This is a genomic window from Olivibacter sp. XZL3, from assembly GCF_004368405.1.
GTDB lineage: Bacteria > Bacteroidota > Bacteroidia > Sphingobacteriales > Sphingobacteriaceae > Olivibacter.
Genome location: NZ_SBJH01000055.1, coordinates 1 through 57,671, shown reverse-complemented (window position 1 = coordinate 57,671; position 57,671 = coordinate 1). Strand labels below are relative to the sequence as shown.

Below are 57,671 nucleotides of genomic sequence, written 5' to 3'. Positions count from 1 at the left end.
AAAAACACCCGGACAGAGCGTCTATCTTGATTATCAGCCTTTCTGTAAATCAATCCTTGCTGCTCCATCCCTTGCAACATACGCGATAAACTGGTCGATTTCACCCCTAATAATCCGGCTATCCGGCTTACCGGTATCCCTTCCTTCCTAATATTGATTAAAAGATATCCCGTAGCCTGTGTGATGCCGTGTTTAACAGCCAGCTGATTGTATTTACTAGCAATGGATTGCCACGTGATCTTTAAGTAATAGTCGACGGTGCTGTCTTGGTTCATATTTTGTTATACTCGCATATCGAATTTAACGTATAATTCCATACGAAACAAGCACTTTTTAACTTTTCCGTTGCTTGCTCCATGAAGAACCTCGATAACGAAGAGCCGTTTTACAAGGTAAGACTTTGGCATCAGCCTTGCATAGATTATCTACATAAAAACCATACTACATTTGCAAAAGAATTTATAAGTTTGCAGTTATACGTGTCATAACCTATATAGAAGTGCAACTAAAGAAGACAGATAGGCGTTCAGGGTTGAGCTCAAAGGAGTTCCTCGATCAGTATTTCAACAAAGGTATGCCGGTTATCTTAGAAGATTTCGTCAGCAAGGAAAGCCCGGCATTCAGTAAATGGAGTTACGACTACTTTAAACAAATTGCAGGCGATCATATCATCGAGCTATATGGCAAAGAGGATACTTCAAATGACAGGGCGAAAAGCGCTCCTGTAGCAAAGATGAAGTTTTCCGAATACCTAGATCTGATTGAACGGGAACCTACAGACCTTCGTATATTTCTTTTTAACCTTATCAAGCTGAAACCGGAATTAAATAATGACATCATCTACAATGATTTAACGAGAGGAAAAGTTCTCAAGTGGCTTCCTTTTTTATTTTTTGGAGGCGAGGGATCGAGTACCCGGAACCATTTCGATATAGATATGTCTCATGTATTTATTACGCAGTATAAAGGCATAAAAAAGATTTGGCTGTTTCCTTTGGATCAGTCGGATCTTATGTATAAGCTACCTTACAACTTTCACAGTATTGCGAACTTAAAAAATCCGGATTACACCAAATATCCCGCGCTTAAGTACCTAAGCGGATACGAGGCCGAAATCCATCCTGGAGAGACCTTATTGATGCCTTCCGGCTATTGGCACTATATACAATATGTGACGGAGGGTTATTCAATCAGTGTACGGGCCTTGCCGTCTAAAAGAATCGACAAATGGCGCGGCTTTAGAAACCTCGTGATCACGCGTCATTTTGACAATACGATGCGAAAGATTTTTAAAGACCAGTGGTATCAATATAAAATTGACATTGCGACGGCTCGCGCGAATAAAGCGATTAGAAAGATTAAATAGTCGCGCTCGTTCCGGGCACGCGTGATGGGTTACATGTTTGGCACCTGGTATTCCTTTCCGTTCTGGCCCCCACATTGGCGCGAGCGCACACGGCCCATTGCCCCATGAGGCAGTTAGCAAACAAGCTATCGAGACTCACTTACAGCGAACAATAATATGGGTCAAAAATTGTTTTTGTAACAAGTTAGCGTAACTTTGGCGCTTATAACATAATCAATACATTACATTTATTTAAGATTATTTCTATGAAAAGATTGCTTTTTATTGTATTAGGCGTTGTCTCACTTTCGATGGTATCCCTTAATACGCAAGCTCAAGCTACCGATGGTTACGAATATAAAAGTGCAATTGGGGGGCGCTTTGGTGTTGCTAACGGAGTAACCTTTAAAACCTTTTTGCAGGGTCAGAATGCTTTAGACGTCATATTAAACTTCCGTTCTAACAGTAAATCGTCGACTTTTAAACTTGTTGGTTTATATGAAATTCATAATGATTTTGATGGCGCGCCAGGCTTGAGGTGGTATTATGGTGCAGGTGCGGGTCTTGGAACTTACAAAAATAAGGAAACCGATAACAGTGGAGCTGCTTTTAGCATCGACGGCGTGCTAGGATTGGACTATAAAATTGATGGAGCCCCCATCAACCTATCCTTGGATTGGAAACCGGAAATGCGCTTTGCTCCCGATAACACGGGCTTAGACTTTGCCGGCTTTGGCTTTTCTATCCGCTTCGCTTTCTAGCAAAAAAGAAATGTCTCCTATGTTTGTCTTCAACAAACATAGGAGACACCTCTCAATAAATCTACCTCTTTATTGCTCAGCTAACCATTTTTCTCTTAATTGCTGTTGTTCCGCGGTAGCATTTTCAATCGGCATAAAAGCATACTTTCCAGTTTTACTTGCCCGTACTTGCACTGACAATTCCTTTAGCATACCATCGCGTGAAATAAGTATATTTACTGAATCGCCTATTTTGCTTGCCTGAATTACCCGATCTAGTTCCTTAGCGGCAGCATCTATCCGATAACCATTAATGGCAATCAATTCATCTTTAACGTTGATGCCTCCGTCCCATGCACCGCCTCCGCGCACCACGCTTTGCACAATTAATTTGCCTTCGGAAGCAGCTGTTTTCACTCCCAGATCAGGCGTCTCATAACCGGCATTTAAATTGACCAATTCCATACCGACAAATTGTAAATACTTGTTGTAGTCGGGCGAGCCTGCATGATTCACCAAATCATAAATATCGTCTAAAGAGGTTCCGGCGACTTTCTCTGCCAACGCTTTAAAAGCAGCGTCAGAATATCCCAAGCCTTTCTCTTTATAAAACGTATTGTAGGCTTCGCGCATCACATCATCCAAACGCTTAGCCCCCTTTGTGGCATGTAATATTTTGATATCGGTCATCATTGCTATTAAGGCGCCCTTATTATAATAAGACACCACGCTATTCAAAGAGTTCTCATCCGGACGATAGTATTTTATCCAGGCGTCAAAACTTGATTCGCTGAGCGATTGAATTTGATTTCCGGGACGATTCTCTACAGCAGCCACGTCGGCGGCCAAGCTCTGCAGATAAAGGTCTTCCGTATAAAAACCCGTGCGCCGAACCAATAGATTATCATAATATGCCGTAAAACCTTCCCCTATCCAAAGATTGGTCGTATAATTCTCTTCATCGTAATTGAAAGGTCCTAATGCTTCTGGACGCAATCTTTTAATATTCCATAAGTGAAAATACTCATGAGCAACTAAACCCAGAAACGACTTATATCCATTCTCTGTTCCATAGGAAAAGCGACTCGCACCCAATACGGTCGAGTTTAGGTGTTCAAGGCCGCCACCCCCTGCATGGTAGTTATGAACAATGAAAACATACTTGTCATTAGGACTTTCGCCGAAGATCTTCGTAGCAGACTCTACGATCTTCGCCATATCTTTACTTAACCTTTCTTTGTTGTAATTGCCTCCGCCCACCATGGCCACCTCATGAGGCACGCCTGCGGCGGTAAAGTGAAAGACGTCCTGATTTCCCACCTCAATCGGCGCATCAAACAATATGTCGAAGTTAGCCGCCAAATAGGTGTTGGCGTGCCCCTCTTTCTCCTTTAAACCGGTCGAAATCTTGTTCCAAGACGGATGCGGATTTACCAGTACTTCAGCAGAGCGATTGATTTGATTGTCAACATACATAAAAATCCCTGTAGGAGATAAAAACGCATGCGATGCATCAACGAAACTGGTTCGTACAGACACTTCGAACGCATAAACCCGATAATTTACGATCAAGTCCCGAACGCCTTTAGTCGAAATCCTCCACGTATTCTTAGTTACTTTTTTACTAACTAAGGCCTTTCCATTAGCGTCCTTCGCTTCAAATCCCTCTACATTTTTCGGAAACTCCCTCACGAGGTATGAACCTGGCGCCCAAACGGGCATTTTGACGTCGAGGTAATCCCCGTTCACATCGTCAATTTCCATCTTGATATCCGCATAATGTGCCTGCGGTTCTCTAAAAGAAACTTCGAAACGAATCGGGCTAGGCGCAAATGCTTCTGCGGACGAGGTTGTAACCATAATGAGTAAAAAGCTTAAAAGTTTGATAAATATTTTGTTCATCGGTGAAAGAATTAAGCTGCAAAGGTAGTAATTTACAATAGCATCGCTACACCTATTCGCTTTCGAATCGATTACAGCCGCTTTTAACATCAATAATGTTGCAAAACTATACGGCAAATAGTCTTAACTTTATACCTTGTAACACTTAGTTAAATCCGTCAGATCAACTTTTGTGAGCAATATCTTGTGTACAATAAAAACTAAAACGCAGTCAATTTTTTTCTGAATGAAGAGAAAGTACATTTACTTAATTATTATTGTAGGCCTTATTGCATTTGTAGCCTATAAATTTTCCAGTGAAAAAGGCGGTAAGATCGCGCCGCCCGATGAAAGTCCCAAAGGGGCTCCCATAACCGTAAGCGGAATAGTCGTTTCGCCTAAGGATTTCGAGAATGTATTAACGGTATCGGGCAGTATAGAACCGAACGAACAAGTTCAAATACGGAGCGAGGTTTCCGGTATTATACGTAATCTCTATTTTCAAGAAGGTTCGTATGTGACAAAAGGGCAAATTTTGTTCAACATTGATGACACCGAATTACAGGCTCAGTTATTACAACGGCAAACCGAAGAAAAACTTGCTGAGGAAAATGCACGGAGAGCCACCCTTTTGCTGGACAAAGAGGCTATCAGTACGCAGGAAAAAGACGTAGCACACGCCGATTTGCAATCGGCTAGAGCGCAAACACAACTAGTAAAGGCTCAAATTGCCAAAACCAAGGTAAGGGCACCGTTTAGCGGGAAAATCGGCCTTCGTTCGGTATCGGCCGGCGAATATCTTACGCCAACAACGGTTGTTGCCAGTTTGATGAGCGTTAATCCGGTAAAAGTTTTATTTTCCGTTCCAGAAAAATACAGCGCTCAAATAAAGGAAGGGCTACCCTTGAATTTTGCTATCAGTGGCTCTTCAAAGCAATTTAATGCGAAGATATATGCCATCGAGCCTGGAATCGACGCACAGACCAGGACCATACAGATCAGGGCGCTCGCTTCTAACGAATCGGGCGAATTGTTTCCCGGATCTTTCGCCCGCGTGCAGCTACCTATCAATATGGTAAAAGAGGCCGTCTTAGTTCCAACAGAAGCTGTAATCCCTGTGCAAGGCGGCAAACAAGTTTTTCTATATAAAGGCGGAAAGGCCACCGCAGTCGATATAGAAAGTGATAGTAGAACAAGCACCGACATACTGGTTAGCAAGGGCGTTTCTATCGGTGATACGGTACTCACCTCCGGTGTTATGGCCCTTAAAAATGGGATGGACGTCGATGTAAATTTAACAAGTAAGCCATGAGTCTTTCAACTACCAGCATAAAACGTCCGGTTCTGACGATCGTCCTGAACTTGATATTGATTCTGTTTGGAATCATTGGCTATACATTTCTGGGCATTCGCGAATTCCCTTCTATAGACCCTCCCGTTGTTTCGGTCCGCACGAACTATGCCGGGGCAAATCCGGACATCATTGAATCGCAAATTACCGAACCCCTTGAAAAGTCCATTAATCAAATTGACGGTATTCGCAATATTTCGTCTTCCAGTAACCAAGGATCCAGCAATATTAACGTGGAGTTTGTGCTTGGTAAAAACCTGGAAGAAGCAGCAAACGATGTTCGGGATAAGGTGTCTCAAGCACTCAGAAGCTTACCTCAGGACATTGATGCACCGCCAGTTGTTTCTAAAGCGGATGCCGATTCGGAGCCTATCCTAACCTTAACGGTACGAAGTGACACCAGAGACCCTTTAGACTTAAATGATATTGCAGAAAACGTCATCGCGCAACGTCTGCAAACCCTCCCCGGAGTAAGTACTGTACAAATTTGGGGACAACAACGCTATGCCATGCGCCTATGGATCGAGCCCATGCGCCTAGCTGCCTATGGCTTAACGCCCTTGGATGTACGCAATGCACTTACTTTGCAAAATGTGGAATTGCCTTCCGGAAAAATTACCGGAGCGAATACGGAGCTTACCGTCAAAACGCTTGGGAACTTGGCAACGGAAGAGGATTTCAATAAGTTGATAATTAAAACGGATGGCAATCGGATCATTCGGTTCAGCGATATTGGCCGGGCAGTCTTAGGTCCTGAAAACATCGAAACCAAGATGACCGAATCGGGCGTTCCTATGGTGGGCTTAGCGGTTATCCCGCAACCGGGAACAAACTACATAGAAATTGCCGATGCCTTCTATAGTAGAATAGAACAAATAAAAAACGAAATCCCAACAGATATTCTACTTGACGTTGCTTTAGATAACACCTTGTTCATTAAGAAATCAGTCACGGAGGTAGCCGAAACTATTGCCATTGCCTTGGTACTGGTTATTTTGATCATATTTTTATTTTTCAGAAACTGGGGTATCGCCTTTCGGCCTTTGATTGATATTCCAGTTTCGCTGATCGCTACCTTCTTTATTATGTACCTTTTTGGTTTTTCCATTAACGTACTGACCTTACTTGCCATTGTACTAGCAACCGGACTTGTTGTAGACGACGGGATCGTTGTGACGGAAAACATTTACAAAAAGGTGGAAGAAGGGATGTCCCCGATGCAGGCAGCGATCAAGGGATCGAATGAGATTTTTTTCGCCGTTATTTCCATCTCGATCACCTTAGCGGCAGTTTTTCTTCCAGTAATGTTCTTGGAAGGATTTGTGGGTAGGCTTTTCAGGGAATTTGGTGTCGTTATCGCATCGGCGGTACTGATCTCGGCATTTGTGTCGCTAACCCTGACGCCGATGTTAAACGCCTACCTCATGAGAAAGGGAGGCACGAAACACTCCCGATTTTACACCCTCACCGAACCGTACTTCGTTAAGATGACATCCGGATATGGCAGAATACTGTCCGTTTTCTTACAGCGCAAATGGCTTAGCTTTCCCATTCTTCTTAGCTGCTTCGGGCTGATCGCGTTTTTTTGGACACATATAAAAAAAGAAACAGCTCCATACGAAGACCGAAGTCTAATTCGGGTAAACGTAACGGCTCCTGAAGGAAGCTCTTACGACTATATGGATCGTTTCATGACCGAACTTACCCAGCTCGTAAACGACTCCATTCCGGAGAAATCGGTGAATTTAGTAATGACCTCACCCGGGTTCGGCTCCTCTTCCATCAATAGTGGACGAATGCGAATGAGTTTAGTGGCTCCGGAGGACAGGGTACGTTCACAAGCTGAGATTGCAGAGGCGTTGACCAAGCAGACCAGAAAATACACGGAAGCACGCACATTCGTTACGCAAACCCCTACCATTTCCGTAAACAGAAGAGGTGGATTACCGATACAATATATAATCCAGGCGCCCACATTTGAAAAATTGCAGGAAAAAATACCGGCGTTTATGGATGAAGCGAATAACGACCCCACATTTTCGATGGTGGACGTCGACTTGAAATTCAACAAGCCGGAGCTCAACATAAGTATTGATCGCGACAAAGCACAAAGCCTTGGGGTATCGGTTCTGGATGTAGCCCAGACCTTGCAGCTCTCATTGAGCGGACAGCGTTTTGCATACTTCATCATGAACGGCAAACAATATCAGGTAATCGGTCAATTCGACGATGCAGATCGCAGCTCGCCTGTGGATCTAGCATCTATATTTGTACGTAGCAACACAGGCCAATTAATTCAGCTCGACAATGTGGTAACGCTAGAAGAACGTTCCAGTCCCCCACAGTTATACCACAACAACCGCTTCATGTCTGCCACCGTTTCGGCCGGCTTAGCGCCAGGTGTAAGTCTTGGAGAAGGAATCGACGCCATGGATAGAATCGCCGCCAAAGTGCTCGACGAGAGCTTCTCTACCGATTTGGGAGGCGAATCGCGCGATTTCAAAGAAAGCGGATCCAACACCTTATTTGCTTTCGGACTAGCCTTATTACTAGTTTACCTCATCTTAGCAGCCCAATTTGAGAGCTTTTTAGATCCCTTTATCATCATCCTTACTGTTCCGATGGCCGTTGCCGGGGCGCTTTTATCCCTGTGGGTCGTCGGCGAAAGTTGGAATGTATTCAGCCAAATTGGCACCATCATGCTGATTGGGTTAGTAACGAAAAACGGGATTCTGATCGTGGAATTCGCCAATCAACTTAAAGAAGAGGGCAAAACGGTAAAAGAGGCTATTCTAGAGGCATCGGAGGCACGTCTACGCCCCATATTAATGACCAGCTTAGCCATTGCGCTAGGCGCTCTTCCTATCGCCATGGCTTTGGGAGCTGCAGCTACCAGTAGAATAGGAATGGGCGTGGTAATTGTAGGAGGAACGATCTTTTCTCTGATTCTTACCTTATTTGTAATTCCCGCCATTTACTTGTCGTGGTCTAGGCAGTACAAGCCCAATTTAGACCTAAAAGAAGCAGAAGAAATCGAAAGACAGGAACTAAAGGCCGCACAAGCTACGCTATAACAGCTGATTGTTTATGAAAAAATTATTATATATTTTTTTTCCATTATATCTCATACCCTTTATTCTCTCCGCGCAGGAGACGCTCAATCTGGAAGAAGCGATAGCTATCGCGCTTAAGCAAAATTACGACATAAGGCTTGTCAGTAATGATGTAGCGGTAGCCAAAAACAACGCGAACGTCGCTAACGCAGGCATGTTACCAACCATCACGGGCGATGCCTCGGCCTCCGCCGCGGTGCAAAATACCACGCAAACGCTGTTAAGCGGCGAGACGCGGTCGCTACAGGGCGCCAGAAGCACCTCTATGGCCTACGGAGCAAGTTTAGACTGGACTATCTTTGATGGTTTTCAAATGTTTGCCCGTTACGATCAATTGAAAGAATTACAAAAGCTGGGCGATGCCAATTTGAAGCAAGCCATCCTATCCACCGTATTCAATGTAGTTAGCGAGTACTTTAATCTGGTTCAACAGAAGCAACAGTTGACAGCCTTACGAACAGCTCTCGATTTATCGAAGTACCGCTTGGAGATGGCAGAGAATCGTTATCAAATAGGAAGAGCGTCCAAGTTGGAAGTGTTAGCATCAAAAGTTGATTTAAACACGGATACGACGAACTTGATGCGTCAGAACGTACTTTTTAGCAACACCAAAATTCGACTAAACGAGATTCTTGCCCGCGATGTGAACACACTTTTTGATGTTACGGACAGCATAAGTATTGAAGACAATCTCAAATATGACAACTTATTAAACCTCGCGCTGCAACATAACCCAGATCTGCAGGCCGCGCTGATTAATCGGCGAATTGCTCAATTGGAATTAAAGGAAATAAAAGGACAGCGCTATCCCACAATAGGCGTAAGTTCCGCCTACACACGGACCCGTTCGACAGCCGAGCTGGGTTTCTCTACCAAGAGCCAAGGCAACGGTTTCAGTTATGGCATCGCAACATCTATAAACATATTCAATGGCTTCCTACAAAAACGGAACGAAAAAAATGCAGCCCTCGCCATTGAAAATGCAAGTATTAACCTCGAAAAAACCAATCAAGCCCTTTTGTCGCAGCTTTCCTCAGCTTATCAGACCTATCTCGTCAATCTTGAGCTCGTAGACAGAGAAAAAGGGAATCAAATGGTGGCTAAACAAAACATGGACATAACGCTTGAAAAATACCGTCTGGGAAGCATTACACCGTTGGAATTCCGGGAGGCCCAGAGAAACTATGTCGATGCCAGCGTTCGTTTTAGCAACGCCCAATACGATGCTAAAATGGCGGAGATCGGCTTAAAGCAGATTGCCGGATCGCTCACCCTTAATTAATTGCTGTGGACAGTTATAGCGGATAATCCAGTATTTTAGTATATTTGTAGTTAAAACGTTAACACATAGAACCTACCGAATTTTAATATGATATTGGTTGTAGATAGCGGATCGTATAAATCTGACTGGATGCTCGCACTCCCTAACAGCGAACCTTTAACTTTTAGAACGAGGGGATTAAACCCTTTTTTTACGACCGAGAAGGACATCGTTAAGATTGTGCAAAACATAGCGGACATCACTCCTTATGCAGATCTCATTACAGAAGTGTACTTTTTTGGATCAGGATGTACCAATCCTGACAGAAGGGAAATGGTTTCCAACGCACTTTCCCAGATTTTCAAGAAAGCCTTTATATCCGTAGAAACAGATCTTATCGGCTCGGCTTATGCAACCTGCGGTAATGACAGTGGTTATACAGCAGTGCTCGGAACCGGCTCGAATGTTACTTTTTTCGACGGAGAACAAGTACAGCCAACCAAACAAGGACTGGGTTTTATTCTGGGTGACGAAGGTTCAGGGGCCTGGTTCGGAAAAACCTTGGTGACAGCGTTTCTTTATGGCGCGCTACCGGAAGAGCTCTCCAGAAAATTTGAAAACACGTATAGAATTAACAAAGAAATTGTTATAAAAAACGTTTATCAAAGAAATTCGCCCAACACTTATCTGGCCTCTTTCGCCCCTTTTATGGAGAGCAACCAAACGCATCCTTATATAATGGGTTTATTGCATCGGGGATTTGAAGAGTTCGTCAAAACGAATATCCTACTGTTTCCCGACTATCAAAGCCATCTATTTCACTTCGTAGGATCTATTGCCTATTATTTCAGTGATCAATTGCGCATTGTATGCGAACAGTACGCCGTACAAATCGGCAAAATAATTAAGCAGCCTATTGAAGAATTGTTTAACTTCGTTATCGAAAGAGAAACAGTTTAAAACCGTTGAACCATGAAAACGCTGCTTTTGATCATGAGCCTGTTGATCACGCTCCCATCCGAAAACATTTATCAATTTTCATTTACATCAATTGATGGAAAAACAATTAACCTGAAAGATTTCAGGGGAAAAAAGCTCCTATTAGTAAATACCGCTTCCAAGTGCGGCTTCACCCCACAGTATAAGGAGCTTGAAGAACTCTCAAAAAGGTTTGCCGGTAAATTAGTGGTCATCGGGTTTCCTGCAAATAACTTTGGGTCACAAGAACCGGGTTCAAATGAAGATATAAAATCCTTTTGTGAGCAAAATTATGGCGTTACCTTTTTGCTTGCAGAAAAAACCAGCGTAAAGGGTGATGACATTAACCCCATTTTTGCCTATTTGACCTCAACAGCCAATCCAAATTTAGCAGGCGAGATTAAATGGAATTTCGAAAAATTCCTTATTGATGAAAATGGACAATTAGTGCATCGATACCGCTCGGCGGTAAAACCTTTGTCGCCCGAAATCACTTCTCAACTATAAAGAGACCTGATTTAAGGATCGCGGTTCCGATCCGAACGAACCGTCCGGAGCTTCTTTCATATAAATGAGCGATCCAGTATGGGATCGCCCATTTAACACTTTAGGTTTGTAATCGGTACTTATAAAAGTATGACAAACAAATGATAAATCAAAATCAAACTCTAATCTTTTTTTAATTCTCGCGCATGCAAGCTGGGAAAATCTCCGCTAAAACAATAAGGGATAGCGCATGTAGTATCTGACGGGTTCCACATCAGCTCATAACTGCAGAGAAATGCGCTTTCATTGGCGATCGAGGTATTTCATGGATGTTTTGGAACATTCCATTTCTTTAAGTCCCAAACGTGAAATCTGACTTAAAAAAAATAAAACATTCACAATTAATATTTTACCTTTTAAACGGCGAAATAGTTAAAAAATATTTTGCATTGTTGCTGAACAACTCTATATTTGCAGTCCCAAACGGGAACAACGCGCCAAAAGGCGCTAAAAGGAGGCTTAGCTCAGCTGGTTCAGAGCATCTGCCTTACAAGCAGAGGGTCACTGGTTCGAATCCAGTAGCCTCCACAGAAAGTTCTTTATAATCTAAAAATTTTATTTGTCTTCTTCGGAGATAATCATTTTGGAGGCTTAGCTCAGCTGGTTCAGAGCATCTGCCTTACAAGCAGAGGGTCACTGGTTCGAATCCAGTAGCCTCCACAAAACCATTAAAACCCCGGCAATAGCTGGGGTTTGTTGTTTCTCCTCCACCCAGGAATGGCGCAATCGATTTACCGAAGCATCTAGGAAAAGCTCGACTGATCCCGGAAAAGCCATGGCATTCTATAAGGTTTATCTTATATTTGCCGGAGTTAATACGTCAAACACAATTATATTACTCATGCAAAGACTAAAATTTTCACTAATCATTTTCGCCCTTTCCCTTTGTTTAGCTAATGCGCAAGCGCAAAATACTACAGGCACTCCTGCTAAGACGGCTAAAGCATCACAGGGGAAACCACCACAAGGGCTAAACGGAGGGTCAATTGCAAGTCAGTTTGATTATATTAACAGCTCTTCCAATAATTTTCAGGAATATAAAGTCGTACGAAAAACTTCTTTGGAAAAGCTGGAAGCCAACATCACCGACTCGATCAAGGCAATGCAAGTCCAACTAGCGAATATCCATGGAACGCTTAGCAATCACGATAATGAAGTTGCTTCTCTAAAAGACAGCTTGCAGCACGTCGGTCAAGAACTTAAAGCGGCCAAAGAACAAAAAGAAAGCTTTAGTTTTTTAGGTATTCTTTTACCGAAAAGCACGTATAATTTATTGGTTTGGTGTATTATCGGAATTTTAGCACTGGCACTTATATTCTATATATATCGTTACAGCCAAAGCCATTTAGTCACAGCTGACGCCAAGAAAACACTGGAAGAGTTGCGTGCCGAATTCGACCAGCACCGCAAGAAAGCCATGGAAAGAGAGCAAAAGCTAAATCGCCAATTGCAGGATGAATTGAACAAAAGGCTTTAAATTTAAACGAAGGAAGGGGCAGCAAAAATCGTCCCTTCCTTCGTTAGAGCAATTTTCCCTGTCCGCCATCAGCCAAGCCCTTCGGAATGTTCAGATTAAGCCCCAAAACTTTATTCAATTTCTCAATAAAATAAGCAGAAAGAAGGGGTGATTCTTTCTCGATATTTTGATGTACAAAAAAGTACAAGGATTGCAGTCCTTCATCCCTCCATTGCTTTATTCTATTGACCCAGTCGTCTAAACGCTGGTAATCGCTTGTATGATTTGCCCCCACATAGCGTACAAAGGCTTCGGGAGAAGTTAGTCGCATATGCAGCATATCTCTACGTCCGGCTGTATCCACGATAACGTTGGCGACGCCATGTTCTTCCAATAAGGCTGTATACTGGTCAAAAATCGCTTTCTCTTCAAACCATACTTCATTTCTAACTTCTACTGCCAAGGGTATTCCTTTCGGAAAAGAAGCTAAATAAGCCGATAAACGATCGAAATTTGTCGGTTTAAAATTATCATGGAGCTGCAAAAAGACCATCCCCAACTTTTCCTCAAAAAAACTAACTGCGTCGCAAAAGGCCAAGGTAGCTTCATCGACGTTCAGCAAACGCCTATAATGGCTTATTTGAGCGGGAAGTTTCGGGAAAAACTTAAAATCGGCAGGCACCTTATTTTTCCATGTCAACACCTGCTGTTGATCCGGCGCATTATAAAAGGTCGCATTCAACTCAATCGCATTAAACTGCGTTGCATAATACGATAATTCATCTTTTGTTCCACGTGGATAAAAGCCTTTCAAGTCTTGTTTGTTCCACTTAGCACATCCAACACTCACGTCAAAAGTCTCTTTAGGCGCAGAAGTGTTAAGCATCCGGAGCGTTTCCGAATGGGTTTCTGGCAGTTTAAAATTTATTTTACCGGGGTCTTCAACCTGTCCAAATTTCATTGTTAATCGCTTTTCTTGTTATATTCTGCATTCGGCAATAGCCCTATATCGATTTGCAAATACTTGGTTTGTTACTTGACTTCCGTAAAGTTAAGCTTATTTTCTTTCATTGCTTTTAAAATAATTCGCATTTCCAAATCAACGATTGCCGCCTCTGCCTTCACATCCACCTTTTCGGCAGTGTCTGTGGGCATATGATAATCTGCATGTCCACCTGTGTGAAAGAAAAGAACCGGTATTCCCTTGGCGTAAAAGGATCCATGATCGGAGCCCCCGCTCCCACTTCTATCAGTAAAATATTGGATATCGCTGGTGATCCCTTCAAAAATTGTCGGCCAATTATCACTCGTACCGAAGCCGCCTATCCCCACGCCGCGAGAGGGGTCGTACCGACCGATCATATCCATATTCACCATAAAGCTCAGCTCGTTCAGCGGGATAACAGGGTGTTCCACGTAATGCTTAGAACCTAAAAGTCCCAGTTCCTCGCCAGAAAAAGCGATAAAAAGAATGTTATAGTTCTCTTGCAGGTCGTTCTGTGAAAAACATCTCGCCAACTCCAATAGTCCGGCCACGCCAGAGGCATTGTCGTCAGCGCCATGATGAATCTTGCCTTCCGGTGAAGGATCTTTAGAACCGCCTTGCCGCCCTAAACCTAAGTGATCATAATGGGCACCGACTACAACCGTGTGGGCCGCCTTGTTGTCCAGATAGGCGATCAAATTATAGGCTTTCCGCAAGCTATCCGGAACAGGCACCCTCACTACCTTCGCAATGAAAGGCTGTTTATAGCCCTTGCCTCCCATGGGAGTTAATCCATACGCTTTAAAATGACGTTCAATGTACTTGGCGGCCTTTTTCAGGCCCTTACTTCCCGTTCCTCTACCTGCTAAATTGGTAGCTGCGAGAAAATCGACATGCCTTCTGATGATGAGCGAATCCGGCTTGACATCACTGTCCTGTGCATGGCAGTAGCCAGCGACAAAAAGCAATACACCTGTTAAAAGACTTTTAAAGAAAGTTGGAATTGTAAACATGTTATTAGTTGATGATAGTATAAGCTCACGCTAAAACTTCTTCCAGTATCTCGAGCGATTTAATTTCGCCTAAACCGTCAATATGGAGTTGATAGAAGTCTATTAATTTTTGCAACAGTACTTTTCTGTCCTGATTCCCGATACGAGTTGCGCCGAGTGTCGTTAACCTGCTATTTAGCAAGGCATTCCATTGACTGGTATGCGGCTCGTGCAAAGCGAAGATATGACCCGGTGTAAAGGGAGTAAAAACGCCCTCTTTTAGATCAAAATAGGCTTGGCCGGCCAAACGCGAGGCCGGGTAGAAACCAAGGTACTTCGTAAGTTTCAATAGAAAAAATAAATGAAAATTCACAGGCGTCTCCTCCGAAGAGTCCAACCAACAAGTCGCGTTAAACAGATAGTCGAAAAGTTGCCCATCCGGCCCTTGCTGCCTCACACTCTTATATACCATTTCCGTTATGAACAAAGCCATCGAGCTTTTTATAATATCATACGGAATCCGCTGAAAAATTGGCAGCTGCCTAGCTTCTGCTATCCGATTTAGTCCAGCTGCGTTTTTTTGATAGACAATGAGATCCAACAAATGCAGCGGTTGCAGTATATTCTGATGAATTTTGGCTTTCGCTTTTTTCACGCCATTGATCAAGTAAGCCTGCATGCCAAACTTCTCTGTGAATACTTGCACTACTACACTCGTTTCTGCATAAGGAGTAGTTTTAAGGACGATTCCCCTGGTTTTATGTAACACGAGTCAAATGCTTTATTACTTGCGCAAGTTTAGGCAAAAAAATAATGAATCCGCAAATAATGGAAAATATAGCAAGCATTAAAACCCCTGCTGCTGCGGCGTCCTTCGCCTTTTTGGCCAAGTTATGCTTAGCGGGTGACGCCAGATCGGTTACCGCTTCGAGGGCCGTATTAAAAAGCTCTGCCGCCAGCACTAAAAAAATAGACAGCCCGATCCAAAGCCACTCAGCCGGATTGATACCCAATAGACCGCCTAAAATAGCCGCGCCTACCGCAAATGCCACTTGAATTCTAAAATTCCTTTCGGTTTTGAAAGAATCGCGAATGCCGTGGAAAGCAAATTTAAGCGCGCGTAAAAACATCATAATCAGTTTTCTTCTTTTTCAGATCGTTGCTGATCCCGGGATTCAAGGATACTTTGCCGTTCAATTTTCCTCATTAGGCTATACACAATGGTAACGAATCCGATTCCGAACACAATGACGCCTAGGGTTAACGTAAGCCCATAGAGACTACTGTCTATCCCCTTCAAATACATACCGAACATACACACCAAGACACCTATAACGGTAATGGCGATACCGCGTTTTAAATATTTATTCATAATATGATAACAGCAAAACTGTCAGCTAAAGATAATAAATTTTAGCTTTGTAGCCATCCGTCGGCATAAATTGAACTAAAATAAGGGAATAAGTACCGAAGGCGGAACACCGCTTTCACTTTTCGCCTTAATATCTTAACTTTGCAACCTTAATTTCTGGAATAATACACTGATGTACAAGGAATATAAACAGCTCGATTTACCCAATATAGGCAATAATATCCTGGCTAATTGGCAGGCAAAGAACGTGTTTGAGAAAAGCATTACCAGCAGGCCTTCTACGAAACCCTATACTTTTTATGAAGGGCCACCGTCAGCTAACGGAATGCCGGGCATACATCACGTCATGGCACGTACCATTAAAGACATCTTTTGCCGGTATAAAACCTTAAAAGGTTTTCAGGTGAAGCGGAAAGGTGGATGGGATACGCACGGACTTCCTATCGAGCTCGCTGTTGAAAAAACCTTGGGTATTACAAAGGAAGATATCGGAAAGAAAATATCTGTCGAAGAATATAATGATGCCTGCAAACGGGAAGTGATGCGTTACACCGATGTATGGAACGATCTTACCGAAAAAATGGGATATTGGGTTGACCTAAAGGCTCCCTACATCACCTATCAAAATGATTATATAGAAACCATTTGGTGGATACTTAAAGAGTTATATAAGAAGGATCTATTGTATAAGGGATATACCATCCAACCTTATTCGCCAGCAGCAGGAACAGGCCTAAGCTCCCACGAGCTAAACCAGCCCGGGACTTATAAGCCGGTTAAGGACACCACGATCGTCGCCGAATTCCGGATCGTTAAAGATCAGCTTCATCCCTTGATGCCTCAACTATTTGAAGAGGAAGGGGAAGATACGGCTATCATCGCCTGGACAACTACCCCGTGGACATTACCTGCTAACTGTGCACTTGTTGTGGGTAAGAACATTACTTATGTAAAGATAAGAACCTTTAATCCCTATACCTTCGAACCCATAAGTATTATATTGGCGAAAGATTTAGTCGGTAAATATTTTAAGCCGGACACTAAAGACCTTTCTTTCCAAGATTATAAGGAAGGCGATAAGTTAATCCCTTGGGAGCTTAAAGCTGAATTCAAAGGGGAAGATTTGCTTAATTTACGCTATGAGCAATTGTTGCCTTATGTTAGCAGCGAAGAATTGCAAAAGAATGCCTTCCGGGTAATACCCGGTGATTTTGTGACAACCGAAGACGGTACGGGTATTGTACACGCTGCGGCAACATTTGGTGCGGACGACTTCCGGGCTTGTCGCGAAAATGGCGTTCCCGGGGTTTTGGTGAAAGATGAGCATGGCAAAGACGTTCCTATTGTTGACAAACAAGGACGATTTGTAAAAGAAATTACCGACTTTGCCGGACGCTTTGTAAAAGAAGAATACTATAGCGATGAAGAGCGACAAGAACCGGGTTTCAAGGCAACCGATGTATTAATCGCTATTAAATTAAAAGAAGAAAACAAGGCTTTCGACGTTAAACGCTACGAACACAGCTACCCTCACTGTTGGCGCACGGATAAGCCGATTCTGTATTATCCTCTAGACAGTTGGTTTATTAAAACGACAGCAGTTAAAGAACGGCTGGTTGCACTTAATAAAACCATTAACTGGAAACCGGAAGCTACCGGTACCGGACGTTTCGGAAACTGGCTGGAAAACTTGGTTGATTGGAATCTCTCACGCTCGAGGTATTGGGGCACGCCCCTGCCTATCTGGCGTTCAGAAGACGAAAACGAAGAGCTTTGTATTGGCTCTGTTCCAGAACTGCGCGAACATATTACCTTTAGCTTAAGTACCGAGGTGTTAAGCGAAGAGGAAAATGCCAAGCTTCGTGATTATCTGGTGAAGCTCGACACCCAAAAGTTTGACCTTCACCGCCCCTATGTAGACGACATAGTTCTCGTTTCTCCAAATAACCAGAAATTGTTTAGAGAGCCCGACCTTATCGATGTGTGGTTCGACTCGGGGTCTATGCCCTATGCACAATGGGGACTGGATCATGAGAAGTTGGCCAAAGGAGAAAAGCTACCGTTTAAAGAAGGTTTCGATGGTGCTTTCCCAGCCGATTTTATTGCCGAAGGCGTGGATCAAACCCGCGGCTGGTTTTTTACCTTACACGCCATTGCCACCATGCTGTGCGATTCAGTAGCATTCAAAAACGTCGTTTCGAACGGCTTGGTGCTGGATAAAAATGGGAATAAGATGTCGAAGCGGCTTGGCAACGCCGTAGATCCTTTCGCCACCATTTCAAAATATAGTGCAGATGCCACCCGTTGGTATATGATCAGCAATGCCGCTCCTTGGGATAACCTCAAGTTCAATGAAGAAGGGCTGGATGAAGTACGACGCAAATTCTTCGGTACGCTATACAATACTTACGCTTTCTTCGCGCTCTACGCCAATATTGACGGCTTCGCCTATCAAGAAGCGGAAATCGCTTACCAAGATCGCCCGGAGATCGATCGGTGGATTATCTCGCTCCTCAATAGTTTAACGAAAGAGGTGGATGCCTTTTACCACGATTTCGAACCCACAAAGGCGGCGCGGGCGATTCAGAACTTCGTAGATGAACATCTCAGTAACTGGTATGTACGGCTATGTCGCCGCCGCTTCTGGAAAGGTGAGTATAGCCACGACAAGATCTCCGCATATCAAACGCTTTATACCTGTTTGGATACAATCGCTAAATTGATGTCTCCTATCGCTCCTTTTTTCAGCGATCAGTTGTTTTTAGACCTCAATCAGGCTACAAAAAAAGATCCGGCCGACTCTGTCCACCTTTCTTTCTATCCGGCCTATAACGAGTCGCTCGTGGATAAAGACCTGGAACAGCGGATGACATTAGCACAGGATATATCGTCGCTGACCCTATCCTTACGAAAAAAAGTCGGAATAAATGTTCGCCAGCCGCTAAACAAAATCTTACTTCCGGTGTTAGATGATACATTCAAGGAGAACGTGGAAAAAGTGAAGGATTTGATCTTGTCGGAGACGAATATTAAGGAAATAGAGTTTATCAAGGATACCTCCGGAATCATACGCAAAAAAATCAGGCCCAACTTTAAGGCATTAGGCCCAAAAGTTGGAAAAGATATGAAATTGGTGGCAGGAGCCATCCAAGCATTTGGAGAAACGGAAATCAACCAATTGGAAACATCGGGTTCTTATACCTTAACAGAGGCCCCCTATACCATTAGCTTAGAAGACGTAGAAATCATTGCTGAAGATGTGGCCGGATGGCAAGTAGCCAACTTAGACAAACTTACGGTGGCCTTAGATGTTCATATCACGCCGCAGCTCAAAAACGAAGGCCTGGCCCGCGAACTTGTAAACCGGATTCAGACACTCCGTAAGGAGCTTAAGTTTGAGGTGACCGACAAGATCGACGTTACCGTAAGCAACAGTTCCTTTATTGCTGATGCTATTAAAGATAATTTATCCTATATTAGCACAGAGATCCTAGCCAACTCGTTTAAAGTTGAAAACAACTTAACCAGTGGAGAACGTGTTGAAATAGAAGAAACTGAGCTAAATGTATTAATCGAAAAAGTGTAGTTTTAGAATCTATCACCAGTAGGAAATAAGGTCTTTTAAAACCTTTTCAGACTGAGATTCTTGTTAAAAAAATTAAAAAATGGAAAACACAGAAAAGACACGTTACAGCGATGCCGAACTACTTGAGTTTAAAGAAATTATCTTAGAAAAACTTCGTGTAGCAAAAGAAGAATTAGCTTCTTTAACTAAATCTTTAAGCAATCCGAACAGCAATGGTACAGACGATACCGCCGGTACCTTCAAGACCTTAGAAGATGGATCGGCAACGCTTGAGAAAGAGCAGATCAATCAGCTCGCTGCTCGCCAAAAGAAGTTTATAGACAATTTAGAGGCGGCGTTGGTTAGAATAGAAAACAAAACTTACGGCGTATGCAGGGAAACCGGCAAATTGATCCAAAAGGAACGTTTGCGTGCCGTTCCTCATACCACGTTAAGTATGGAAGCTAAATTGAAACAATATTAATAACAACTTTAGCCATTTCCCGCGGTAAAACCGCCTATTGTTGCCAATGGGAAATGGCTAATTGATTCTGTGCGAACGAAGTAATGAAAGGATATACGAGACCGCTTTCCCTCATATTAATTGTTTTATTTTTAGATCAAGTCATCAAATTCTGGGTCAAACTCCATATGACCTTAGGACAAGAATTTAAAATCATCGGCAATCGGGTACTGATTCACTTTACCGAAAACAACGGTATGGCCTTCGGTATGGAATTCGGAGGAGAAAGTGGCAAATTAGCGCTATCGATATTCCGCATTCTGGCAGTGATAGGTATCGGCTATGGTTTGATCTATATGATCAAACGTAAATACCACCGAGGACTCATCCTGTGCATCGCCCTAATATTTGCCGGAGCCGTAGGCAATATCATCGATTCTACCTTTTATGGAATGATATTCAGTGAAAGCACTTGGTACGAAAAAGCCATCTTATTTCCCCCTGGTGGCGGTTATAGCAGTGTATTTCATGGAAAAGTGGTCGATATGTTCTACTTTCCCCTATTGCAAGGCACCTTTCCTTCCTGGTTTCCGCTTTGGCCAAATGAAGAGTTTGTTTTTTTCAGACCGGTATTCAATCTGGCAGACTCAGCCATTTCCGTAGGCGTCGTCATTATACTCATCTTTCAAAAGCGCTACTTTAAAGAAGAAATTCAAGAACCGGCCAGCTACCATAGCGAGGTAATTGAAGAATAAAATTTCAAATTAACACCCCGATGTAGCATTTTCTTTCTTCTACTCGTTTTTATAGGAAACTTATGGTACAGGGATTGCATACACGATGTGACGCAAACGTGTAACAAGTATGCAAAACTCCGTCACCGAAAAAGAATAAATTGAATCAGATGAAAAAGATATTAACCGCCGTACTATTAGGAGTCATCGCGCTATCGGCTTCCGCACAAAATATAGACACCAGAAGAAAGATAGAAGTATACGGATCTGCCGAGCAAGAGATTACACCCGATATTATTTATGTTTCCATTTCTTTAAAAGAGTATATTAAGGACAACAAAAATAAAGTCACTATAGATGAGCTTGAAAAACAATTGGCTTCTGCCGTAAAGAACGCGGGAATTAAAGAAGAGGACTTTACCATAGAAAATATCGCTAGCTATAATTACATAGATCCGAAAAAGAAAAAAGATCCCGGCTTTTTGGCAAGCAAGCAATATAAAATAAAGGTAGCCGATTTGCAAGCCATCAACGGCATTCTGTCCAATGTAGACGAAAAGGGCATTCAGTCTACCAGAATTGCAAGTTACGATCACAGCCGGATGGCTGAAATAAGAAACGAACTCCGTATAAGAGCAGTTAAAAACGCACAGGAGAAGGCGATGGTACTTGTTGAGGCCTTAGGCGACACCTTAGGCAAGGCCTTGGAAATAAACGACAATAACACCGACGCTTCCAGTCCGCAGGCCATGTATTCGACGGTGGCGACCTTACGGGGAAAAAGCGCCGACTTTGCCACAGAGGAATCATTGGATATAGATTTTAAGAAAATAAAAGTCAACTATCAGTTTAGGGTAGTTTTTGAGATAAAATAACAAACACAGAACAACACCCCTTACAGCCAAGGTGCTTTTTATGCCAGCACCTTGGCTTTTTTTTGGGGTATCTGTTTATTTATTCAGCTTTTTATTCTCAGTAAATGAATGAGCTCCTTGCAATCGGCTCAAAAGGCTATCGAGAACCGTTCATGACGTTTTTATCTCTGTTGCTGACCTGCGGCCAGGTAGGAACGCTTTTATAAGTCATTTAAAATTCACGAATGCGATAAATAAAAACTTTTTTGACTAAATGAAGTATTATAAGAATACTAAACTAAACTAAAATGGACAAAAAAAGAGCTTCACTTAGTCAGTTACAAAAAGAAGGACATCCCATAGAGAAACTTCCTTTTTCCATCCGCATCTTATTAGAAAATGTTGTACGCAATCACGACGGATTCTCCGTTACAGATGAGCACTTAGATACACTTATTCATTGGGATCCGGCAGGCACCGACAAAGAGATTCCTTTTAAACCAGCAAGGGTGTTAATGCAAGATTTTACCGGCGTACCGGCTGTGGTTGACATTGCCTCTATCCGCGCGGAAGTCATCAGAAAGGGGAAAGATGGACAAAAAATCAATCCAGCGATCCCGGTTGATCTCGTAATCGATCACTCTGTGCAAGTAGACTATTTCGGCACTGATTATGCTTACGAAAAAAATGTCGATCTGGAGTACGAGCGAAACGCCGAGCGTTATCAATTGCTAAAATGGGCCCAAAAAGGCTTAAATAATTTTACCGTGGTTCCGCCCGGCATGGGCATCTGTCACCAGGTAAATCTGGAGTATCTGGCAAAAGGTGTTATTGACAGAGAGGGCTGGCATTTTCCCGACACATTAGTAGGCACCGACTCCCATACACCCATGGTCAATGGAATCGGTGTTTTGGGATGGGGTGTCGGAGGCATCGAGGCAGAGGCTGCTATGTTAGGACAACCGATATATTTCACCTGCCCCCAAGTTATTGGCCTGAAACTCACTGGAAAAATACCCGAAGGATGTACGGCAACCGACATGGTTCTTGCCATCACCAAATTACTCAGGGATTACGGTGTCGTCGGAAAATTCGTAGAGGTCTTTGGTGATGGACTGGACAATTTAACGGTAACTGATCGGGCTACCATCTCTAATATGTCGCCCGAGTTTGGCTGTACAGTAACCTATTTTCCAATTGACGACCAGACGCTGGATTATATGCGCCGTACCAGTCGATCGGAAGAACATATTCACCTCGTAGAAACGTATTGTAAAGAGAATCTGTTATGGCGCACCGGTGATGAGTCTATTAATTACACAGAAATACTTCATCTCGACCTCGGGTCGCTGGAGCCTACGGTTGCGGGTCCGAAACGGCCACAAGACAAGATTCTGATCAAAGATCTCTACCATAAGTTCGGCGAGCTCTTGGAACAGGAATACAGTCGTACCTACGTACCTTATAACAATAGAGCGGTCAATACCTGGTTATCAGAGGGCGGTTCGAGAACGCAGTTCACTACCAAAACTCCACAACAAGCCTCTTCAGAAGCCGCGGTGGAAAGTAACGAGCTGAAAACGGTCCGTATTGTCAAAAATAACGAAGAATATGAACTGAGCGACGGCTCCATTGTAATTGCGGCTATAACAAGCTGTACGAACACTTCTAACCCCGCGGTGATGCTCGGCGCCGGTTTAGTTGCGAAAAAGGCGGTATCCCGTGGATTACGCACCAAGCCCTGGGTCAAAACAAGCTTAGCCCCTGGGTCTAAAGTCGTCACGGCATATTTAGAACGTGCGGGTTTACTGGCCGACTTAGAAGCGCTACGGTTCCATCACGTGGGCTATGGATGTACCTCATGCATTGGTAATAGTGGCCCTTTACCGCCACACATAGCCGAAGCAGTAGACGACGCCGAACTGGTGGTTGCTTCCATTTTAAGCGGTAATAGAAACTTCGAAGCGCGTGTACATCCGCAGGTAAAAATGAACTTCCTCGCCTCCCCTATGCTTGTCGTCGTATATGCGCTCATCGGAAGAATCGACGTCGATATTTTCAATGATCCGATCGACACCGATCCGAATGGAGAGCCCGTATATTTAAAAGATATATGGCCCACCCAGGACGAAATTAACGAGGCTATTCAATCCGCCCTCAAACAAGAAGATTTCAAGAAAGTATATGACGTTATCTTTGATGGCAACGAGCAATGGCAAAATCTAACGGCACCTACCGGTAGCGACTATCAATGGGATGAAAACTCGACCTACATTCAGGAAGCGCCATTCTTTAAAGACATCAGCAGCGAGCCTATGCCGCTTGAAGATATCAATGACGCGCGTGTACTATTGTACTTGGGCGACTCGATCACCACCGACCATATCTCTCCCGCAGGCTCCTTTAAGTCGGATACCGCGGCTGGACAATACTTAAAAAGTAAAGGTGTGGAAGTTAAAGACTTCAATTCTTATGGTTCCAGGCGTGGTAATCATGAGGTGATGATGAGAGGAACCTTTGCTAACGTTCGTATCAGGAACAAAATCGCTGATAAAGAAGGCGGTTATACTACCTATTTTCCAACTGGGGAAACGCTTAATATCTACGACGCTGCTGCGGGCTATCGCAACGACCATACGCCACTCATTATCCTCGCGGGTAAGGAGTATGGAAGCGGATCATCGAGAGATTGGGCTGCAAAAGGCACCAACTTACTAGGTGTGAAAGCGGTAATCGCCGAAAGTTTCGAGCGCATACACAGGAGTAATTTAGTAGGCATGGGCATAGCTCCCTTGGAATTCCTCGAAGGTGAAAACGCTGAAACGCTCGGGCTGACCGGCAAAGAGACATTCAGCATCACGGGTTTAGCGAACGACTTGAGCCCCCATAAAACTTTGGAGGTAAAAGCAACAGGCGAGCAGGGAAATACCACCACCTTTAAAGTGAAAGCTAGATTCGACTCCGCAATAGAAATTGCCTATTACAAAAACGGCGGGATACTCCACTACGTATTGCGCGAGTTCCTTAAAAAGTAGCAAGGCCAAAAAACATTTCGGAGGGAATCAACCGACAACACGTATGATTTATCGAGAAAAAATGTATAAAAGCTAGATGAACTTCACATTATATAAACAAATTGGGTTTAAATTTCGGTTTTTATATATTTTTTCTTATATTTATTTTTTAACGATCAATGAACACCTAAAAATCACGCAACGTGTTTTTGTTTTATTTTGAATTAAGGAGGGATCAGGAAATGAAGAAGTTATTTTTTATATTAATAGCAGCGATTTATTCAAACTTAGCCATAGCTAATCAAGTTGGACACGGTGAAGAGTACAGTGCACCTAAAGCTGTGGCATATCTAATTTTAGGCGTAGCTTTGGTCACGATTATTGCGGCAGTGCTATACAAGCGCCCAAAACGCAAGTTTAACGAATAGGCAGAGGCCGTCTCCTATCTTTGTCGAAGATAATAGGCGACGGCCCTTTTTATATGAGAGGCGTGCATTTATATATAGAAGCCCGTCTTAATCTGGCAACACGCTGACTCCTCCATTACCTACTCTCTATTCACTATTGCCTACTGACCTCCGGCCTACCAACTACTCCCTAAAATTTATTACCTTCGCATATGGAAAAAGGTGACGTCGCAAGCCGTATAGCAGCGCTAACAAAAGAACTGAACGACCATAACTACAAGTATTACGTGCTGGCACAGCCCAGTATATCCGATTTTGATTTTGATCAGAAGCTGGCAGAGCTGGCTGCTTTAGAAAAAGCACACCCCGAATTACTCGACCCCGACTCGCCGACACAGAAAGTAGGTGGAGACATTACGAAGCAATTCAAAACTGTCCGTCACAAATGGCCCATGCTGTCGCTGAGTAATACCTACAACGAAAAGGAGTTAAAAGATTTCGACGAGCGGATCCGCAAAGTACTGGGCGACGACTTCGAATATGTATGCGAACTTAAGTTCGACGGTTTATCAATTAGTTTGACTTACGAACAGGGAGCACTTACAAAAGGCGTCACCAGAGGCGATGGCACACAAGGCGATGAAGTAACTACCAATATAAAAACGATAAAAAGTGTTCCGAACAGACTTAAGTCGGGCACATATCCCGACCTATTTGAAATCCGCGGAGAGGTTTTTATGCATCGCGCAGCCTTTGAGCGCCTTAATAAAGAACGCGTAGAAAACGGCGACATTCCTTACGCGAACCCTCGAAATTTTGCAGCGGGGACAATCAAATTGCAAGACTCGTCAGAAGTGGCTAAACGGCCACTAGATTGCTTTCTTTACTTTCTGTATATGGACGACCGCGATCGCCTGTTCAAAACGCATTGGGACAGCTTACAGGCGGTTAAATCCTGGGGCTTTCATGTCTGTGAACATACCACGTTGTGCAGTACCCTCCCGGAGGTGTTAGCCTTTATTTCATATTGGGAGAACGCTCGCCATAAGCTTTCCTACGACATTGACGGCATTGTTATCAAAGTAAACAACTATGCGCAGCAGCATGAACTCGGTTTCACCGCGAAGTCGCCGCGTTGGGCAATTTCTTATAAATACAAGGCGGAAGAGGCAGAAACCATCCTGCAATCGGTGAGCTATCAGGTAGGACGCACGGGGGCCGTTACGCCCGTTGCCAATCTGCAACCTGTACAGCTGTCGGGAACCACCGTGAAACGGGCCACCCTGCACAACGCCAATGAAATCGCGCGTCTGGACCTTCACGAGCTGGATACGGTGCTGGTAGAGAAAGGCGGAGAGATTATTCCGAAGATCGTCGGCGTGAACAAAGACAAACGTGTACCGGAACCAGTACAGATAGCCTATCCAACCGAGTGCCCTGTGTGCAATACGCCTTTGATCCGTAAAGAAGGGGAGGCTGTACATTATTGTCCCAATGAATTGGGATGCCCGCCGCAGATCGTCGGAAAAATCCAACACTTTATTAGCAGAAAAGCGATGGATATTGCCGGTATGGGAAATGAAACGGTAGAAGTTCTTTACAAAAAAGGACTTCTAACACAAGTCGGTGACTTATACCATTTACATCGCCATCAAAGCGAGTTAGAGCAAATCGAGCGTTTTGGTGAGCGTTCTATTCAGAATATGCTCCAGGGCATCGAAAAATCGAAAGAGCAACCCTTTCAAAAGGTTTTATTTGGCCTCGGTATCCGGTATGTCGGTGAAACTATCGCCAAAAAACTAGCAAACAGCTTTAAGAACATTGACAATTTAATTCAGGCATCTACCGAAGATATAGCCGCCGTAGAAGAAATCGGCGAAAGGATTGCCCAAAGCGTTAAAGAATATCTTTCCAACCCGCTTCACCTGCAGCAGATTTCCGTCTTAAAGAATGAACAATTGCAGTTTGCGATCGTAGAAGAAGAGTTGCAATTGACCAGCAGCAAACTAGCGGATAAATCTTTCGTTATATCAGGCGTTTTCGAGCATTATAGCCGAGAAGAATTGAGTAAACTCATCGTTGAAAATGGAGGCAAGCTGTTGAGTGGCATCAGTGCCAAACTGAATTATTTGGTAGCCGGCGACAAAATGGGACCTTCAAAACTAGCGAAAGCGCAAAAACTTAATATCGCTATCATATCAGAGGACGAGTTAATAAAAATGATTCAGTAGCTTTGCAAGATCTATTTCATGCGAATTTAAATAAAGAGATTAATAAACAAAACGTAAAAAAGGAAAATGAATAGCCTATATGGTGCCGGCGTGGCATTAGTGACCCCATTCAACAGCGATGGGAGTATCGACTTTGACGGATTAGCCAATTTGATTGAGTATCAAATAGACGGCGGTATGGATTACCTGGTCAGTATGGGTACCACCGGAGAAGTAGCTACTTTAACAAAGGAAGAAAAGAAACGCATTTTAGATTTCACGGCAGAGCGAGTCGCAGGTCGTGTACCCTTGATTGCCGGCTTTGGCGGCAACAATACAGCCGAATTGGTACTGCAAATAAAGGAATTTAAAAACCCTGCATACCAAGCAATTTTATCGGTAAGCCCCTACTATAATAAACCCACTCAAGAAGGAATCTATCAGCACTATAAAGCGATAGCCGAAGCAACCGAGCTTCCTATTATCCTGTATAACGTACCAGGCCGTACGGGAAGCATGATATCCGTTGATACCATCATCCGTTTAGCCAACGATTTCAAGCATATTATCGGCGTCAAAGAGGCCTCGGCCAATTTTGAACACTTTACCCGAATCATGGCAAACAAACCGGAGGGCTTCCTATTGATCTCGGGAGACGATGCGCTCACCTTGCCCATGATGTCTTTGGGAGCCGTAGGTGTTATTACCGTAGTTGGGAACGCATTTCCGAAACAAACGCAACAGCTCGTGAACTATTGCAACAAGTGGCACTACGAAGAAGCGCGCAAACTACATTACGAGCTGTTAAATATCGACGATCTCTGCTTCATTGAAGGAAATCCCGCAGGCGTAAAGCAAATGCTTCAGGAACTCGGTGTTTGCAAAAATTATGTGCGGCTTCCGTTGGTAAATGTTAGCGATGAAACGAAAGTCAAAATAGCCCGCGCCGTTAACGATCTCCAAGCGAAAACCAAAGCTACTGAGTCCGATTAACGCCTTCTTATTTATCAGAAGAACAAAACATCAACAAAAAAGCCCCCAAGTTGGAGGCTTTTTTGTTGTATATGGCTGCTGGTTTCAGCTAGGCGGGTACTACCTGCTGTTCTTTATAATAGCCGTTATTTAGTTTTTCCGAAATTTCAGAAAACGCAAAAATTGTCCGTTTCACATCTTCCGAGGTGTGCTTTGCGGTTGGGATCAATCTCAACTCAATCTGCCCTTTTGGAATTACCGGATAAACAACAATCGAACAAAAGATGCCATAATTCTCCCTTAAGTCCATCGTTAAGGCCGTCGCCTCTGATAAGTCTCCCTTCAAAAAGACAGGAGTAACCATCGTATTCGTATGGCCGATATCAAAGCCATTATCCCTTAATCCGTTCTGTAAAGACAGCGCCACTTCCCATAGTTTCTCGCGCAGACCTGGCTCGTTTTTCAATAACTCCAACCGCTTTTGAAGCCCTACGACCATTGGCATAGGCAAGGATTTCGCAAAGGTTTGAGATCGCATGTTATAGCGTAGGAACGTAACGATCTCCTCTTTTGCCGCAACAAAAGCACCAATACCAGCCATTGACTTAGCGAAAGTACCAAAATAGATATCCACACCATCGATACAGTTTTGTGCTTCGTGTGTACCGGCTCCAGTTGGCCCCATTGTTCCAAAACCATGGGCATCATCTACCAACAATCTGAAATCAAACTGCTCTTTTAGTACGTTGATCTCCTTTAACTTGCCTTGGGCACCCGACATACCGAAAACGCCTTCTGTAATAACTAATATCGCGCCTCCCGTCTGTTCGACGATCTTCGTTGCCCGTTCCAACTGTTTCTTACAACTTCCTACGTCGTTATGCTGATAAACATAGCGCTTACCCATGTGCAACCTGACTCCGTCGATGATGCATGCATGAGACTCCGCGTCGTACACGATGACGTCGTTGCGATCTACCAAGGCATCTATAATGGAAACCATCCCTTGGTAGCCATAATTCAAAAGAAAAGCATCTTCCTTTCCTACAAATGCTGCAAGGTCCTGTTCTAACCGCTCGTGTTGATTAGAGTTCCCAGACATCATCCTTGCGCCCATAGGATACGCCATACCGTAAAGCTTCGCCGCCTCTGCATCTGTGGCACGAACTTCGGGATGATTTGCCAACCCTAGGTAATTGTTTAGACTCCAAACCAAGTGGTCTTTTCCTCTAAACTTCATGTGCGGGCCAATTTCACCTTCCAATTTCGGAAAGGAAAAGTAACCATGCGACCACTTGTGATGTTGTCCAATTGGACCTAAATTTTTTGATATTTTATCGAATAAATCCAAAGTAAATACGTTTAATTTAATTAATACCTCTCAAAACCACAAATCCAACTTAGGTCTTTTGTAGAAAACAAATTGAAATATGCCCGTTCAAATTTACGCTACACGGGTGTATCACTGCTGTTCTGATTTCCTAAAAGCCACAATACGTGGTTATTAAATTCGTCTACAAAGATAAAATTTCACGCCAGAATTATCAACTTTCTAATGAACCATCTTCAAAATGGGTATAAAAACTTCTCTTTTATGCATTTTTTAAACAAAAAGGCCAGAAGGAGCGCGCACCCCTTCCGGCCTTTCTAATGTGGTTTATCGTATCTTAGTCAACATTATCGTGAAGAAAAGAGTTATTAGGTCTTATTTCCGTCACCCCGTCTTCAGAAGATAGTGTAAATCTTGACACCTGCGATTCAGAGGAGTGTGGCACCTGATCTAATGAACGTTGCTTCCTTCTGTATGCCGGCTCATTTTCTATTTCCTGCAAACCATTGGTGGAACGTAACTTCATGCTCAGATCTTTTAAACGAAGGATTCGTTCTTTAGTCTTTCTTAGCTGTTCTTCAATACTTTCATCCGTTTTATATTCGTCTGCCTGTTGCTTTGCTACAGGTGTACTTTCGGCATTCGGTGCTTCGTTTAAATTAAGCGTCTCTGGAGCGCTGTATTCTTTGGGTTCCGGTTCCGATGGCAATTGTTGGCTATCGTTTGCTTCGCTGGTAAAAAAGAACTCACTTTCTGCCACTTTAAGCTGATATTCATCCGACGGTTTTGCCTTCTCAACCTCCGGCTCCTCTTCCATTAAGGTATGCCGAATAATCTCTTCCTTTTTTGGAGCAACCGCTTTATTCTCTACCTGATTTTGATTTGAAGGCCTGCTGAACCCGCTGAACAAATCAACCTGCGGCATAGCCGTTGGTTGCACCTTTACCTGCACAGGTTCCGCCGGAGCTTTTTCCGGCTCCTCCTCTTTCTGTTTATTAATAATCTGGTTAACGGGCCTTACCAAGGGGATTTTCTCCTCTTCGAGCGGAATAGCAATACGCTTATTGTTTTCCTCCTGCTTCCGCTCCTCGGTGGTTTGGAAACCGGTTGCAATGATCGTTACAGACAGGTCGTTATCTAAAGACTCATCCAAACAATTGCCCCAGATAATCTCTGCTGTAAAGCCAGCTCTTTCCTGAATATAGTCGGTAATCACTGAAATCTCGTCCATGGTAACCTCTTGTGTTCCTGAAGAGATGTTCAACAAAATATAACGAGCGCCTTCAATTTCGCTATCTTTTAACAAGGGAGACGCCAAGGCACCTTCAACAGCCTTTTGTGCACGATCTTCACCGTTCGCTTTCGCGTTACCCATAATCGCCACGCCGCTATCATTCATTACCGTACGAACGTCTTTAAAGTCCACGTTAATGTAACCCGGAATGGTAATAATTTCGGCGATACCTTTGGCTGCCGTTGTCAAAATATCGTCCGCTTTAGCAAAGGCCGAACTCATGGTCAAGTTACCGAATATTTCTCTTAAGCGATCGTTGGATATTACGAGGTAAGAATCTACATATTTTCTCAATTCTCCCAATCCCTCTTCCGCTTGGCTTCTGCGTCTTTTTCCTTCAAAAGCGAAAGGAGTCGTAACAATGGCAACGGTTAAGATGCCAATCTCCCGTGCAGCCTTTGCAATAACAGGACTCGCCCCGGTACCGGTTCCTCCACCCATCCCGGCCGTGATAAACAGCATCTTCGTGTTGGCACCCAGCATGCGCTTGATGTCCTCGATACTCTCTATCGCCGAATTCTCCCCTACGTCCGGATCCGAACCTGCACCCATTCCTTCCGTTAAACTAGCCCCTAACTGCACCTTGTTCGGGATAGGACTTAACTCTAATGCTTGTGCATCGGTATTGCAAATGATAAAGTCCACACCGCTAATACCCTGTCTGTACATGTGGTTAACCGCATTGCCACCACCTCCGCCAACACCTATTACCTTTATAATAGATGATTGTTCTTTAAGCATTTCAAATTTCATACGTGTATAATTTGTTCCTTAAAGGCTCTATGAAATATTTTATTCCCTGCTCCTTTTCAACTTTGTAAAAGTATGCGGCCCCGTGCTATCTTAATCTGCTCTTTATGAGCGCTATCCCAACCGAGCCTGCACACAACTTTCGCATTGTAATATTAATACTTTTTCCACAATTGTTTTCCACATTTGTTTATAATGTGGAAAAAAAACAAAGTGTTGAAAACTATTTAATATAGTCAGTATCCTCTATTTTGCTGTCGTCACTGATGTAACGTATTATCTTATCCAGGAAGCCGAAAGTCTTTTTTCCCTCCTCGGCAATACCCTTCACTGCCTGACTTTTTATTGGATGATCCACCTCATTGTATTCGGCCGATTCGATTCCTTTAATAAGCAATCCAATACCGGTCGCGTAAAGCGGGCTCTTCAATTCGTCATACGTATTCTTCGGAAGCACCTCGTTTTTGGACAGGTGCTCGTTAGGCATACCAATGCGACACTCTAAACCGGTTACGTACTCGACCAACTGAACCAAATGCTTTAGTTGAGCACCACCGCCTGTAATGACGATTCCGCCGATAAGCTTACGTTCATAGCCCGATGACTTAATCTCATAATAAACATGTTCGATAATCTCTTCCATTCGTGCCTGAATAATATAAGCCAGGTTTTTCACAGAAATCTCTTTATGCTCCCTGCCACGCAAACCGGGTACACAGATAATTTCGTTTTCGCGGTTCTCCTCTGCCAGAGCCGATCCAAACCTCACTTTTAATAATTCAGCCTGATTTCGAAGCACCGAACAGCCTTGTTTGATGTCTTCCGTCACTATGTTGCCTCCCAACGGAATGACCGCAGTATGCCGAATAATACCTTCATGGAAGATAGCCACATCCGTGGTTCCACCACCGATATCCACTAAAACGACGCCGGCGTCCTTTTCTTCCGGACTAAGCACCGCTTCTGAGGAAGCGAGAGGTTCCAGTATCAGCTCCTGCGCTTCCAAGCTTGCATATTCAACACAACGTTTTATGTTTCGCACCGCACTGACATGTCCGGAAATAATGTGAAAATTAGCCTCCATCCGACGCCCAGCCATCCCTATTGGGTCTTTTATACCAGGCTCATTATCGATGGTAAACTCTTGAGGCAGCACATGGATAATCTCCTCGCCCGGAGGCAGTACCAACTTATACATATCCTCCACCAACTTTTCGATATCTTTTCTACCGATTTCATTGTCGTCTTTGCGTGTTAAAATACCGCGATGTTGTAAGCTTTTAATATGTTGGCCAGCAATACCGACATTTACAACTTTAATATCAACGTTAGATTGCGCACTCGCCTCCTCCACTGCTTTCACGATACTGGTTACCGTTTTTTGGATATTAGCGACTACTCCACGGCTCACCCCCAGCGATTCGGCTTTTCCAATGCCTAATACCTCTATTTTATTATGTTCGCTCCTTCGACCTACCGTTACGCAGATCTTTGTGGTACCAATATCTAGACCAACAACTATAGGAGCGTCCTTCGGATTAGTAGTTCGTTTTTCCATGTCTAATGCGTGTTAAATATGCTGTTTATTACTTTTTTCTTTTTGTATGATACTGTCTGCCTTTTCGCAAACGATTTGATTCACAAACTTTAAATTGACGGCCTTATAGGTTCCCCATCCTGCCTTTGGAACAATTTGCTTATAAAAGACCATCAGTCTGTTAAATTTATCTGCCAATGAATCTGCATTCCCTAAAATAATCCGCTGGTTTCCTACCCGAGGTACAATTTCAATGTCCTGCTCCTCGTTTACGTATAGCTGTTCTACTTGGCTGTTCCATAAAGAATCTGTACCTAAAAATACCGCCACCTTGTACAGATCTTTCACCAAGGTATTGTGTACCGTATCCCGTGAACCTTCAAAACGTTCTAAAATGTTTCCGTTGGCCACAATGATATGTGGCGCGTACAACCTTGACGTGGGAAACTTTATCCGCTCTTTATCTATATAAAAGTCGTTCCCGACATTATTTATAACGCGCATAACGGCTTCTCGTTGTTCAATCTTAACGTGCACCGTCCCATCCATTTCCGTAAAAACCCGCACATCTCTTATAAAAGGGTTCTCTTTCAGCTTATTTTCCAGGTCGTGTATCGGCACCTGCTTAACAAGGTGACCAACAAGCGGCCCGTCTTGCTGCTCAATGATACCGTACACCTCTTCTTGAGAAACGAAAGCTTGTGAACCGGGCACGATGATCTTAACGCCTTTGCAGGCCATTCCTGTCTTCTTCGTATTAATAAAGCCCATTAACACGAAAAAGCCGGCTAAGCTCAGCGCCCAGGTCAATAAATAGGCGACACGGCGCCAATTAATTGTTTTAACGCGATCCAACATTCGTCAACCTTTCTTTTATGGGGTTCACCAATAAATCTATATTACCCGCGCCCACCGTAAGCAGCACTTCCGGACGCTCCTTCTTCACATAAGCCAAGATCTCTTCTGCCGACAATTTATATTTCTTTTTCAAAGCCACCTTGCTCAGGAGCCAGTCGGAGGTCACCCCGGTTATCGGTTGCTCCCGCGCAGGATATATGTCCATCAAAATCAACACATCGGCCATGCCCAGCACCTCCGCAAAGTCGTTGATAAAATCTCTTGTTCGCGTAAACAGGTGAGGCTGAAATATGCAGGTAATTTCTTTCTCACCATAAAGTTCCTTCATGGCCGATAAACAAGCCTTTAGCTCCTCGGGATGATGCGCGTAGTCATCGACATAAACAACGTCATTGCTATTCACAATGTATTCAAAGCGTCTTTTAACCCCTTTAAAGGAAGCCAATGCCGTTTTTATCAGCAAATCGTCAATACCTAATAATTTCGCAGCCGTGATCGCTGCAACCGCATTTTCAATGTTGTGCTTCCCCGCGATTCCCATTTTGATATCCGAAATGGTACTGTGGCGACCTACATAATCAAAATAAAAGGATCGATCTCTTATTTGAACATCCGTTGCGTAAGCGTCGACCGGCACTTCAACGGCATAGCGTATATCGGCCAGCAATTTCAAGCCCGCTTTTACGATACGTTTGCCATTAGGCGACACCTGACCGATAAAGAGCTGAAACGATTCCAGCACCTGTTCTGCATTGCCATATATGTCCAAATGATCCGCATCGGTAGCCGTTACGATAGCAATATCCGGATGCAAGGTTAGAAACGACCGATCAAACTCATCCGCTTCTACAACCAGCAAGTCGGTATCCGCAAGCAGCAGGTTCGTATCATAATTGGCAGCGATCCCTCCGAGGAAAGCCGAACAAGGACGGCTGCAACTCGTTAAAATATGCGCAATCATACTACTTGTAGTCGTTTTCCCGTGCGTACCGGCCACCGCAATGGTAAAATGAGCCTCACTTATTTTCCCGAGAACTTCTGACCGTTTAAACAAGCGATAGCCTAAGGCCTTGAAAAACGTTAAAATATTCAAATCTGCCGGAACCGCTGGCGTATAAATGACTAAACTACTGGATGGGTCTTCAGCAAAACCGGCAGGAATCAACTCCGTTTTATCCGTGTAAAACACTGCCATCCCTTCACTACACAGCTGCCTTGTTAGTGAAGTTTCGGTTTTATCGTAGCCAGACACGCGCATTCCCTTATGATGAAAATAACGGGCAAGGGCACTCATACCAATACCACCTATACCGATTAAGAATACCTGCTTAACGTTTGTCAATACCATAAATCCAAAGATCAATCTTTATATAGCAGCACCTCGCTTAGGGAATAAGCTTTAACACTTCCCGAGCGATTACTTCATCTGCATCCATTTTTGCTAATTGTTTAATGTGCGCAGCGAGCACTTTACATTGCTCTCTGTCTTTTATCAGCGCAATCAATTCGTCCATTAATGTTTCCCGGGCTTGGTGGTCTTCCACCATAAGCGCCGCATGTTTCTTAATCAGGGCCAAAGCATTTTTTGTCTGATGATCTTCCGCCACATTTGGCGATGGAACCAAAATCACGGGTTTCCCCACAGCACATAATTCGGCGATGGTTCCTGCCCCGGCACGGGCAACAATCACATCCGCCGCCGCATAGGCCAGATCCATACGATGCAAAAATGGCTTTAAACACACATCCTCCATTCCCACTTCTTGCAATAAAACCTGAAGCTGTTCATAATAATAGCTTCCACACTGCCAAATAACCTGCAGATTCGCCGCGCGCATTTTTTGCAGCCCAGCCAGTATGCTATCATTTAAGGTTTTAGCCCCTAAGCTTCCGCCCGTCACTAAAATCGTCTTCTTATCATGATCCAGGCCCAGCAATGCTTTCGCCTCGAACTCTTTACCTTGTATATCTACCGCATCGCGCCGAATAGGATTTCCGGTAACCAGCAATTTCTCCTTAGGAAAAAAGCGATCCATCCCTTCAAAGGCAACACTGATTTTCGCCGCCTTTCCCCCAAGCTTTTTATTCGTTATCCCCGCATAGGAATTCTGCTCTTGTATTAGGTATGGAATACCCAACCTTCCAGCAGCATGCAATAATGGCCCTGAAGCATAACCGCCGACTCCAACTACCGCATCTGGACGAAAATTTTTGATAATCGTGCGGGCCCGCTGTACACTTTTCCACAACTTAAAGGGTAGCAATATATTCTTAAGTAACGACTTTCTATTGATACCCTGAATATCCAGACCGATAATCTTATAGCCAGCCGCAGGAACCTTATCCATCTCCATTCTACCATTGGCACCAACGAACAAAATCTCAATCTTGGGTTCCAGACGTTTCAACGCATTAGCGATTGCGATCGCAGGGAAGATATGTCCGCCTGTGCCGCCGCCACTAATGATTACACGTTTTGTCTTATTTTCCATACCCTTGAATTTAAACCATTGCAGGAATCTCTCCAACAATTACCTTATCATTTACTTTTTTCGTGCCAACTTCCCTTTCCTTGTCTTTCGATTTGAGCTCGTCGATATTCCGACTGACGCTCAAGATGATGCCAAAGGCAACACTAGTGAATAAGATAGAGGTTCCGCCCATACTCACTAAAGGCAGCGGAACGCCCGTTACCGGCCCCAGGCCGACCGCAACCGCCATGTTTCCAAACGCCTGTATCGTTAAACTGAAGCCGAGTCCGGCTGCCAGCAAAGCGCCGAAAGCTTTCGGACTTTGTGTCACAATACGAATACATCGGTACATAAAAACAAGGTACAAAATGGCTAGCACCACTCCTCCCACGGCGCCATATTCTTCAATAATAATTGCGAAAATGAAATCCGAATAAGGGTGCGGCAGCACATTACGTTGTGTGCTATTCCCCGGGCCTTTTCCAAAAAGGCCGCCGGTAGCAATAGCTATCTTAGCTTGATTAGCCTGAAACTCCTTGTCGGGATCCGGCTGCCCTTCGCCTAAAAAGGTGCTGATACGCGACACATAAGTTTGCCGCCGGGGTCCTAAAAGCACTACCAAAGTCAGCAAAAACACACCGGCAACACTCACATAAGCAATCTGCTTAATACTGATCCGCCCGATAATAAGTAGCAAAATACTCACGGCAAAAAGCATGATAGCGGTCGACATGTTTGCGATAGCAATCAAAATGATTACCACACATACGGAACCCATTATCGGCACAAAAGCGCGCTTTACATCCTTTATGTTCTCCTGTTTTCTCGTTAACATCCTAGCCAAAAAGGTAATCAGCGCCAATTTAGCCATATCAGAAGTTTGAAATGTCTGATTAATAACCGGTATGGTAACCCACCTATTTGCGTCGTTCACCGATTCAGTAAACAAAAGCGTATACAGCAAGAGTGGAATGGTAATAATCATCAGGATTTTCGAAATCCCTGCATAATATCGATAGTCCAGCAGATGTGAAAAGTACATCAAGATAAGCCCCGCGAAAATGAGCGTAAAGTGCTTTATCAGGTAGGTTTCGGTTCCTCGGCCTTCCTTATAAGCCAAGGTACCCGTAGAGCTATAAACAGCCAATAAAGACCAAACAGATAACAGTATAACAATTATCCAAATCCATTTATCTCCTTTGAGTTTGTTGAATATACGCTCCATAGTTCCGCTATTAATGAAGAAGTCGGGTTTAATTAAAGCTCCCTTACTGCCGCTTTAAACTGATCGCCTCTATCTTCGTAATTTTTAAAAAGGTCAAAGCTTGCACACGCAGGCGATAATAACACGGTATCTCCTTTCTGCGCAATATGATAAGCAATCTGCACGGCCTCGCTCATGGTCTGGGTGTTTACAATTACCTCGGTATCCTCTTCGAACGCATTATGAATATTACGGTTATCTTTACCCAAGCAAACGATTCCCCGCACTTTACTCTGTACCAGCTCCCGAAGCATACTATAATCATTACCCTTATCTACTCCGCCCATGATAAGCACAATCTTTCCGGGCAAACTTTCCAATGCATACCATACGGAGTTCACATTAGTTGCTTTCGAATCGTTTATAAATTCGATCCCCGAAATCTTGGTTACATGTTCTAAACGATGCGGAATATTCACAAAGTCGCCCATGCTCTCCCGAATAGATTCATTCCGCAACTCCCATACTTTGGCAACAATCCCGGAAGCCATATTATTGTACACGTTGTGTTTTCCCTGTAATGCTAAATCGTTGATAGACATGATAAATTTTTCCTGATTAGGTAATGTTATAATTATTTCTTTCTGTTCATTCACATAGGCGCCATACTGCACCTCCTCGGTTAAGCTAAAGGGGTACTTGGTTGCCGTAATTTCTTTGCCTGCCAGCGCCTTGACCGTCTCCGGATCATCCTTACAATAAATAAAAACGTCATCGACATGTTGATTTCTCGTTATTCTAAACTTGGAATTGACATAATTTTCCATGTTATAGTCATAGCGATCCAAGTGGTCGGGCGTTATATTAAGCAACACCGCTATATCCGCCCGAAAGTTATACATGTCATCCAACATAAAGCTGCTGACTTCAAGCACATATACGTCATATTCTTCAGTAGCCACCTGCAGGGCAAAACTTTTTCCAATATTTCCGGCCAGTCCAACATTTAAGCCCGCCTTTTTCATAATATGATAGGTAAGCATTGTGGTGGTCGACTTACCGTTTGACCCCGTTATGCAGACGGTTTTCGCATTTGTATAGCGTCCGGCAAATTCGATCTCCCCGATAACCGGAACACCCTGTTCCTTAAGTGCCTTCACCGCCGGTGCCTTTTCCGGTATACCCGGACTTTTGATAACCAAATCGGCCGCTAAAATCTTTTCAATTGAATGCTCGCTTTCTTCGTAGGGTATGCCCCAATCCTGTAATCCTTTTTTATATATGTCTCTGATAGCAGATCCATCAGACACAAACACATCAAAGCCCTGTTTTACGCCTAAAACAGCCGCTCCCACACCGCTTTCACCTGCCCCTAAGACAACAAGTCGCGGCTTTTTATGAAGTGTATTCGTATCTGTGTTCTTCATTTATTATCTCACCTTTAATGTGACGATGGTAATAACCGCCAAAATAATCCCCACAATCCAAAAACGCGTCACAATTTTGGACTCATGGTAACCCTTTTTTTGATAGTGATGATGCAAAGGCGACATCAAAAAGATACGTCGTCCTTCCCCAAATTTTTTCTTGGTATATTTAAAATAAGACACCTGCATGATTACCGAAACAAGCTCAATCAAGAAAATGCCGCAAAGCACCGGAATAAGTAGTTCCTTGCGGATCATGATGGCAAAAGCCGCGATGATTCCGCCAATGGCTAAGCTGCCCGTGTCGCCCATAAAAACCTGCGCGGGATACGAGTTATACCATAAAAAGCCGACGCAGGCCCCCACAAAAGCTCCGGCAAACACTACCAATTCGCCCGAGTTAGGGATATACATGATGTTTAAGTAATCGGCAAAAATACTGTTACCGGACACATAGGCTAAAATGGCGAGTGTGACTCCAATAATAGCTGAAGTCCCCGTAGCGAGGCCATCTATGCCATCGGTAATATTCGCACCGTTTGACACCGCGGTAATAATAAACACTACGAAAGCCAGAAAAACAAAAAACACATATTTCCCATCCGGCACACCGAAAACACTCAATACCTTTCCATAATCGAACTCATTATTCTTATAAAAAGGGATATTGGTTTTGGAAGACTTCACTTCTACGTTGTAGTAACTTTTCGTACCGTCAAAATTTTGCTGGATTTCTATATTTTCTCCTTTAACAGGCCCATTCACCTTTTGTCTGCTTACAATAGATGGATGATAATACATCGTCCAGGCAATAATAATTCCTAAACCGACCTGACCTACGACTTTGAATTTACCCGCCAATCCTTCTTTATTTTTACGGAAAACCTTTATATAGTCGTCAATAAAACCAACCGCTCCCATCCAAACGGTAGCAATAATCATGAGCACTACGTAAATATTCTCGAGCTTAGCAAACAGCAAAGTAGGCAATAAAATTCCTGCTATAATAATCAGCCCGCCCATTGTAGGCGTGCCCTGCTTTTGCGTCTCTCCTTCTAAGCCCAAACTGCGCACGGTTTCACCGACCTGCTTTTTACGCAACAGCCCAATTAAGCGTCCGCCATAGACGGTAGTAATAACAAGCGACAATATAACCGTCATACCAAAACGAAAGGAGATGTACTGAAACACTCCAGCGCCAGGCAGGTTAAAATGATTATGTAAGTATGTAAATAAATAATACAGCATTCCTTTGGTTATCTTGTCTTTGTTACTTAGCTTCCTAACTCTTTAAAAAGTTCACTTAATATGGCTTTATCATCGAAAGGCTTTTTTTCGCCCATGATCTCCTGATACTTCTCGTGCCCTTTCCCGGCTACCAAAATGATGTCGGTTGCTTGCGCGAGATGAACCGCCGCTTTTATCGCCTCATGCCTATCTGTAATCGAAAAAACATTTCTTCTTTTATCGGCAGGAACCCCCACCTCCATCTCCCGAATGATCTGCTGAGGATCTTCACTCCTTGGATTATCGGAAGTCAAAATCACTTTATCACTCAACTTCGCTGCAACCGCTGCCATCTCCGGCCTTTTGGTCTTATCCCTATCGCCTCCACAGCCCAATACGGTGATAATCTGTTCCTTATTTTTTCGCAACTCCACGATCGTCCTCAACACGTTTTCCACCGCATCCGGCGTATGTGCATAATCCACAATCCCCACGATACCCGTGCCCGACAATAGCGTATCAAACCTCCCCTCCGCCCCCGTTAATCGACTTAAAACCGTCAACACCTTCGTTGTATCCTGTTCCAAAAGAACCGCTACACTGTATACCGCCAATAGGTTGTACGCATTAAAGGCCCCGACCAAGCGCGTCCACACTTCCCTACCGTCAATATGCATCAACATCCCGTTGAAATGACTTTCTACAATCCTTCCTTTATAATCGGCGATATTTTTGAGACCGTAAGTCTTTTTATAAGCGCCCGTATTTTGCACCATCACCCTTCCGTGTTTATCATCGACATTGACTAAGGCAAAAGCAGATTTGGGCAAGGCATCAAAAAAAGCCTTTTTTGCTTTCAAATACGCATCGAATGTTTTGTGAAAATCAAGATGATCATGCGTCAAATTGGTAAAAACGCCTCCTACAAAAGAAAGACCCGCAATGCGATGCTGCGCAACGGCATGAGAACTTACTTCCATAAAACAATAATCGCAGCCGGCGGTCACCATCTCACTCAGCAGCGCATTCAGGCTCACGGGATCCGGTGTGGTATGCGTAGAAGCTATAACACGCCCATCAATTTTATTTTGTACCGTTGAAAGCAAACCGACACGAAAGCCCATCTCTATAAAGAGCTTGTAGAGGAGGGTCGCTACGGTCGTTTTTCCATTGGTGCCCGTCACTCCAACCAGTTTCAATTTAGTGGAGGGATTATCATAAAAATTAGCCACTATCAAACCTAGGGAAAAACTGGCGTCGTTCACTTCGATATAGGTAATATGTCCGCTGGTATCTTGTGGTAGCTGTTCGCATATTACCGCTTTTGCCCCTAAAGCAACCGCTTTGTCAATAAAAGCGTGGCCATCGGTAAGCGTACCTTTTATCGCTACAAACAAATCACCTTCTTTTACCTTACGAGAATCAAAACAAATTGCATGCACATCTACTTCCATGCTGCCCACAGCACGTTTTATAGAGACATCCCTTAATATTTTTGATAGTGCACTCATTCCAATTCAATCGTAATAGTTCCACCCTTATTAATCAGCTCGCCTGGATTAACTGATTGCCTTACCACACGGCCTTTTCCCTTCACAAAGGTCCTCATGCCAATATTCCCTAGCAGGTACATCGCGTCTTTAAGTCCCATCCCTTTTAAATCGGGCACTTTCCCTTCGGGAAGATGATCATCTGACAACAATACTTCCGCGGTGTCTTGCTTAAGGGACTGTGTTGATTTCAGCCCTAAAGCTCCGAACACGTATTGACTATCCTTTTGAAACCCGTATTTAATCGGCGGCGCCGCATCAACAGACGCCATCTGTAACTGCTTAAAATCACGATACATTCCACTGTCTCCGGCGTACACCTGCTCCGCGATTTCCTTAAAAACGGGTGCCGCCACCGTAGTGGCATAGTATCCGCCTTTCCGCGGGTTTTGTACCACAACAATCATTGAGTATTTCGGATTGTCGGCCGGAAAATAGCCGGCGAAAGACCCTTGGTACCTTCGTTTCGTTTTATACCCGGCCGCTCCGTCTGCCATTTGGGCAGTACCTGTTTTACCGGCCATCTTGAAGAGCGAATTTTTCAGTTGCTTTGCGGTCCCTTCTTCTACTACCCCTTCCAACATGCCCTTCATTTTAGCAATTGTTTGATCAGACGCAATCTTTTCATTAATTACCCTTGCCTCAAACTTTTCTATCGTATTTCCGAGACGCCGAATCTCTTTTACAAAGAGCGGCGCAATCATTTTGCCATCATTTGCTACCGCGTTGTACAAGGTAAGCATCTGTAAAGGCGTCATCTTCAGCTCATAACCGTAAGCCATTTGAGGCAGTGTCAATCCGCTCCACGACCTGCTTTTAGGCGTTTTGATCAAAGGCTGTCCTTCCCCGGGTATTTGCAGACCGAGCGGCTCATTCAAATGCATGGCGTATAAGCGGTCTGTAAAAGCGGAAGGATTCTCCTTGTAGTGCTGGTAAATCAACTTGGTTACCGCTGTATTGGACGACACCTCAAAAGCGCGTTTAACCGAAATTTTACCATCCCCTTTATGAGAATCACGAATGGTATGCCGGTACACCCTAAAGGTTCCATCTTCCGTATCCACCACATCGCTGGTATCGATTTTGCCATCCTCAATCGCAGCCATGTAAGAAGCGAGTTTAAATGTAGATCCCGGCTCGGAACTCTGCGCGATGGCATAATTGAACTTTTCTCTATAAACGCCCTCTTCCACCCTAGTGAAATTGGCTACCGCCCGTACTTCTCCCGTTGACACCTCCATCAAAATCACACAGCCATTATCTGCATCGCTGGCAATCAACTGCTTTTCAAGGGCTTTCTGTGCAATATCCTGCATATTGATGTCGATGGTCGAAATGATATCCGCCCCATCCGTTGGGGCTACTTCCGTATCCTCATTAATCGGCATCCAGCTTCCGCCGGCTATCCTTTGTACCAACCGGCTACCACTCAGTCCGTCCATGTATTCAGCATAAGCCCCCTCTAAACCAACCGGTTGCACATTGTCATTTTTATACCCGATAGTGCGCGCAGCAAGCGTTTTGAAAGGCAAAATCCGCTTATTCTTTTGCTCTGCAATAAGACCACCTTTATACTTTCCTAACTTAAATATCGGAAACGAGCGAACCGCCTTCATATCCTGAAAACTTACATTCCGCTTCACCAGAAAATAACGATTCTTGTCCTTTCTCGCCTTGCGCAACAGCCTACGGTATTGTTCAACAGACTTATCTTGAAAAAAAGAAGCCAAACTTGCAGCGAGCGAATCCACTTTAGCATAAAAGACATCGTCCTCCAAAATGCCGGGTGCCATCATATCCATGCGTACATCATACTCGGGCACTGATGTAGCCAACAAGCTGCCATCCACCGAAAAAATATTTCCGCGTGTAGCTTCCACCGTTTGATAGCGTGTAGATAAGCTATCTGCCATCGCCCGCCAGTGTGACCCTTGAACCACCTGTAGGCTGAACATTTTGTATAGGACAGCCACAGCGAAAAGCACCATCGCCCCAAAGGAGAGGTAAACACGCAACAATATGTCTGTTCTGATATTCATCTATTTGTCAACGGTATTATCTTGTCCTAAAACAATTTTCTTTGGTGGCTCCACCAAGATCTTAAGTCCGATAGTATCCACCTTTTTCGCCACCTCACTCTGCGTACTCTTCAACATGAGATCCGCCTTAAGCGACTTATATTCCCAGCTTAAATATTTCACCTCCTTTGACAAGGCATCGATCTCCCGTACACTGTCCTCCGCAAAATGCCTATTTGCTATATATATAATGGCCAAAAGAGCCAAGTAACCGATAAAGGGAACCGCCGCTACTGCCCGTGCAGCAGAAAAACCCTTAGGCGTCAGTAAGGATTTTAAAAAATCCTTTGACTCATCCACCTTCGTTTCCACCTCGTTTTCTAAGGCTTCCTGTTGCTCTTCGCTTAGTCCCTCATTTTTGTACTTGTTCAACATATGCTAACCGTTTAGCTTTTCGGCCACCCGCAACTTTGCACTTCTGGCCCGGCTGTTCTGCTTTATTTCGTCATCCGAAGCCACAACAGCCTTGCGGTACACCAGCTTAAAAGGCTTGATCTCATTTCCGTAAAAATCCTTTTCCACCTCGCCCCGAAATTTTCCTTTAGCCATAAAATTCTTCACCAACCGATCTTCGAGCGAATGGTACGACATAACCACCAGTCGCCCCCCCGGCTTCAACACCGACTCCGCCTGCATCAAAAACTCCTGCAAAGCCTCCAACTCCTTATTTACTTCTATCCGTAGCGCTTGAAACAACTGCGCATAATACTTATTTTCCTTCCCTCGGGGCACCAATTTTGACACGATCGCCTTGAGATCAGACACCGTATTGATCGGCTTTGTGAGTCGAGCCGTCACAATGATCTTTGCCAAGCTCTTCGCATTCTGAATTTCCCCATACATTCCGAACACCCGATGCAGCTCCTCCTCACTGTAGGAGTTCAACACCGCTTTTGCATCCACATCACCCACCTGATCCATGCGCATATCTAAGTCGGCATCAAAGCGAATAGAAAAACCCCTGTTCGCTTCGTCAAATTGATGAGAAGACACCCCTAAATCTGCCAAAATACCATCAACCTGTCTCACCCCATTTAAGCGGAGGTTATTCTTTAGATACCTAAAATTCTGATGGATCAAGCTAAAGCGTTCATCTTGCAAGGCATTGCTTAGCGCATCCGGGTCCTGATCAAAAGCAATCAAGCGCCCGTCCTCATTGAGCCGTTCGACAATAGCCTTTGAGTGACCGCCCCCGCCAAACGTAACATCCACATAAACGCCATCAGGCTTTATCGCGAGCGCCTCTATGCATTCCTGTAACATGACCGGCATGTGATAAGTGCTATCCATCTTGCCTTTTATTTAAGTTTCCCATTACCTCCTCTGCCAAAGAAGCAAAGTCATCCCCTTCATCATCCCATTGCGCATCATATGCATCTTTCGACCACATTTCTATTTTGTTGAACTGACTCGCCAGCACTACCTCTCCTTCTATCCCTGCATATTCCAACAAGGGTTTCGGCACCAACACCCTATTCGCGGCATCCAAGCTAAGCTCCGTAGCGCCGCGCATAAATTTTCGCACAAATTCTCTCGTCTTGCGCTCAAAAGTGTTCAACTTACTCAGCTCTTCCATGATGCGATCCCACTCTTTTCTTGGATAAATCACCAGATGCGCCTCCAAGCCTCGGTTAATGACAAGCCCCTCCCGCTCAACCTCTGGCATTTGCCTTTTGAGGCCGGCAGGTAATACCATCCTTCCTTTGGTATCCAGCTTGCATTCAAATTCTCCGAGAAAATGAGCCATCTATACAGTTTATCCAAATAATCGAATGTAAAATTAGGTAAATCTTCCACTTTCTCCCACTTTCCCCCACAAAAAAGTTTTCCACAGGGACCTCTTCCCACCGCAAGCCATTTTCTTTGCTTATTGATAACCGATAGGCCGTGGCGTAAAGCACCGTTTAAAACGCTTTAAATCTCTTTCTGCCAGTAACGCGGTGACTGATCACCCGGTAGCGGTCAAGCGGAAGAGATCTGCAACGGACGAAAAAAAATGATCAAGTATTGTAACATTTAGGTATTGTTCTTAAATTTATGGTACATTAAGAAACTGAGGAATAACAGTTTAAAACAATACGTAAGCAGAATTGTCATACAGGTACCGCCTGTATATACAAACTGAAGAGCGGCCAATTATAAATTTTAAGAATTAAATTTCAGGAGTCATGAATGCCAAGCAGTTATTCGCATTGCCTATTATAGTAATAGGGGTGTGTTTTTGGTTAACATCTTGTAGTTCCAAGTCGTTGAAAGATCAACGGGCACAACAAGAAATCGAATACGTACTCGAGCCGGGTGCTCAAGTAGTCGTAGCAGATGGCGTTGCCACATTTACCGGCACCTTTCCAGACGAAGAAAGTATGCGGGAAGCACAGGAAACAGCAAAGGGTATTAAAAGCATCAAGTCGGTAGTCAACAAGGCGACCATTGCCAGTATGGCACAAACAGCGGTGGACTCGAACGAACCCGTCCGCTAAGGCCTTTGAAAAAAAGGGCTGCATCGCTTGTGCACGATACAGCCCTTTTTAGTAGCGTGAAAAATTATTCGTTTACGGCCTTCACGCCGGGTAATTCTTTTCCTTCCATATATTCTAATAAGGCGCCCCCACCGGTGCTCACGTAGCTTACTTCCTCCGTTAAATTGAATTTAGTAACCGCTGCAGCAGAATCGCCACCACCTATCAGCGAAAAAGCACCCGCCTTAGTAGCCTCCACGACCGCATCTGCAACCGCTTTGGTACCTTTCGCGAAGGTATCCATCTCAAAAACACCCATCGGACCATTCCACAAAACCGTCTTGGACGACCTGATCACTTCAGCAAAAGCCTTTGCCGACTCCGCTCCAATGTCCAAGCCCATTTTGTCAGCCGGAATCTCATTGTTCGGTCCGTCGTAAACCGCTGCATCGTTGGCAAACTTATCGGCAATCTGTGAATCCGTGGGTAAAATCAGTTGAACGCCTTTTTCTTTCGCTTTTTCCACCAAACTATTTGCCAGATCAAGCTTATCCAGCTCCACCAATGATTGGCCGATTTCGCCACCTTTTGCTTTTACGAAGGTATAGGCCATCCCGCCTCCAATGATAAGGTTATCCACTTTATCCAAAAGCGCCTCAATCAGCTCCAATTTATCAGAAACTTTCGCTCCGCCCATGATCGCCGTAAAAGGCCTTTCAGGACTATTCAATACTTTTTCCGCATTCTTTAATTCGGCAGCCATCAAGTAACCAAAGTATTTTGCATCTGGAAAGAACTTGGCGATTACCGCCGTTGAAGCATGCGCCCTATGTGCCGTACCGAAAGCATCGTTTACGTACACATCGCCTAAAGCCGCTAGTTTCTCGGCAAAAGCTTCGTCCCCCTTTTCCTCTTCTTTGTAGAACCGTAGATTTTCTAACAGCAACACCTCACCATCCTTCAAGTTCGCTGCTTTGTCAATAGCCTCCTGTCCGATACAATCGTTCGCAAAATCAACCTGTACGCCCAGTTCCTTGGAAAGGTGATCCACGATATGTTTCAGCGAATACTTGTCGGTAGGCCCCTCTTTTGGCCGCCCCAGATGAGACATTAAGATAACGGCACCCCCGTCCTTCAAGATTTTTTCGATCGTTGGCTTGGCCCCCTTTATGCGATTATCGTCTGTGATATTAAAATTTTCATCTAATGGCACATTAAAATCAACCCGCACCAAAGCCTTTTTTCCGGAAAAATTAAAATCTTCAATAGTTTTCATTGTAATAACTTGTTTTTAAATGGCAATGAAGCTTACCCACCCACCGCAGGCAGGTATAGACCATATCTGTTCAACCCTCTCTTCGCACGGCCCCTTATGCAGGTTCCATTTTAAATATGATATGTTATACGCTTTTCTTAAGTACAAGGCCGCAAACTATCTGCATGCGCCCGCAACAAACATAGAGAAAAATGCTTGGTTCTGCAATAATGGAGTCCGCAGAAGACACGAATTAACACAGATTTTAAATGAGCCGATTTTCGTGTTTTACATTCGATATCCCAGTCGGCAAACAATCCGCATAAAGTGTTCGGAGCCTGGCCACCATCCAATGCTAGCCTTTAATCTTGAGCAGCAAATCAACAAGTCGGTTGGAATAACCGAATTCATTGTCATACCAGCCCACCACCTTTACCAGGCCACCCACCACCGACGTTAACTGTGCATCGAAAACACATGAGAAGGGCGAATTAATTATGTCTATCGACACGATTGGATCCTCCGTGTATTGCAGAATACCCTTTAGATCCTGCTTCGCGGCAAGCGCGAAGGCCTCGTTAATTTCGGCAACCGACGGCTGTTTCTCCAAGGTACAGGTAAAATCCGTCAAGGAACCGTTTAGCACAGGTACGCGAATACCGGCACCGCCCAACTTTCCTTCCAAATGAGGAAACACGTTCGTAACCGCCTTGGCAGCGCCCGTGGTGGTGGGTATAATAGATGCCGATGCAGCCCGGGCCCTCCTCAGGTCCTTATGCGCGGCATCGTGTAGGTTTTGATCGCCCGTCATGGAATGCACCGTGGTAATATAGCCGTCAACAATCTTCCAATGGGCGTCCAACACCTTAATAAGCGGAGCTACATTGTTTGTAGTACAGGAAGCGTTCGACAAAATCGGCGTGCTCCAGTCAATCACCGCATCGTTCACGCCCAGCACCACCGTTGGCACCTCCTTATCCGGCGACGGAGCTGAGATCAAGACCTGCTTTGCTCCTGCCTTCAGGTGTTGGGCAGCTAAAGCGTGCGTCGTAAATCTACCGGTACTTTCCACCACCACATCAACCTGTAGGGCCTTCCAAGGGAGATCCGTAGGAGCGTGCTCATTAACCACCTTAATCTGTTTACCGTTCACCAGCAGCGTGTCGCCCTCTACCATCACGTCGCCCACAAACGCTCCGTGCACCGAATCGTACTTAAATAAATGAGCTAGCGTCTGTACATCTGCCAAATCGTTGATGGCCACCACATCAATGGCACTATCTCTCCGTATTAAATTGCGTAAAGTATTCCGACCGATACGGCCAAAACCGTTAATAGCTACCCTCATCTGTTTTTATATATTAGCAAACGGCAAATCTACGGATAAATGCCCAAGCCGATAAAACAAATCAATAGGTTTTCCTGTTAAATCAACGTAAATAGTACGTGGGATAAAACCACCGCTAGGTTTCCGCGCTAAGAAAAACATTTATTCCAAAATGAAAAAAGATAAAGACACCAGCAAATTCGAGCCCGTCGATTCTGATGAATCTACGCCAGAGGACAATAAAGTAGTAAAGAAGAAGCACGACTCTCAGTACAAAGAGGAGCCCGCTACTCTTCAAAACCCGGCGGAAAAGAGAAAATACAGCGAACAGCCGCCTACAAAGCACAATACACATAACTAAGCCAACTTGGCTAAGTATTGAATTAAAGCCTGATTGAATTTTTCCGGCGCTTCCAGGTTCGGAAGATGCCCACATTGGTCGATTTCCTCCAAATCTGCAAATTTAATTTGCTCCTTTAGTGCATTCGCCTGTTCGCGCGTCATTAGTTTGTCTTCACTCCCTCTTATAATCAGACAGGGGAAAGATATCGAAGTTAAGCTATCCGTTGTATCCGTCCTTGAAGCCAAGGCCAGCAGTGTCGCACAAATACTGCGCACGTCGTTTCTACGGATACTGCTACGAATCAGCTCCACCTCCTCCGGTCGGCTAAGCAAACTCGACGCAGAAAAAACATTTTTCACAAAACCGATAGCAAACGTTCGTCTGCCATATTTCAATACCGACTGTATGGTGTCAAAACGCTTGATCTTGGCCTCATTTGAGTCGGCTTCAGCATTGGTATCCGCCAATACCATCCCATAAAAACGAGAGGGAGCTATCTGTAGGGCGCGCAATGCGATGTAACCACCCATGGAAATACCGCAAAGCACCACTTTTGTCAATCCTAGTTTTTCTATAAAAGCAATTAAATCGCGTGCGAAGACGTCTATGCTAAAATAACCATGCCCGCTGGTACTTCCACCGTGGCCCCGCACATCAACAGCAATGCCTCTTATTCCATTGGGAAGTGCCTCAAGCTGATAATGCCACATGTTTTTACTAAAAGGAAATCCGTGGATAAAGATGACTGTTTTATGGGGCCGAACTTCATCTTTTAGCAAATAAGAAATGCTGATATCGCCAACACGTATTTTTTTTCTTTGCAAAGGAAAGTTGTTGTACATGTTCTTTTAACTTCAAAACTAGCGATAAGTTTGGTCAAAATAAACATTTAGGCTGCATATTCTATGCCAGGACCTGCCACTAACGCTTAGGGCCGAAAATCACCTGCTGGAGGAACCATTATCGCTATTTTTTTTAACCACGTACTCAGGGCTTTAAGGTAAAAGCAAAAAACCTGATTACTATTTTTGTGCGATTATTTTGGATTTTTAATAATCGTTTATATCTTTGCATTCCAATTCGGAACGCACTTGTAGCTTAATTGGATAGAGCACCTGACTACGGATCAGGAGGTTAGGGGTTCGACTCCCTTCAAGTGCACTTAAAGGGGAAATCAAATGATTTCCCCTTTTTCGTTTAAGCCTAAAAACCATCTTCACCATAGCGTGGCTTGCCCATTATTTCTCACTTACTTATCGAAGCGCTGTTTTATTAAACAATTTGCAATGTTGAATTTTTATATATAGTAGACATTTGAATATTATGGAAAATAAGTTCGATAGAGAAGCCGGTACGACAAAAAAAGAAACAAAAGAGATAGCAGGGAACAGGAGTTTTTCAGAAGGGACGATTCATTCTATAAAAACGTATTCGAGAGCCTGGAAGATTATGCCCTTTTCACAACAGACACAAAGGGTCTCATCAATACATGGAATGTCGGCGCCGAAAGAATCTTGGGGTATACTGAGCAAGATATAATAGGAACACACTTCGCTATAATTTTCACCGCCGAAGATAGGAAGAGTAAACAAGCACAAAAGGAAATCAACGCCGCCCTGTCAGAAGGAAAAGCAGTGGATGAGCGCTATCATATACGCAAAGACGGATCAACGTTTTGGGCGCAGGGTATGTTATTCCCTCTGCACGATGAGCAGGATAAGCTTTTGGGATTCACCAAGATTTTACGTGATTACACCCATAAGAAAGAAAAAGAGGACCTTTTAAAAAGCAACTTAACGTATGCAGACAGCATTATCAACACGGTGAGGGAGCCCGTATTGGTACTTGATGCCAAACTTATTGTACGCAAAGCCAATAGGGCATTTTACCGGACCTTCCAGGTCAGTCGAGAAGAAACACTTGAGCGTTACATTTATGAGCTAGGCAATCGACAATGGGATATCCCAGCTTTACGGCAGTTATTGGAGACCATTATTCCGGAAAACACGCATTTTGAGGATTATGAAATTACGCATCATTTTGAAAAAATAGGAAAAAAAAGCATGCTGCTAAACGCGAGAAAACTATATCGAGTGGAAAGCGACACCCAAATGCTGTTAATGGCTTTCGAAGATATTACCAAGGAAAAGGAACTAGAAACGTTGAAAGATAATTTCATTAGCGTAGCCAGCCATGAACTGAAAACGCCTATCACGGCAGCTTGGGGCTATATACAATTGTTTGAAAGACAGATTGAACACTTAAGTTTAGCGCCAGCGCCTACTACTTCGATGGAAAAAACCAAACAACAGCTTCTCAAGCTAAACGATATGGTTCATCAACTGCTCGATCTCTCCAAGGTTACTTCGGGCACGCATCCCCTTGACTTCACGGAGTTTTCCATGGATACACTGGTTCGAGAAGTTATTGAAAATCATACACTTATTAATCCTGACGCCGAGATCCATATACACGGTTCGGTAGGAAGAAATATAAGCGCTGACCGGCTACGGATTGAGCAGGTGCTTAACAACCTGATCGGGAATGCCATCAAATACTGTTTTGGAAGCGCGCGCGTGCATATCGAACTATCGGTTACCGACAATTCCAGCTCTGTTCAAGTATGCATCAGCGATAACGGCATTGGCATTCCTGTTGGCGAAAAGGAGCGGCTTTTTGGGCTTTTTTCCAGGGCAAGCAACGCCATTCGGCGAAAAATCCCCGGAGTCGGGCTGGGCTTAAACATTTCTTCAGAAATTATAAAAAAACATGGCGGCAATATATGGGTGGAGAGTGACGGTACAAACGGAAGCACATTCTGCTTTACGATTCCGATAGACGCTTCAATGGAATAGGAGTTTGGAAAAACACCGAAACAGTTTACAGCGGGAAACCTGGCACACGCTCAACATGAAAGGGCCAAAACCTATATACTGGATGGTTTAAAGCCATCTCAAAATTCGATTTGGCCGCCATTGTTACATTTGGCTAGACGGATCTCGAACCGCTAAAACGAAACAGCGTTGCCGGCGGGCGACTTAAAATAGTCAAAAAAAGCAAGAAAAACAAAAAAATTATTTGGCTTTTAACTTAACCGTTCATTAGATTTGCTCTCAACCAATAGATATACTAATATTATAAGCCATAAAGCCATGAACATAGCCATTATTAACCGACATCAATTTTTTTTTTCGTTTCCAAAAAGTGTGTAATAAACACTTAATATCCGATGTCTGCCGACAGTCTTTCATAAAATGTGTTAACAGCCAACTCTCGGAAAGTTGGAATATCGAGAAGGCGTCTTGACATCTGCCAAGCGGAAAGAAGCATTCAAACCGTTTTACGTAAGAATTTGTAAGATCTTCCCTTTCCAAGCTTGATCATCTCAGCGACATACAGCTGTCGAACATCGATAAAAACCATTTTTTTAACTTTTTAAATAAACGTCAAATGCACAATTAAATACAGCGAGCTAATTTTCACCATCACACTAACCATAAAACCATTATTATGAACAGTTGCAATTTGAAAACTAGAAAGATTAATCGCTATTTGGTTATCTTTTTATGGAGTCTTTTATCAGCGCTTTATACAAACGCGCAAACAAATTTACTGGACATCAGCGGAACGGTAAAAGACGAACAGGGTTCACCGCTTGCCGGAGTTTCCATAAACGCAAAGTTATCCGGCCGGGGCGCTACAACAACCGAAAATGGTATTTTTACGCTCAAAGCGGATATCCGCGACACCCTTACTTTCATATTTATCGGTTATGATTCTCAAAAAGTACCCGTAAATAATCGGCAAACGATTCATGTACAGCTTTCCCCGAATAACGAACAATTGTCCGAAGTGGTCGTCATAGGTTATGGACAGCAAAGAAAAGGCGACCTTACAAGTTCCGTAGCGACGGTAACCGCCGAAAACTTTGTCAAGGCTCCTGTGCAGGATGCCGGACAACTGTTACAGGGTAAAGTCGCCGGACTGAGCATTGGAACACCCAGCGGAAACCCCACCGCCAACAGCCAGATATTGCTACGCGGAAACACCACCCTCTTCGGCGCCAACAGCGACCCGCTTGTCATTATTGATGGTATCCCCGGAACTTTGAAAACAGTCGCTCCCGAAGATATAGAAACCATTGATGTATTGAAGGATGGATCTGCGGCGGCCATTTATGGGGTGCGGGGAACCAACGGCGTTATTATTATAACGACTAAAAGAGCAAAGGGAATGGACGTTAACGTGGTCGATTATGCGGGATCGGCCAGCACACAAACCGTTCTAAGAAAGCCCAAGCTTCTATCCGCAGACAACTACCGTCGACAGATCGCCGCTGGCTTACGCGAGGTGTCCTGGGATCACGGCGACCAGACCGACTGGTTAAAGGAAATATCGCAAACACCGCTAACCCATATTCATAACCTCACTTTTCGCGGAGGAAGCAACAAAACCAACTATCTTGCATCAGCAAATTATCGCTACCTAGAAGGAATATTAAAGCGATCGGACAATCAAACCTTCACTGGCCGGGTCGATATAAATCATAGTATGTTGGATGACAAACTGCGATTCAATCTTAGTCTACTGAACCAGACCAACAAATTCACCCAAACACAGGACGGAGGGACCTTCAACGGTTATACGTATCGCCAAGCACTTATCTACAACCCAACTTCGCCGATTTATGACGATAATGGCAATTGGTTCGAACAACCCAGCAATTTTAATTATGAAAATCCCTTATCTCGCTTGTATGAGAGCGACGGTCTCACCCGATCGGTAAACTCGAGAATGGCGGCCACTGTTAGCTATAATCCGATACAGGATCTAAAGTTGAATGCGTTGTTTTCTTATTCTCGGGATAATCTAACTGCCGGTTACGCAGAGACCAAACGCCATATATCGACTATTCGCGATAGCCGGAATGCTTATGCTTCGCTCGGTGACCGCCTCACTATCGATCGGCTCGTAGAATTAACGGCCGAGTATTCTAAAACCGTCGGTCGACATCGCGGAAACATTTTAGGCGGCTATGGTTATCAGGATAATGAAACCTCAAGTAATTTTATCCAAAACTGGGACTTTCCAAGTGATGTATTCGGCTATAACAATATAGGGCTTGGCAATGCCATCAAAGACGGGAAGGGAGCTATTGGGAGTGACAAATTTGCGACGAACTTGATCAGCTTTTTCGGACGGATTACTTACAGTTATGCGGACAAGTATCTATTGCTGGCCAGTGTGCGCCATGAAGGCGCCAGCCAACTCATGGGAGCCCGAAGCCCATGGGGAACATTTGTTGCTGTATCAGGCGGTTGGCGCATTTCGAACGAGACATTTATGGCCAATCAAACTCTTTTTGACGACTTAAAGTTGAGAGCGGGATATGGTGTCACCGGAAATCCGCCGGCCGTAAATGCGACTTCTAACCCCTATTTGGCACAAGCACAACTCGGTTATGGCGGCTATATCTATTCCAATGGCCGATGGGTACAATCGTTGGGTCCCACCACCAATCCCAACCCATACATACGATGGGAGGAAAAACATGAAAGTAATTTCGGTTTGGATTTCAGCATGCTGAAAGGCCGTATCAGTGGAAATGTAGATTATTACATACGGGATATCAAAGGTTTACTATATGATTACCAAGTACCCAGCCCCCCTAATTTGGTCACCACTACCCGCGCCAATGTCGGTACCATGCGTAACAATGGTCTAGAGGTAAATCTGAATCTTGTTCCGATTCGTCGTGACGATTTCGAATGGAATACCAGCTTTCTGTTTTCCACCAATAAAAACAAGTTGATCAGCCTTTCCAACGAGCTATATCAAACTACCAATAATTACTTTACGGCAGGTTCTACAGGGGAACCGATTCAAACCTTCACCCATATCGTCTACATCGGTCAACAAATAGGCGATTTTTACGGATTCAAAGTAATAGATATCGATGAGTCCGGTAAATGGATATACGAAGGAGCCGATGGTAGCCCTATTCCCTATGACGACTTTAACCATAGCTTTGAAGAGAAAAAAGTGCTAGGTAATGGCTTACCGAAGTATTATGCCGGCTGGAACAACAACTTCCGTTACAAGAATCTAGATCTTTCCGTCACCATGCGGGGCGCCTTTGATTATCAGATATTGAACTTTCAACGCATGTATCTGGAAAACCCAACCCTTCAGAACTACAATCGTCTGGCGTCTTCAGAGGAACCCGTTTTCGGTAAATCTCTATTATCAGCACCCTTGGAATACAATAGCTATTATGTAGAAAACGGAGATCATTGGAAAATCGATAATATCACCTTGGGATATACTTTCGACAATATCAAAAATAAAGTGATCAAGGGGGCCCGTATTTATGCCGCGTCGCTCAACACCTTCATCATAACGGGATACCAAGGAATTGATCCCGAAGTAAATCGTCTGGGGCTCGACCCAGGCAATGACGATCGTGATAAATATCCAACAACGCGGACGTTTACCCTCGGGGTGAATATAAGTTTTTAATTTTTAACCCTAAATGGCCTCAAAAATGAAACGACACAACGCAATTGCTAAATCAGTGATATTGGGACTTTCCCTATGTACGGTGCTAGCATGTACGAAGTTGAAAGACGACTCGTATACTACAATTATTACAGATAAATTTCAACCTACGGAAGAGGACCTGACCTCTCTTGTAGGCACAGCATACTCCAATTGGCGTTTTGTATTGCTCGATTGGGATGGCGTATGGCGGGCACAGGAACTCAGTGCCGATCAACAAGTGATTCCTGCCCGCCCGAACGGTTGGGTAGATGGAGGTATTTACAAAAGAATACATCAACATCAGTGGACTTCCGATGAGGGGATTGTGGTTCAGGCTTGGAACCGGACTTATGCCGGCATCACCAATTGCAACCGTCTGATTTATCAGATTGAATCGGATGCTATTCCGGCGCAGGACAATAAAGAAGCCATTCTTGCAGAACTAAAAATCTTGCGCGCATCATATTACTATATCCTTTGCGATATGTTCGGTAACGTTCCAATTGTCACGCAGTTCAACCTTCCGGAAGGATTTTTACCAGAGCAGAGCAGTCGGAAAGAAGTATATGACTTCATAATCAGCGAAATTGAATCTAACATCGACTTATTGACGGAAGAAAATAACGCAAGCACATACGGTAAATTCAACAAATGGGCTGCCTATACATTATTGGCAAAGACCTATCTTAACGCTGAAGTTTATAGCGGTGTGGCCCAATGGCAGAAATGTCTGGAAGCGTGTGACGCTATAATAAATTCAAGCGCAGGATACATTTTGGAAGGTGACCAGAAGAACGTCTTTCTGACCGAAAATGAAAATTCCAAAGAGATTGTTTTTGCATTACCGCTCGATGAAAACTTTACCAATGAATGGAATGCTTTCGATCTCCATATGCAGTCCCTCTCTCCCGAAAACCAAGCCACTTATAACCTCTTAACAGCGCCCTGGGGCGGCATGTGTGCTGTACCGCAATTTATTCAGTCATACGACATAGATGATATACGCATGAAGCAGAACTGGATACAGGGACAGCAATATACTGCCTCTGGACAGATTCTCCTATGCGCATTAGGGGCCTATTCCGGCGAACCGCTTAATTATATCAATGAAGTGCCTTCCATCGATGCATCAGAAGCTATACACGGCTTTCGGCTAGGCAAATTTGAAATCAAACAAGGTGCCGCAGTTCAGCTGAGCAACGACTATCCGGTGTATCGCTATGCAGAGGTGCTTATGATGAAAGCCGAATGTCTGTTGCGACTGGGAAGAGCCGATGAAGCCGCAGCAATTGTTACCAATGTACGACAACGTGCGTTTCCCGAACATCCGGAAAAAGCCGTGGTCAGCGGCAATGAACTAGCGCAAGGCAGTAGATACGATTATGGACAAAGAGATAGCTACGGCAGTACACAAGAAGGTGGAAATGACATCCGCTTCGGTCGTTTTCTGGATGAGCTAGGATGGGAATTCGATCAGGAAGCCCATCGTAGAACCGATTTGATCCGCTTCGGTGCTTTCACTACTAAATCATGGTTTTCACATCGTGCTACGGGCAATATCGAAAAACAGCTGTTCCCGATTCCCCGGGTAGCACTGAACACGAACCCCCAACTTAAACAGAACCCCGGCTATTGACTTTTTAATCCGCAACAGGAAACAGAAACCGTTTAGAGACATAATTAATTTTTTTGACATGAAACGTTTCATATACTCTAATAAATTACAAGTTTCTAGGCCACTATTTTTTCGGAGCCGTTTACATTTTTGTTAATTTCTCTTGG

General features: G+C 44.0%; 45 protein-coding genes, 3 tRNA genes and 1 pseudogene (1 of these 49 running past the window's edge). 25 read left to right on the top strand and 24 right to left on the bottom strand.

Translation table 11 applies throughout. The features are described 5' to 3' along the window. On the bottom strand, positions 1 to 275 hold the 5' portion of the coding sequence (locus EPX21_RS11785) for a MarR family winged helix-turn-helix transcriptional regulator (RefSeq protein WP_134089894.1). The gene continues 166 nt to the left of window position 1, outside the view; the window shows 275 of its 441 coding nt (coding positions 1–275); its start codon is at positions 273 to 275; its stop codon lies beyond the left edge, outside the window. 224 nt (positions 276 to 499) lie between these two features. Here EPX21_RS11785 and EPX21_RS11780 point away from each other — a divergent pair, with 224 nt between their 5' ends. Further along, the gene (locus EPX21_RS11780) at positions 500 to 1,366 is read left to right on the top strand and encodes a cupin-like domain-containing protein (RefSeq protein WP_134089893.1); all 867 of its coding nucleotides are present in this window, start codon (positions 500 to 502) and stop codon (positions 1,364 to 1,366) included. A gap of 245 nt (positions 1,367 to 1,611) precedes the next feature. After that, complete coding sequence (locus EPX21_RS11775; RefSeq protein ID WP_134089892.1) at positions 1,612 to 2,106, top strand: hypothetical protein; 495 nt, start codon at positions 1,612 to 1,614, stop codon at positions 2,104 to 2,106. 69 nt (positions 2,107 to 2,175) lie between these two features. Here the strand turns inward: EPX21_RS11775 and EPX21_RS11770 are convergent, their stop codons facing one another. Next, the gene (locus tag EPX21_RS11770; protein WP_134089891.1) at positions 2,176 to 3,987 is read right to left on the bottom strand and encodes a M61 family metallopeptidase; all 1,812 of its coding nucleotides are present in this window, start codon (positions 3,985 to 3,987) and stop codon (positions 2,176 to 2,178) included. A 226-nt stretch (positions 3,988 to 4,213) separates the two neighbouring features. Here EPX21_RS11770 and EPX21_RS11765 point away from each other — a divergent pair, with 226 nt between their 5' ends. The 8 genes from EPX21_RS11765 (at position 4,214) to EPX21_RS11730 (ending at position 12,692) form a co-directional block, all read left to right on the top strand. Further along, the gene (locus EPX21_RS11765) at positions 4,214 to 5,278 is read left to right on the top strand and encodes an efflux RND transporter periplasmic adaptor subunit (RefSeq protein WP_134089890.1); all 1,065 of its coding nucleotides are present in this window, start codon (positions 4,214 to 4,216) and stop codon (positions 5,276 to 5,278) included. Continuing rightward, entirely contained in the window at positions 5,275 to 8,391 is a 3,117-nt protein-coding gene (locus EPX21_RS11760; RefSeq protein ID WP_134089889.1) for an efflux RND transporter permease subunit, read from the top strand. Before EPX21_RS11765 ends, EPX21_RS11760 begins: the two co-directional genes overlap by 4 nt. A gap of 13 nt (positions 8,392 to 8,404) precedes the next feature. Continuing rightward, positions 8,405 to 9,712 (top strand): TolC family protein, encoded by a 1,308-nt coding sequence (locus EPX21_RS11755; protein ID WP_134089888.1) that lies wholly within the window; start codon positions 8,405 to 8,407, stop codon positions 9,710 to 9,712. Between the two features lie 87 nt (positions 9,713 to 9,799). After that, positions 9,800 to 10,651 carry an N-acetylglucosamine kinase gene (locus EPX21_RS11750; RefSeq protein ID WP_134089887.1) on the top strand — a complete coding sequence of 284 codons (852 nt, stop codon included), beginning with the start codon at positions 9,800 to 9,802 and terminating at the stop codon, positions 10,649 to 10,651. Positions 10,652 to 10,663: 12 nt separating this feature from the next. Further along, a complete protein-coding gene (locus EPX21_RS11745; protein ID WP_134089886.1) occupies positions 10,664 to 11,176 on the top strand; it encodes a glutathione peroxidase in 513 nt (170 codons plus the stop codon). 492 nt (positions 11,177 to 11,668) lie between these two features. Beyond that, positions 11,669 to 11,743, top strand: a tRNA-Val gene (locus tag EPX21_RS11740). Positions 11,744 to 11,800: 57 nt separating this feature from the next. Next, a tRNA-Val gene (locus EPX21_RS11735) sits at positions 11,801 to 11,875 on the top strand. A gap of 181 nt (positions 11,876 to 12,056) precedes the next feature. Next, positions 12,057 to 12,692, top strand: a complete 636-nt coding sequence (locus EPX21_RS11730) for a hypothetical protein (protein ID WP_134089885.1) — start codon at positions 12,057 to 12,059, stop codon at positions 12,690 to 12,692. A gap of 43 nt (positions 12,693 to 12,735) precedes the next feature. Here the strand turns inward: EPX21_RS11730 and EPX21_RS11725 are convergent, their stop codons facing one another. The 5 genes from EPX21_RS11725 to EPX21_RS11705 all read right to left on the bottom strand — a co-directional run bounded on the left by EPX21_RS11725 (position 12,736) and on the right by EPX21_RS11705 (position 16,020). Beyond that, a complete protein-coding gene (locus tag EPX21_RS11725) occupies positions 12,736 to 13,632 on the bottom strand; it encodes a DUF72 domain-containing protein (RefSeq protein WP_134089884.1) in 897 nt (298 codons plus the stop codon). A 71-nt stretch (positions 13,633 to 13,703) separates the two neighbouring features. Beyond that, the gene (locus EPX21_RS11720) at positions 13,704 to 14,669 is read right to left on the bottom strand and encodes a M20/M25/M40 family metallo-hydrolase (protein WP_134089883.1); all 966 of its coding nucleotides are present in this window, start codon (positions 14,667 to 14,669) and stop codon (positions 13,704 to 13,706) included. A gap of 25 nt (positions 14,670 to 14,694) precedes the next feature. Then, the gene (gene recO, locus EPX21_RS11715) at positions 14,695 to 15,417 is read right to left on the bottom strand and encodes a DNA repair protein RecO (protein ID WP_134089882.1); all 723 of its coding nucleotides are present in this window, start codon (positions 15,415 to 15,417) and stop codon (positions 14,695 to 14,697) included. Next, a complete protein-coding gene (locus EPX21_RS11710) occupies positions 15,407 to 15,781 on the bottom strand; it encodes a diacylglycerol kinase family protein (RefSeq protein ID WP_134089881.1) in 375 nt (124 codons plus the stop codon). Before EPX21_RS11710 ends, recO begins: the two co-directional genes overlap by 11 nt. A 2-nt stretch (positions 15,782 to 15,783) precedes the next feature. Then, complete coding sequence (locus EPX21_RS11705; RefSeq protein WP_134089880.1) at positions 15,784 to 16,020, bottom strand: signal peptidase; 237 nt, start codon at positions 16,018 to 16,020, stop codon at positions 15,784 to 15,786. Positions 16,021 to 16,192: 172 nt separating this feature from the next. Between EPX21_RS11705 and ileS the strand changes: the two genes are divergently transcribed. The 8 genes from ileS (at position 16,193) to dapA (ending at position 28,260) form a co-directional block, all read left to right on the top strand. Then, a complete protein-coding gene (gene ileS, locus EPX21_RS11700) occupies positions 16,193 to 19,606 on the top strand; it encodes an isoleucine--tRNA ligase (RefSeq protein WP_134089879.1) in 3,414 nt (1,137 codons plus the stop codon). 79 nt (positions 19,607 to 19,685) lie between these two features. Next, entirely contained in the window at positions 19,686 to 20,069 is a 384-nt protein-coding gene (locus tag EPX21_RS11695; protein WP_134089878.1) for a TraR/DksA C4-type zinc finger protein, read from the top strand. Positions 20,070 to 20,152: 83 nt separating this feature from the next. After that, a complete protein-coding gene (locus tag EPX21_RS11690; protein ID WP_134089877.1) occupies positions 20,153 to 20,803 on the top strand; it encodes a lipoprotein signal peptidase in 651 nt (216 codons plus the stop codon). Positions 20,804 to 20,952: 149 nt separating this feature from the next. Beyond that, positions 20,953 to 21,657, top strand: coding sequence for an SIMPL domain-containing protein (locus EPX21_RS11685; protein ID WP_134089876.1), 705 nt, complete (start codon positions 20,953 to 20,955; stop codon positions 21,655 to 21,657). 287 nt (positions 21,658 to 21,944) lie between these two features. Beyond that, entirely contained in the window at positions 21,945 to 24,671 is a 2,727-nt protein-coding gene (gene acnA / locus EPX21_RS11680) for an aconitate hydratase AcnA (RefSeq protein WP_134089875.1), read from the top strand. Positions 24,672 to 24,892: 221 nt separating this feature from the next. Continuing rightward, complete coding sequence (locus EPX21_RS11675) at positions 24,893 to 25,078, top strand: hypothetical protein (protein ID WP_134089874.1); 186 nt, start codon at positions 24,893 to 24,895, stop codon at positions 25,076 to 25,078. Positions 25,079 to 25,269: 191 nt separating this feature from the next. Then, on the top strand, positions 25,270 to 27,288 hold the full coding sequence (gene ligA / locus EPX21_RS11670) for an NAD-dependent DNA ligase LigA (RefSeq protein WP_134089873.1): 2,019 nt from the start codon (positions 25,270 to 25,272) through the stop codon (positions 27,286 to 27,288). 66 nt (positions 27,289 to 27,354) lie between these two features. Next, positions 27,355 to 28,260, top strand: coding sequence for a 4-hydroxy-tetrahydrodipicolinate synthase (gene dapA, locus EPX21_RS11665; protein ID WP_134089872.1), 906 nt, complete (start codon positions 27,355 to 27,357; stop codon positions 28,258 to 28,260). An 88-nt stretch (positions 28,261 to 28,348) separates the two neighbouring features. Here the strand turns inward: dapA and EPX21_RS11660 are convergent, their stop codons facing one another. The 14 genes from EPX21_RS11660 to mraZ form a co-directional block, all read right to left on the bottom strand. Next, positions 28,349 to 29,590, bottom strand: a complete 1,242-nt coding sequence (locus EPX21_RS11660) for an aminotransferase class I/II-fold pyridoxal phosphate-dependent enzyme (protein WP_134089871.1) — start codon at positions 29,588 to 29,590, stop codon at positions 28,349 to 28,351. A gap of 316 nt (positions 29,591 to 29,906) precedes the next feature. Next, positions 29,907 to 31,616: a cell division protein FtsZ gene (gene ftsZ, locus EPX21_RS11655; protein WP_134089870.1), complete on the bottom strand. Its 1,710-nt coding sequence runs from the start codon at positions 31,614 to 31,616 to the stop codon at positions 29,907 to 29,909. A 220-nt stretch (positions 31,617 to 31,836) separates the two neighbouring features. Then, positions 31,837 to 33,171, bottom strand: a complete 1,335-nt coding sequence (ftsA, locus tag EPX21_RS11650) for a cell division protein FtsA (protein WP_134089869.1) — start codon at positions 33,169 to 33,171, stop codon at positions 31,837 to 31,839. Positions 33,172 to 33,183: 12 nt separating this feature from the next. After that, the gene (locus tag EPX21_RS11645; RefSeq protein ID WP_134089868.1) at positions 33,184 to 34,008 is read right to left on the bottom strand and encodes a cell division protein FtsQ/DivIB; all 825 of its coding nucleotides are present in this window, start codon (positions 34,006 to 34,008) and stop codon (positions 33,184 to 33,186) included. Beyond that, entirely contained in the window at positions 33,992 to 35,356 is a 1,365-nt protein-coding gene (gene murC, locus EPX21_RS11640) for a UDP-N-acetylmuramate--L-alanine ligase (RefSeq protein ID WP_134089867.1), read from the bottom strand. Before murC ends, EPX21_RS11645 begins: the two co-directional genes overlap by 17 nt. A gap of 37 nt (positions 35,357 to 35,393) precedes the next feature. Beyond that, the gene (gene murG, locus EPX21_RS11635; RefSeq protein WP_134089866.1) at positions 35,394 to 36,500 is read right to left on the bottom strand and encodes an undecaprenyldiphospho-muramoylpentapeptide beta-N-acetylglucosaminyltransferase; all 1,107 of its coding nucleotides are present in this window, start codon (positions 36,498 to 36,500) and stop codon (positions 35,394 to 35,396) included. Positions 36,501 to 36,510: 10 nt separating this feature from the next. Continuing rightward, positions 36,511 to 37,704, bottom strand: a complete 1,194-nt coding sequence (locus EPX21_RS11630; protein WP_134089865.1) for an FtsW/RodA/SpoVE family cell cycle protein — start codon at positions 37,702 to 37,704, stop codon at positions 36,511 to 36,513. 32 nt (positions 37,705 to 37,736) lie between these two features. Further along, positions 37,737 to 39,110 (bottom strand): UDP-N-acetylmuramoyl-L-alanine--D-glutamate ligase, encoded by a 1,374-nt coding sequence (gene murD, locus EPX21_RS11625; protein ID WP_134089864.1) that lies wholly within the window; start codon positions 39,108 to 39,110, stop codon positions 37,737 to 37,739. A gap of 3 nt (positions 39,111 to 39,113) precedes the next feature. Continuing rightward, positions 39,114 to 40,358, bottom strand: a complete 1,245-nt coding sequence (gene mraY / locus EPX21_RS11620) for a phospho-N-acetylmuramoyl-pentapeptide-transferase (RefSeq protein WP_134089863.1) — start codon at positions 40,356 to 40,358, stop codon at positions 39,114 to 39,116. A gap of 26 nt (positions 40,359 to 40,384) precedes the next feature. Next, positions 40,385 to 41,848 (bottom strand): UDP-N-acetylmuramoyl-L-alanyl-D-glutamate--2,6-diaminopimelate ligase, encoded by a 1,464-nt coding sequence (locus EPX21_RS11615; RefSeq protein WP_134089862.1) that lies wholly within the window; start codon positions 41,846 to 41,848, stop codon positions 40,385 to 40,387. Further along, the gene (locus EPX21_RS11610; protein ID WP_134089861.1) at positions 41,845 to 43,926 is read right to left on the bottom strand and encodes a penicillin-binding protein; all 2,082 of its coding nucleotides are present in this window, start codon (positions 43,924 to 43,926) and stop codon (positions 41,845 to 41,847) included. The genes EPX21_RS11615 and EPX21_RS11610 overlap by 4 nt, the downstream gene beginning before the upstream one ends. Beyond that, entirely contained in the window at positions 43,927 to 44,340 is a 414-nt protein-coding gene (locus EPX21_RS11605) for an FtsL-like putative cell division protein (protein ID WP_134089860.1), read from the bottom strand. It abuts the gene before it with no gap. 3 nt (positions 44,341 to 44,343) lie between these two features. After that, entirely contained in the window at positions 44,344 to 45,255 is a 912-nt protein-coding gene (gene rsmH, locus EPX21_RS11600; protein WP_134089859.1) for a 16S rRNA (cytosine(1402)-N(4))-methyltransferase RsmH, read from the bottom strand. Next, complete coding sequence (gene mraZ / locus EPX21_RS11595; RefSeq protein ID WP_134089858.1) at positions 45,248 to 45,712, bottom strand: division/cell wall cluster transcriptional repressor MraZ; 465 nt, start codon at positions 45,710 to 45,712, stop codon at positions 45,248 to 45,250. Before mraZ ends, rsmH begins: the two co-directional genes overlap by 8 nt. 421 nt (positions 45,713 to 46,133) lie before the next feature. On the opposite strand from mraZ, the gene EPX21_RS11590 reads away from it, so the two are divergent. Then, positions 46,134 to 46,445, top strand: a complete 312-nt coding sequence (locus tag EPX21_RS11590; protein ID WP_134089857.1) for a BON domain-containing protein — start codon at positions 46,134 to 46,136, stop codon at positions 46,443 to 46,445. 64 nt (positions 46,446 to 46,509) lie between these two features. On the opposite strand, the gene pgk is transcribed toward EPX21_RS11590, so the two are convergent. Both pgk and gap read right to left on the bottom strand, forming a co-directional pair. Next, positions 46,510 to 47,700, bottom strand: a complete 1,191-nt coding sequence (gene pgk / locus EPX21_RS11585) for a phosphoglycerate kinase (protein ID WP_134089856.1) — start codon at positions 47,698 to 47,700, stop codon at positions 46,510 to 46,512. A gap of 334 nt (positions 47,701 to 48,034) precedes the next feature. After that, the gene (gene gap, locus EPX21_RS11580; protein ID WP_134089855.1) at positions 48,035 to 49,027 is read right to left on the bottom strand and encodes a type I glyceraldehyde-3-phosphate dehydrogenase; all 993 of its coding nucleotides are present in this window, start codon (positions 49,025 to 49,027) and stop codon (positions 48,035 to 48,037) included. Between the two features lie 151 nt (positions 49,028 to 49,178). Between gap and EPX21_RS11575 the strand changes: the two genes are divergently transcribed. Continuing rightward, on the top strand, positions 49,179 to 49,367 hold the full coding sequence (locus EPX21_RS11575) for a hypothetical protein (RefSeq protein WP_134089854.1): 189 nt from the start codon (positions 49,179 to 49,181) through the stop codon (positions 49,365 to 49,367). Here the strand turns inward: EPX21_RS11575 and EPX21_RS11570 are convergent. Next, a complete protein-coding gene (locus EPX21_RS11570; RefSeq protein ID WP_134089853.1) occupies positions 49,364 to 50,191 on the bottom strand; it encodes an alpha/beta fold hydrolase in 828 nt (275 codons plus the stop codon). The genes EPX21_RS11575 and EPX21_RS11570 overlap by 4 nt on opposite strands. Before the next feature lie 245 nt (positions 50,192 to 50,436). Between EPX21_RS11570 and EPX21_RS11565 the strand changes: the two genes are divergently transcribed. The 5 genes and pseudogenes from EPX21_RS11565 to EPX21_RS11550 all read left to right on the top strand — a co-directional run bounded on the left by EPX21_RS11565 (position 50,437) and on the right by EPX21_RS11550 (position 57,525). Further along, a tRNA-Arg gene (locus EPX21_RS11565) sits at positions 50,437 to 50,510 on the top strand. A gap of 260 nt (positions 50,511 to 50,770) precedes the next feature. Then, a pseudogene (locus tag EPX21_RS23275) lies at positions 50,771 to 51,487 on the top strand (PAS domain-containing protein); the annotation flags it as partial. Beyond that, the gene (locus EPX21_RS23270) at positions 51,461 to 52,204 is read left to right on the top strand and encodes a sensor histidine kinase (RefSeq protein WP_370450979.1); all 744 of its coding nucleotides are present in this window, start codon (positions 51,461 to 51,463) and stop codon (positions 52,202 to 52,204) included. The pseudogene EPX21_RS23275 and the gene EPX21_RS23270, both read left to right, overlap by 27 nt. A 655-nt stretch (positions 52,205 to 52,859) precedes the next feature. Continuing rightward, positions 52,860 to 55,868: a SusC/RagA family TonB-linked outer membrane protein gene (locus EPX21_RS11555; protein ID WP_134089851.1), complete on the top strand. Its 3,009-nt coding sequence runs from the start codon at positions 52,860 to 52,862 to the stop codon at positions 55,866 to 55,868. A 25-nt stretch (positions 55,869 to 55,893) separates the two neighbouring features. Next, complete coding sequence (locus tag EPX21_RS11550) at positions 55,894 to 57,525, top strand: RagB/SusD family nutrient uptake outer membrane protein (protein ID WP_134089850.1); 1,632 nt, start codon at positions 55,894 to 55,896, stop codon at positions 57,523 to 57,525. Positions 57,526 to 57,671: the final 146 nt, after the last annotated feature.

Coding starts and splice junctions, on each gene's coding strand:
- EPX21_RS11570 (WP_134089853.1), bottom strand. CDS start 50,191: ATGTACAACAACTTTCCTTTGCAAAGAAAAAAAATACGTGTTGGCGAT.
- rsmH (WP_134089859.1), bottom strand. CDS start 45,255: ATGGATAGCACTTATCACATGCCGGTCATGTTACAGGAATGCATAGAG.
- murG (WP_134089866.1), bottom strand. CDS start 36,500: ATGGAAAATAAGACAAAACGTGTAATCATTAGTGGCGGCGGCACAGGC.
- mraY (WP_134089863.1), bottom strand. CDS start 40,358: ATGCTGTATTATTTATTTACATACTTACATAATCATTTTAACCTGCCT.
- EPX21_RS11765 (WP_134089890.1), top strand. CDS start 4,214: ATGAAGAGAAAGTACATTTACTTAATTATTATTGTAGGCCTTATTGCA.
- EPX21_RS11605 (WP_134089860.1), bottom strand. CDS start 44,340: ATGTTGAACAAGTACAAAAATGAGGGACTAAGCGAAGAGCAACAGGAA.
- EPX21_RS11755 (WP_134089888.1), top strand. CDS start 8,405: ATGAAAAAATTATTATATATTTTTTTTCCATTATATCTCATACCCTTT.
- ftsZ (WP_134089870.1), bottom strand. CDS start 31,616: ATGAAATTTGAAATGCTTAAAGAACAATCATCTATTATAAAGGTAATA.
- EPX21_RS23270 (WP_370450979.1), top strand. CDS start 51,461: ATGCTGTTAATGGCTTTCGAAGATATTACCAAGGAAAAGGAACTAGAA.
- EPX21_RS11610 (WP_134089861.1), bottom strand. CDS start 43,926: ATGAATATCAGAACAGACATATTGTTGCGTGTTTACCTCTCCTTTGGG.
- EPX21_RS11645 (WP_134089868.1), bottom strand. CDS start 34,008: ATGTTGGATCGCGTTAAAACAATTAATTGGCGCCGTGTCGCCTATTTA.
- acnA (WP_134089875.1), top strand. CDS start 21,945: ATGGACAAAAAAAGAGCTTCACTTAGTCAGTTACAAAAAGAAGGACAT.
- EPX21_RS11750 (WP_134089887.1), top strand. CDS start 9,800: ATGATATTGGTTGTAGATAGCGGATCGTATAAATCTGACTGGATGCTC.
- EPX21_RS11590 (WP_134089857.1), top strand. CDS start 46,134: ATGAATGCCAAGCAGTTATTCGCATTGCCTATTATAGTAATAGGGGTG.
- EPX21_RS11720 (WP_134089883.1), bottom strand. CDS start 14,669: ATGTTTACAATTCCAACTTTCTTTAAAAGTCTTTTAACAGGTGTATTG.
- mraZ (WP_134089858.1), bottom strand. CDS start 45,712: ATGGCTCATTTTCTCGGAGAATTTGAATGCAAGCTGGATACCAAAGGA.
- EPX21_RS11725 (WP_134089884.1), bottom strand. CDS start 13,632: ATGAAATTTGGACAGGTTGAAGACCCCGGTAAAATAAATTTTAAACTG.
- murC (WP_134089867.1), bottom strand. CDS start 35,356: ATGGTATTGACAAACGTTAAGCAGGTATTCTTAATCGGTATAGGTGGT.
- EPX21_RS11705 (WP_134089880.1), bottom strand. CDS start 16,020: ATGAATAAATATTTAAAACGCGGTATCGCCATTACCGTTATAGGTGTC.
- EPX21_RS11690 (WP_134089877.1), top strand. CDS start 20,153: ATGAAAGGATATACGAGACCGCTTTCCCTCATATTAATTGTTTTATTT.
- ligA (WP_134089873.1), top strand. CDS start 25,270: ATGGAAAAAGGTGACGTCGCAAGCCGTATAGCAGCGCTAACAAAAGAA.
- EPX21_RS11675 (WP_134089874.1), top strand. CDS start 24,893: ATGAAGAAGTTATTTTTTATATTAATAGCAGCGATTTATTCAAACTTA.
- EPX21_RS11710 (WP_134089881.1), bottom strand. CDS start 15,781: ATGATGTTTTTACGCGCGCTTAAATTTGCTTTCCACGGCATTCGCGAT.
- EPX21_RS11555 (WP_134089851.1), top strand. CDS start 52,860: ATGAACAGTTGCAATTTGAAAACTAGAAAGATTAATCGCTATTTGGTT.
- EPX21_RS11615 (WP_134089862.1), bottom strand. CDS start 41,848: ATGAGTGCACTATCAAAAATATTAAGGGATGTCTCTATAAAACGTGCT.
- EPX21_RS11630 (WP_134089865.1), bottom strand. CDS start 37,704: ATGGAGCGTATATTCAACAAACTCAAAGGAGATAAATGGATTTGGATA.
- pgk (WP_134089856.1), bottom strand. CDS start 47,700: ATGAAAACTATTGAAGATTTTAATTTTTCCGGAAAAAAGGCTTTGGTG.
- dapA (WP_134089872.1), top strand. CDS start 27,355: ATGAATAGCCTATATGGTGCCGGCGTGGCATTAGTGACCCCATTCAAC.
- EPX21_RS11730 (WP_134089885.1), top strand. CDS start 12,057: ATGCAAAGACTAAAATTTTCACTAATCATTTTCGCCCTTTCCCTTTGT.
- EPX21_RS11745 (WP_134089886.1), top strand. CDS start 10,664: ATGAAAACGCTGCTTTTGATCATGAGCCTGTTGATCACGCTCCCATCC.
- EPX21_RS11550 (WP_134089850.1), top strand. CDS start 55,894: ATGAAACGACACAACGCAATTGCTAAATCAGTGATATTGGGACTTTCC.
- gap (WP_134089855.1), bottom strand. CDS start 49,027: ATGAGGGTAGCTATTAACGGTTTTGGCCGTATCGGTCGGAATACTTTA.
- ileS (WP_134089879.1), top strand. CDS start 16,193: ATGTACAAGGAATATAAACAGCTCGATTTACCCAATATAGGCAATAAT.
- EPX21_RS11685 (WP_134089876.1), top strand. CDS start 20,953: ATGAAAAAGATATTAACCGCCGTACTATTAGGAGTCATCGCGCTATCG.
- EPX21_RS11775 (WP_134089892.1), top strand. CDS start 1,612: ATGAAAAGATTGCTTTTTATTGTATTAGGCGTTGTCTCACTTTCGATG.
- murD (WP_134089864.1), bottom strand. CDS start 39,110: ATGAAGAACACAGATACGAATACACTTCATAAAAAGCCGCGACTTGTT.
- EPX21_RS11695 (WP_134089878.1), top strand. CDS start 19,686: ATGGAAAACACAGAAAAGACACGTTACAGCGATGCCGAACTACTTGAG.
- ftsA (WP_134089869.1), bottom strand. CDS start 33,171: ATGGAAAAACGAACTACTAATCCGAAGGACGCTCCTATAGTTGTTGGT.
- EPX21_RS11575 (WP_134089854.1), top strand. CDS start 49,179: ATGAAAAAAGATAAAGACACCAGCAAATTCGAGCCCGTCGATTCTGAT.
- EPX21_RS11770 (WP_134089891.1), bottom strand. CDS start 3,987: ATGAACAAAATATTTATCAAACTTTTAAGCTTTTTACTCATTATGGTT.
- EPX21_RS11760 (WP_134089889.1), top strand. CDS start 5,275: ATGAGTCTTTCAACTACCAGCATAAAACGTCCGGTTCTGACGATCGTC.